Raw genomic sequence first — 57,671 nt, 5'->3', positions numbered from 1 at the left:
CCTGGTGCATGCCATCGGCAACCACCTGCTGGCCGACCGTCCACAGGCCAAAGTTCTGTACATCCACGCCGAGCAGTTCGTCTCCGATGTGGTCAAGTCCTATCAGCGCAAGACTTTCGATGAGTTCAAGGAGCGCTACCACTCGCTCGATCTGCTGCTGATCGACGATGTGCAGTTCTTCGCCAACAAGGAGCGCACCCAGGAGGAGTTCTTCAACGCCTTCGAGGCGCTGCTGGCCAAGAAGAGCCACATCGTGCTGACCAGCGACACCTACCCCAAGGGCCTGGCCGACATCCACGAGCGGCTGGTCTCGCGCTTCGACTCGGGCCTCACGGTGGCCATCGAGCCACCCGAGCTGGAGATGCGCGTGGCCATCCTGATCAACAAGGCGGCGGTGGAGAACGCCGTCATGCCTGAGGAAGTGGCTTTCTTCGTGGCCAAGAACGTGCGCTCCAACGTGCGCGAACTCGAAGGCGCGCTGCGCAAGATCCTGGCCTATTCGCGCTTCAACCAGAAGGAAATCTCGATCCAGCTCGCGCGCGACGCGCTCAAGGACCTGCTGTCGATCCAGAACCGGCAGATCAGCGTGGAGAACATCCAGAAGACGGTGGCCGATTTCTACAAGATCAAGGTCGCCGACATGTACAGCAAGAAGCGCCCAGCCAGCATTGCGCGGCCGCGCCAGATCGCCATGTTCATCGCCAAGGAACTGACCCAGAAGAGCCTGCCCGAGATCGGCGAGCTGTTCGGCGGGCGCGACCACACGACCGTGCTGCACGCGGTGCGCAAGATCGCGGCCGAACGCCAGCAGAACACCGAACTGAACCAGCAGCTGCACGTGCTGGAACAGACGCTCAAGGGATGAGCGGGAAGGCACGGGGGCCGTTTTGCGGAAGCCGCTCACAAAAAGGCGAAAATAGCGAGGATTTGGCCCAAACAATGAAAAGGGCCAACCGGGAGGCAGGAACCGGCCGACAAGCAACCAGAGAAGAAAGAGTCTGACATGATCGTTTTGAAATCGACCCAGGACAAGGTTTTGGCCGCGCTGCAATCGGTCGCGGGCATCGTGGAACGCCGCCACACCCTGCCGATCCTGGCCAACGTCCTGCTTCGCAAGACCGGCTCGCAGGTGCAATTGACCACCAGCGACCTGGAAATCCAGATCCGCACCACCGCCGAACTCGACGGCGACAGCGGCAACTTCGCCACCACGCTGGGCGCGCGCAAGCTGATCGACATCCTGCGCACCATGCCGGGCGACCAGACCGTGAGCCTGGAGTCCAACGCCGGCAAGCTGATCCTCAAGGGCGGCAAGAGCCGCTTCACGCTGCAGAGCATGCCCGCCGAAGATTTCCCGCTGGTGCAGGAATCGGCCAGCTTCGGCCCCGTGTTCTCGGTGCCGCAAAAGACGCTCAAGAGCCTGCTGAGCCAGGTCTCGTTCGCGATGGCGGTGCACGACATCCGCTACTACCTCAACGGCATCCTGTTCGTGGCCGAAGGCAAGCAGCTCAGCCTGGTCGCTACCGACGGCCACCGCCTGGCCTTCGCCTCCAGCACGCTGGACGTGGAAGTGCCCAAGCAGGAAGTCATCCTGCCGCGCAAGACCGTGCTCGAACTGCAGCGCCTGCTGTCCGACAAGGAAGGTGCGATCGAAATGCAGTTCGCGGCCAACCAGGCCAAGTTCAGCTTCGACGGCATGGAGTTCGTCACCAAGCTGGTCGAGGGCAAGTTCCCCGACTACAACCGCGTGATCCCGAAGAACCACAAGAACATCGTCACCCTGGGCCGCGCGCCCCTGCTGGCCAGCCTGCAGCGCACCGCCATCATGACCAGCGAGAAGTTCAAGGGCGTGCGCCTGAATGTCGAACCCGGCGTGCTGCGCGTGGCCTCGAGCAACGCCGAACAGGAAGAGGCCGTGGACGAACTCGACATCGACTACGGTGGCGACACCATCGAGATCGGCTTCAACGTGACCTACCTGATCGACGCGCTGCAGAACATGTCGCAGGAGATGGTCCGCATCGAACTGTCCGACGGCAACAGCTCCGCGCTGGTCACCAACCCCGACGACAACGCCTTCAAATACGTTGTCATGCCGATGCGCATCTGAGGTCCAACCCCCTGGTTGCTCCCGCATTCCAAACCCGCGAACACCGCGGGTTTGGCGTTTACTGAGATCGAGAAATTCCACCATGTCCGACGCCAACAAGCCCGCCGAATCCGTCAACACCGGTGAGGCGCAAGCCGAAAGCTCCAATTTCCAGCCCACCATCGACGCCCACCAGGCCGGCGCCAGCGAGGGCTATGGCGAAGGCTCGATCCAGATCCTGGAAGGCCTGGAAGCCGTGCGCAAGCGCCCGGGCATGTACATCGGCGACACGTCCGACGGCACCGGCCTGCACCACCTGGTGTTCGAGGTGGTCGACAACTCCATCGACGAAGCCCTGGCCGGCCACTGCGACGACATCGTGGTGACCATCCACACCGACAACTCCATCAGCGTGGTAGACAACGGCCGCGGCATCCCCACCGGCGTGAAGATGGACGACAAGCACGAGCCCAAGCGCTCGGCGTCCGAGATCGCGCTGACCGAGCTGCACGCCGGCGGCAAGTTCAACCAGAACAGCTACAAGGTCTCGGGCGGCCTGCACGGCGTGGGCGTGAGCTGCGTGAACGCGCTCTCGCAATGGCTGCGCCTCACCGTGCGCCGCGAGGGCCATGTGCACCAGCTCGAGTTCGCGCGCGGCTTCGTGCAGAACCGCGTGATCGAGACCACGCCCACCGGCGTCGAGATCTCGCCCATGCGCATCACCGGCGCCACCGAGAAGCGCGGCACCGAGGTGCACTTCCTGCCCGACTACGAGATCTTCCGCGAGAACGCGGACTTCCACTACGAGATCCTGTCCAAGCGCCTGCGCGAACTCTCCTTCCTCAACAACGGCGTGCGCATCCGCCTGAAGGACGAACGCAGCGGCAAGGAAGACGACTTCTCCGGCGCCGGCGGCGTCAAGGGCTTCGTCGACTTCATCAACAAGGGCAAGACCGTCCTGCACCCCAACGTGTTCCACGCCATGGGCGACCGCCAGAGCGACCAGGGCACCAACATCGGCGTGGAAGTCGCGATGCAGTGGAACAGCGGCTACAACGAGCAGGTGCTGTGCTTCACCAACAACATCCCGCAGCGCGACGGCGGCACCCACCTCACCGGCCTGCGCGCGGCCATGACGCGGGTGATCAACAAGTACATCGAAGAACACGAGCTGGCCAAGAAGGCCAAGGTGGAAGTCACCGGCGATGACATGCGCGAAGGCCTGTGCTGCGTGCTGTCGGTCAAGGTGCCCGAGCCCAAGTTCTCCAGCCAGACCAAGGACAAGCTGGTCTCCAGCGAAGTGCGCGGCCCGGTCGAGGACATCGTGAGCCGCCTGCTGGCCGACTACCTGCAGGAACGCCCGAACGACGCCAAGATCATCTGCGGCAAGATCGTCGAAGCCGCGCGCGCCCGTGAAGCCGCACGCAAGGCCCGCGAAATGACGCGCCGCAAGGGCGTGCTCGACGGCATGGGCCTGCCCGGCAAGCTCGCCGACTGCCAGGAAAAAGACCCGGCGCTGTGCGAGATCTACATCGTGGAGGGCGACTCCGCCGGCGGCTCGGCCAAGCAGGGCCGCGACCGCAAGTTCCAGGCGATCCTGCCGCTGCGCGGCAAGATCCTGAACGTGGAGAAGGCGCGCTACGAGAAGCTGCTGACCAGCAACGAAATTCTCACGCTCATCACCGCGCTGGGCACCGGCATCGGCAAGGCCACGGGCGCGGGCGGCACGGCGGGCGTGGACGACTTCAACGTCGCCAAGCTGCGCTACCACCGCATCATCATCATGACCGACGCCGACGTGGACGGCGCGCACATCCGCACCCTGCTGCTGACGTTCTTCTACCGCCAGATGCCCGAGCTCGTCGAGCGCGGCCACATCTACATCGCTCAGCCGCCGCTCTACAAGGTGAAGGCGGGCAAGGAAGAGCTGTACCTGAAGGACGCTTCCGCGCTCGACGGGTTCCTGCTGCGCATCGCCTTGAAGGACGCCAGCGTGTTCACCGGCGGCGCCACGCAGACCACGCTCAGCGGCGACACCCTGGGTGAGCTGGCGCGCAAGCACCAGATCGCCGAGAGCGTGATCGCGCGCCTGTCCAACTTCATGGACGCCGAGGCCCTGCGCGCGATCGCCGATGGCGTGGCGCTCAACCTCGACAGCGTGGAGCAGGCCGAGGTCAGCGCGGTCGCGCTGCAGGCCAAGCTGCGCGAACTGGCCACCACCGGCGTGCCCGCCGAAGTGGCCGCCGAGTTCGACGTGCGCACCGACAAACCCATCCTGCGCATCAGCCGCCGCCACCACGGCAACATCAAGAGCAGCGTGCTCACGCAGGACTTCGTGCACGGCGCCGACTACGCCGCGCTGGCCACCGCCGCCGACACCTTCCGCGGCCTGCTGGGCGAAGGCGCCAAGGTGATGCGCGGCGAGGGCGACAAGCAGAAGGAAGAGAAGGTCGGCGACTTCCGCCAGGCCATGCGCTGGCTCATCAGCGAGGCCGAGCGCACCACCAGCCGCCAGCGCTACAAAGGCCTGGGCGAGATGAACCCCGAGCAACTGTGGGAAACCACCATGGACCCGAACGTGCGCCGCCTGCTGCGCGTGCAGATCGACGACGCGATCGAAGCCGATCGCGTGTTCACCATGCTGATGGGCGACGAGGTGGAGCCGCGCCGCGACTTCATCGAGACCAACGCGCTGCGCGCGGGCAACATCGACGTCTGACCTGGGTGTAGGTAGCGCTATAAGCTGAGAAATCGAGGCCCATAAGTTGAGAAACTTGTGGGCCTCTTTTTTCGATAGCATGGCCCGACGCGACGCCGGTTCACTGACTACTTGCACTGACAATCCACCCTGAATTGCATGCGTGCGGGGGAAATTGGCGAGTCCAGGAAGATTCACGCTACGGCGTCGAAAAGCTAAAAACCAAGAAGAGAAAAATCTAAAGGGAGGCAGCCAGTGTCAGTTGTCAAAGAAGAATACTCAGCGCTGGTTCCGCAAGGAAACAGCCTCGCAGACGTTGTGGTGCTTTCCCAAGCTTGGAAGAAGTCTCACGCATTCATTCGTCGCCACAATTGGTACGCCGACGTGCTGGAGCTGGATGTATCCACCGTCGACTTGGAGCACCAACTTAAGCGCTGGGGCGCGGACATCGCACAAGAAGCCTTTCTCCCCCACCAGCTGCACTTGGTTCCCGCGCCCAAGAACGCCAAATGGGAGTTCAAGCCTCCCCCTGTTGCCCAATCGCTGGAAGAGCTCCTAGCCCTGCGTATCGACAACCTTGGTTCGGAGCCCACATTCGACGACTGGGTTCCCAAGTCAAAAGTAGGTGAGCAAGGCGCCGATACTCAGAAGCTGCGTCCCCTAGCCCACATTTCTCTCCGAGACCAAACACTCGCCACGGCGGTGATGATGTGTTTGGCAGATGCCGTTGAGACGGCGCAAGGAGACACGTCTGGGCAGGATGTCCTTGCAATGCGCGCGAGGGGTGTCGTGAGCTACGGCAATCGCCTTCATTGCACTTGGGTCGAGAAACCCAATGGCCTATCCCGTTCTCAGTTTTCGTGGGGCAACAGTCGAACTTACCGACAGTACTTCCAAGACTATCGTGCGTTCTTGGCGAGGCCTCGCCGAGTGTGCGCCGAGCAGCTGGCACAGTTGCCCCCGAGGCGCGAACTGTTCGTGGTTTCACTCGATATCAAGTCATTCTTCGACAGGGTCGACACGTCGGCACTTTTGCGGGAACTACAACTGATTGAGGCGGCCCACCGGCAAGCCAGTGGGCTTCCCGACAAGTCGGCGTCGGATGAGGCGTTCTGGCAACGAGCCGAGCGCATTTTTGCTTGGCAGTGGCGGGAGGAGGACCACAGCCAAGCCGAGCTGATTTTTGGGAAGGGTCAAAAAGGTCTCGAGTTGGGTCTGCCTCAGGGCCTAGTAGCCTCCGGTTTCCTCGCAAATGCGTATCTCCTAAGACTTGACCGCGCGCTTCATCAGGCAGCAATTCAAACGGCCAGCATGGGTGACGATGTCAAGTTGCTCGATTACTGCCGGTATGTGGACGACCTGCGCCTCGTCATCGAAGCTCCGAGTGGCACCGGCGGTCAGGGACAGGATGCAATCCTGAAACTTGTGGAGGCATTCGTCGCCAAGGAGCTCCTGGCTCACTGCCAAGTGCTGAACGCGCAAAAGGTTCTCGAATTGTCCCCCGACAAGAGTGCAATAACGCCATATCGGTCAATTTCAGCCCAAAGCAACGTGTCGGCCCTGATGGATGTGCTCAACTCGGAGCTCAGCGGGACATTTGACCTTGAGTCTCTGGCTCAAGCTGCTGGTGGACTCGACGGCCTCCTGTGGATGTCGGACCAAGTCGAGGATGCTGAAGAGCCCAAGCCATCGCGCCTTAGTCTTGCAACTGTTGCAGTCCCCAGCGCTGACGTACGCGACGATACGGTCAAGCGCTTCGTGGCAACACGTTTGGCTCAGCTAATGCGCCAACGGCTGGCGATGACGGATGCGAAGGGGCCAGTGGATATTGGAAGTTCGCTTAGCGAACGTGTCACCAACGGCATGGCCCTGGCCCATGAGTTTGAGTCCATTGCACGAAAACTCATCAAGTGCTGGGCGGAAAACCCGTCGCTGGCGTTACTACTGCGCTGCGGACTTGACCTGTTTCCGCATCCCAAGTTGTTGTCGCCAGTGGCCGAAGCGCTGGGGGTCAAACTATTTCACTCCCAGGTCGGTCTTGAAGTCACTCAGATTCGCCAAGTTCGGGTCGCAGAATACGTTCTCGCAGACCTCCTGCGTGCAGGTGCCGTGGAGACGGGCTTTCGCGGTGACGAAGATTACCCAGAGTCAGTAGATATTGCTGGCTACCGGGAGGATTTGGGCACTTTGGCGCGGCGCGTTCTGGCTGAGCGTGCTGAATCACCCTGGTATCTGCTCCAACAGGCGCACCTGTACCTTGCCTCCATCGGTGATGTCTCACTTGCAACGGCAGAAGGAATGAGCCCGGCGTTGATGCAACCATACAAGGCGCTTCGTAGCGCGATGATGTTCAAGCCCGCGAATTCCGAAACACTGAAGGCAGTACTTCCATTGGCGCTTGTCGCCCAACAGTTACATCCCAATCCCCGCCGTTTTGGCGTCTGGTTGGCGGAAGGTCTACGACTGACTACCGATGACGCATTGCAAGCTGAAGTAGTAACCACAGTCTCCCTTCACCGGCCAGACCTCATGATGGCCGCCCTAAATGGAAGAGGCAGCAGAGCTACGCGCTGGCGCAAGCATGTGCCACCAGCACTGATTGAGACCAATAGACGAACGCCCTCCCGCCACGCTGGTGGGATTAGCAGGAGCGTCCGCCCCCTCCTACACATCATGATGGAGACGGACAACGTATTCGGTCAAGAAAACGGGATTCTGATGCTTGCCAAGGCTCTCCTGAGCGTGGATGGCATCGAAGGGCACCTGCGTACAGGCTTGAGCGCAACGGACATCACACTCGTATGCGACGACTGGGCTCTTGTTCATGCCTTGCCCGATACAAAGGGCTTTTTGACCTTGCTACCCGTGACGCAAAGCGACGCTGCAAGCCCCCTCTACGACAACCCACCATGGGTGAGCGAAGACGGGGCGTGGCTCTACGGTTTGGGACGTATTCTTCGAGCTGCACTTACCGGTGAATTTGACTTCACGAGCCGGCGCTACTTGGTGACCGAAGAAGTTAGTCACTACACAGGTCTTCGGAGCAGTTGGTTCAAGCGACGATTCGGGATGCTGAATTCCGGGCGCGGGCTGTTGGACGAGCCAGGGCCAATATCCCCATGGCTATCTGGTTTGCTTTCCACGTTGTTGCGGTGGCCAGGGGTCGAGTTTCGTGCAAATCATGTCGCTGCAGCCGGCATGGCCCGGACAGCTGACGAACTTCTCGCACTGTTTGAGGCTCGGATTTCCGAGCAACGAGCCTTGTTTGGTCCCAGAAGCAAGACGCCCATGTATGTTGTGCCGACCGCAGACGACTATTCGCCGCTCCAAGACAGGCCACTGCGTATCGCAATCGTTCAGCCAATGCGCCCCCGCAGGGACGAGTTTGATGTCAGGGACCCCACCCACTGGACCCCTGGTGTACTTGCAGAACACCGACGGCATTTGGCCGAGGTTTGCCGAATGACATTTCAGCAACTCCGCACCTGGGCCTCAGCCACACCGCCAAAATTGGTGGAAGAAGACCACGATGGACCGGTAGTAGATGTCATCTTGTTCCCTGAGCTGGCAGTGCACCCAGAGCATGTCGACCTGCTACGCCGGTTGTCTGACAAACTTAGAGCAAATATCTTCGCGGGCCTGACATTCCAGCAATCCGCCAAGCTGAGTGCCCCGATAAATCAGGGGCTATGGCTCATTCGCTCCGAATCGCCAAGTCACGGGCGCAGCATTCAGTACGTTTGGCAAGGCAAGCTGCATCCGATGAAGCTTGAGCGAACCATGGGCGTCAAGGGCTATCGACCTCACCTGACGCTGGTCGAACTCCCGGTAGGCTCGAAAACAAGAACGCGTATTGCTGCGGCCATCTGCTACGACGCGACAGACCTTGACTTGGTAGCCGACCTTCGGGACAGGTCGGACATCTTTCTTGTGGCGGCCCTCAATCAGGATGTTCAGACCTTTGACAACATGGTGGCCGCGCTTCACTTTCACATGTATCAACCGGTGGTGTTGGCCAACTCGGGCGAGTTTGGTGGGTCCACGGCTCAGGCGCCGCTTCCCAAGCACGAGCGTTTGATTGCTCATGTCCACGGAAACAATCAAGTAGCTGTAAGCATGTTCGAGATTGACCCGGCCCCCTTCAAGTCGACCAATCCAGCAAAAGCAGCCAAGGAGCTCAAGGCGGCGCCAGCTGGCTATAGAGGACGACCTTCGTGACGAATTCTTCGACTGGAAAACGGTGGATTGGAGCACCTAGCGGACCTGGTTTCGGCCGCGTTGCGGCCTGGCGTTTGATAGTGACCTCGCGCCATCTTCTCCATCCAGTCGGGGGCCTCTTCGGAGAGTCCGAGCGGAACTACTTGTCGCCTTGACGGCCGAAAGCCGGCTGTAGAACGGACCACAAGCCGTCTTCGACCGGTTGCACCAGCTCGTGGTCGATGTTTCCGAACCGCATCTACGAAATCGTCACGTCGAGGTCGTGCTCCTTGGCCCAGTGCTCGAGTCGAAGCGCGTACGTCGGGGAGACCTGTTCAGGCCGGTTGGCCTATTAGAGCGCCCAGTCAGAGATGGCGCTCTCAATCGTTTCACGCAGCCGGGCGTACGGCACTTGGAAGAACTCGCGGTTGCTTGCAAGCCTGTAGACCTCCAAAGCCTGGTGGGCGGCTCGCTCGGCCTTCAGCCCCTTTGAGACTGCCCAGGCCTGGACCACAAGGAAGTGCGTCGGCGATGCAGTCGCACCGGAAAGCTCTCGCGCTCGCACTTCAGGGTCGCGGTCAGTGAAACCCACCTTGAAGATGTCGCGTCCGTGTGCAGGGCAGCGCATGACGTAGAGGAAAGCTCCGGCCTCGGCTTGAGCTAATGCGTCGGTTCCGTCTGCGCCGCTCGATTCCATTGCAGTCGCGATTGCTGGTGCGGCCGGCGGAACACTGCTCGCATCCCGCCGGCTAGAACACGTCGCGGTCGGCGCAGCTTTCAGGCGGAAGTGCTCGAGGCGCTGCCGTGCAAGGCTCAGAGAAGCTTTGATGTAGACAATCTTGGGCTCGAGCGGAGCTTGTTTGTCCTTGTGCCGTAGGTGCGCACGAACCCAAGTTCGGCCGACGATGGGGTTACCGCTTTCATCGTGTCCCTCCTTCGTAGCGTCCGTGAACTGACGCCAATAGCCATCCACTGGCACCTGGAACGACGGCGCTTGGTAGCTACGCCCCTCGAGGGTTATCGGCTGCTGCCGCACGACGCGGATGGCGGAGATGCGGCGCAGCAGCACGCGCGACTCTGCACTGGCCTGCTCCACAGCGCGCTTGGCCTTGAGCGAGGACGTCATCTCAGCTCCGAGCTGAGTGCGCTTTTCCTCAGTCCTCATCACCTCAACCCGGGCGAGCAAGTATGAAGGCAGCAATATCAGCGTCTTGGCAACCTCCCAAACAGAAGCCACCGCGTCCAGCTCTTCCGCAGCGCCAGCAGCACCCGTGTGAGGTTCGCCCGGACGCGATGGGAACATCCGCTCGCTGTCGGTCGTCACCATGAAAGAGTTCGTCAGCTCGCGCATCAGCTGGCGCGACTCGACGCGCCGCTCCTTCAAGTTAAAGCGCACTAGCGCTAACGTCCTCAGCAGTGCCGTATCCGGCAGGTACATCGGCTTGTTGTCGGCTAGGTCTACAGTCTTGAGGAACTGCTTATTAGGGTTGAAGTTGACAGTACCGACGTCGTCGACAAGCTTTTGAGCGTTCTCCGGCGGGGCCTGCTCGCCAAGTACCAGCAGCATAGAAAGCTCGTCGCCACGGCGAACCACGCTCGCCGATACGAAACCAAAGCTGCTGGTTGTGTCTGTCTCAAGGAGCAGGGCATCAGCCTTGTCCAAAGAGGTGACGTTGTAGATGACGCGGTCTTCCAACGCGTATGCCTTCTCTACGGCGGTGGCAGGTGCGTCAGCAGCGGTCGCAAAGTCCAGGAAGTCTGTGAAGCTGACCAGGTAGTCGCGCTCCGGAAGCAGGCAGAGCCCCGCGAACTCGCGCCTGGTCGCGAAGAACGCCTCGCCCACTTCAAAACTCGAGGGGAACGACATCGTTCCCTGCGTCATCCAGCGGTTGTTGTACTCCTGCAGGAAGTGCCGCAACACCTTGTCCGCTTCATAGCCAGCGCCCGAACGCAATTGCGCCTGAATGGTCGCCATGGCTTTCTCGTGCATGGCTTTGACGCTCTTGCGGTGCTCTGGGTCTTTCCAGAGTCTTTTGAAAAGTGCATCTTGACGTACTCGCGCGTCACTGCCAAGGGTGGGCTTGATGTGCGGCGCCAACTTCGCCAGCCGAGATGGGCGGTCTTCTGGGTTGTTTTCAGACACTTTTAACCTCCGCTAGGCCACCCGTGTGTACATGGTTCGAATACCTAAATCTCTCACGAGAACAGCGACTGCACATCTCCCAACAGACGCAGCGCTGAAATCCCGAAAGGTCTCGTTCCAGTTTTCGTGTGGAGCCGATTCCCGAATACACGCTAGTTTTCAAGAGACAGCCGAGCCAGCTTCTCCAGCACGCTCATTTTCGAGTTGTCTCCACCTACAAGCATTCCGTTGGTCATTGTGTGCAGGTAAAGCTGCACCAAAGGCAAGTCCAACATCCCCGCCGTTCCCTGCGAGCCATCAGCCCCGTAGTGCATCAAGTCCCGCATGCCAGACAACGCATCTCCAGCGCCACTGATGCCCCCCTCCGGCGGAACAAACAGTCGCACGAAAACACCGCAGTCCTGCACCGGCATCCTCAACCCAACTCTTTCACCGTGCTTCGCGTGCTCCGGTAAAAACATGGAGATGTAGTACGGCAACAGGTTGAAATCGCGGCTCTTCGAGAGGAACCGCCCCTTCTTACCGTCATCCTTTTGGACAGACTGATACTCGTCTTGAGTGGCTATTGCGTGCTCAATACCTTCATAGGAATCGTTCAGGATAATTTTGGGTACGAAGCCTCCAGCCCACACCGTGAGTCGCTCCCCTGACTTGCGGTCGACGACCCAGAACTGGCCGTCGCGAACCCACTCTTTTCCATTCTCCTGGAGGAAAGGGAACTCGAAAACCAGGTCCAGCAACGCACCGGAATTGCCCCAGGGTGTGCGCCGGACGCGGGTGACAGAGACCGAGTCCCCATCAACCCGAACATCCACCGCTGCAACCATCTGCTCTGGTGATTGGCGGCCTGTCATTCGAATGCGGCGGCTAGCGAGCAACGTCAGGTCTGTTGGCGCACCAGGTGGCATCGCAGGCACCTTCAAAGCCTTCTTTCCAAGAAGCACCTCCTTGAGCGAAAGCTCCACCAAGCAGCGCTTGAGCGCTTCTTGTAGCTGCCGTTGCCCAGTGTCATCTGCCTTGCCGGGGCGAAGCCCAGCAAGGGCCTTTGGGCCGTAGTCCAAGCCCTGCATGGCAATGCGAGCGGTGTCCTGCGCGAGCAGATGCCGGAACTTCATCTCGGTGTAGGGGTCGGCGATGCCCTCGCCGCGGGCGAGCGCGGCGTAGGCCACCTGGGCCTTGACTGGCTGGAACTCGAGGGCAGAAGAGTTCTTAGAAAGTCGGACGGTCCCCATGTCCTCGTCCCCCTCGCCATTCAGGTAGAGGTAGTTGAACGCGGGGTCGAGCGCCGTCGAGTTGGCTTCGACTCCCTCGACATCGGGAGCGCAAAAATGCGCCTTCTTGTTACCGGCCACGTGGTAGCCAGGCAAATACTCAGAGAACCGCACGAGCGGTGTCAGTGCGTCATGGTCCAGTTTGTCCTGCGTCGTGTTGACTACCAACAGCGGGCGCAGAAGTTGAGCCAAAGGCTCCAGCGGGATGTACGCCTCATCGACGCAGTGCGATGCGACAAAGGTCTCGCGTATGAAAGGAACATCCGCCTTGGTGAAAAGCCGAATAGCGAACTCTGTGAGGAGGTTTAAATAGTAGAACCGGGTGCGACGCACCTTGTCTCTGTCTAAGCTCAGCCCCTCCATCGGCGACTTTCTGGCATCTTGCTCGAAAAAGTCGTCAGGCACGATGCGCGTGACACCCACCAGATAACTTTCACCCGCGTTGGCGAGTCGCGTTGTCGCCGCATCTTCCGCAGCAGCTGTTGTCTTGCGTGCGAATCGCTTCGCCGTCACGTCACAGAGCAAGAGACCGTGTTTGGTGTTGACCGTAAATCCGGCCTCGGCTAAGTGGAGGTATTTTTTGGATGCCTGACTCGTGCTTCCAAGGTACACGCCAGGACCAAAGCCGCCACCCACGAACGTGTCATCAGCACCAATGGATGCCGCCTCGATGAGCTCCTTGAGCAGCATCAGTTCGATGAACTTGGCTGGCGTACTGGCGACCGCATCCAGCATGGACTGAAGGTCAAGTTTCGGCCGAGGGCCAAGGTACCAAGCATCCTTGCTCGTCATCGTGAAGGACAGCTTGGTGGTTGCTGAAGCGTCGAGGCCAAGCTCCTTGGCAATCTGTGTGCGCACCTGCTTGGCACGTTCCCGGAAGAAACTGACACCTTTGACCGGCTTATCTTCAGATGCTTTTGGTAGTGGCACCGCTATCGGCACTAGGAGGCTCCCCGTGCCTGCCTGCCACTTGGCCAGCTGGCGCGCGGTGTCGGCAACCGACAAGGGAAACCGCAAGGAGTTGAGGCGGGCGATTGCCGTCGTCTTGGGGTCAAGTGTGCGAATCGGCATCACTTCCCCAGCACCGCGTCGCTCAGATTGGCGTTCGGCATCCACATGGCTGTTCCAGTATTGGGCACGAACAGAGACATGAACCTGATGGTGCCGGTGACCGGCTTGGCCACGGAGAATTTGTGCGCGCCATACAGATTGACGTAGAGGGCGTGCACCGTCGTGTCGGGCATGAGCGCTCGCAGGCGGTCATGTTTCATCTGCGCCTCCTCTTGGAGTTGCGTCTTCTTCAGACTGTCGGTGCTCCGAGCCCAGTTCTTGAGGTCAACCGCGACAAGCACATTCGGCTCTGGCACGAGGTAGTAGTCGAACAGTTGGTACAGCTCAGCGTACAGCGGATGCTCCGCAACATGAAGATACTCGACTGCGCCGTCACCCAGGGCCAAAGTCTTGGGCCAGATGTTGAACTGCGCGCCGACATACATCTCGAATTCGAGTTCGGCAATGTAGCCCTTCATGACTTCAGTCACAAACCATGGCTGTGGAATAAGGCGCTTGGACTTGTCCGCCAGCTTGAAACCTCGCCACTCCTTGAGGTGCCCCTGCGTTCTCGAAGAGAGGTGGGAGACCAGTCCTTCCGGAGCGACCATGCCAATCCAGTTGTAGGCGTCCGTCCCGTCTTCCGCGTCGGTAACCACCGTCTCCGACAGGCCCGCCATCGCCATCTGCAGGGAATAGGCTTCTGCCTTTGCAGGCACTTCGAGGAAGCAGCCGTTGAGGTACTCGATAGGGACGCCAGCCTCCCTCAGCTTCTGCAAGTACTTCAGCGGGTCGCTGAACATCGTGGAGTCGAACAACCTGTCCCACATGTTGCGAGCCGCCGAGTCGGAGCGGAATCGCCTCGGAGTCTCACTCGTGAATCGACGAAAGGCGACAGCCTTCTTGAGACTGTCCAATTGATGGGCCGCCCTCTCTGCTTCCGACGGAAATATGGAGGTGTCCATGTTGTGCTGTCCCAGCTGCGCCAACACGGCACGCTGAGCAGGAGAAGCCCGCCTGCGCAGTTCCGGGGCGTGACGCAGCCCCAGGTGGACCATGCGCGCGGCCTCAGAACTCACGTACAGGTGCTGGCAAGGCATCTCCGCGTCCGGGCGGCGCTCTCCGCGCCCCAGCGCTTGAAATACTGTTCGGGTGATGTCGATGACGTGCTCCTTTCGCAAGCGTCGCCAGCGGTTGCGGGAGTACTCAAAGAGCAAGTCTCCCTTCGACATCGCAGCCCAGTTCTCGTTCTCGTCCCGAAGAACCTGCGCGAAGCTCTGGAACATCTCCATGGAGAAGCCGCTGGTACCGGGGCGCGTGTGCCGCGTGTAGTACGGGTCATTCAGCAGGCAGAACAACTCGAAGTCGCGCTCTTTCCCATTCTGCTTGGTGAGGAAGTTGATGCCCCGCGACGCGGAGGCATAGGCGGACCACAGGAGGACCTTCTTGCGGCTGATGTCGAGGGCATCTTCCAGCTCTTTGTTGAACTGCCCCTGGTCGTCGTTCTCCTGAAGTGCGCCCGTCTTCGAGCGGTCCTTGTTCCGGAACCGACCAGCGGAATACAGGATGACCGTCACTTCTTCTTGAGCCCCGTACTCCCTGTACGTTGGAATCGCTTGCGGTCGGACAACGAAGTGGTCGCCAGTCGCATCCATTTGGCGAACGAGCCCAGTATTCATGTTGGCCAAACGCATGAGGCACTTCCTGGCGTGCATGGTTGTCTGACACAGGACCAATCCTGAACGAACGCTGCTGAATAGGAGCCGGTCAAGGCTCGCCACCAACCCAGCAAGTTCATTGCGCTTGTGCCTGTTCATCTGCGCGTAGCCCGGCTCTTCCTTCTTCGGACGAGCACTCTCGAACATCTGAAGAAGTCCCTTGTATGCAGTGGAAACTCCGAATGTCGGAGCTGGGTCGCCGTCGTCGAGGATGACGACTTTCCGTTCGCGCTTGCCAAGCATTTCCTCCGCTCGGGCCCCGACCACCTCGAGTTCGTCGTCGCCCATCTCGGAGAAATGACCACCGCGCGCCTCAATGCATCGGCGCAGATGCTTGGTGTTAAACGCGCCCGATGATGCGGAATCCAGGCCCCCGGTCGCACTCATCAAATAGACGCCGTTGGTGCGGCCCAGCGCCCGGACAATGTCTTCTTCAGGTGTGGCTCGCAGCGATGTGATGGTCAATGTGAGACTGACGTCGGCAGTCATGTTGTATTCCTCCGCCTGGACACGGCTCTCCTCCAGCGTCACCACGCTCTTGGTGTCCTGAAAGAGGAAGGAGTCGGTCAGCAACTCCTTGTCATTGGACTCGGTGGCGAGGCCCTCACTGGCCGCTTTGCTTTCGAAGAGCCTTCGCACGTCCTGGCGAAAACGGTCCAGGCTTGGGTAGCGTTCCTGGTCGGACTTCGACATCTCGATGACGTCCTCACCCGTGGTTTGCGCCAAAACCTTTGCCATGAAGACAACCAGTTTCAGGTAGTCCAACAGCGTGTAGGCGCCCGGCGGGATTTCTCCATCGTGGTATTGCAGTCGAATGGTCTGATGCGCGGTGTCTTTCTTCAACTGAACCTGCCGGAGGAACTCTGTGTCCATGACGCTCGCGGACTCAGTGAAGAAGGTCTGTCCCGGCTGGTCGAGCACCTCTCCATAAGTTGACCGGCTCATGGTGAAGTACTTCTTGTTCGCGACCAGGTCGTACAAATCGCGGAAGGTCTCGTAAGTCGTGTATTCCGGCGGCTTGATGTCCAGGATGTAGTCACGGATGCGTTGAAGTACGCGCGCCTTCTGCCGGAATCGTTTGAAGTCGGCGTGCACGTCATTTCGGTCGTGCAACTGGTTGAGGACTATGAGGAGTTCGTCGTCGTTGAAACGATTCGCTGTGGATGCGAATCTCGCCCTCAAGTGGGTCCGCACAATTTCCACGCGCCGGGAGTCTGTGATGTACTTCGCTCCAGTCCGGCCTGCTTCGATGACGAAATCGTCCTCCACAGCCTGACCGACTTTGGCAAAACTCTCAAGGTGCTCATAGACCTTGGTAGCCAGCTCGAGCCGAGGACCATCCCTGCGGAGCTCCTCGAAGGCCATGGGCCATTTGAGGTCAAAGTACTGAAAGAACTCGGTGATGACCAGATTGAGGTCGTTTCGGCCCCCAGAGTTGACCACCGACTTGCGCTGGTCAAAAAGGTACCAATAGGAATCCTCCTCCTCATCGACGAAAGTGATAACGCGAGCGGAATCCGGGCGGCGCGACACCATGCGACCGAATGCACTGTCGTCTCGATTGAGCTCCTCGAGAAATAACGGCAGGTTATCGAACTTGTGCGCTTTGAAGCCGCCTTTTCCATCGGCGCCATACACCTTGTGCCCAACCTGCGCCTTGGACGCCGTGCTGACGATGATGCCTGGGTTGTCTAGGAAAGCCTGCAAGGGGTGTAGTCGCCGAACCAGTTCACCGATTTCTTTGACGCCCATCAAGCGGTCGTCGTCTCGCTTCTGCGAGCGGGTCTCAACGTCCAGCTGAATCAGCTTCCAGACCAAGCTATCCGCCAAGCTTCTTGCACGCTGTGCGGCCTTGACGTATGCAATGCGCGAGTCTTCGTACGTATCGTCAGATGGAGCCATTCCCAGGAAGGACGACTGCTCGCAGAAGGCTGCCTTTTGACGAAGCTCGTTCAGTCGAGCTTTCATACCCTTGTCAGTCTGGGCATGCTTAGCAGATACCTCCATGCGCGTACTCACCTCACGATGGTGCTCGAGCCAAGCGGCGAAGTCCAAACAAGCCTTGAAGAAACTCCGGTCGTTCAGGTGGTATTCGATTGAGTACAGCCTATGCACAGGGACATGCGCACCTCGCGCCCGCACTGCCGCCTCGATTTCGTCTGCGTACTCCCGTGACTTCTGATGCTGGACGACTTCTTCACTGAACCCTGCGACAAGTGACTGCAACGGTGCAATGAAGACCGGGATGACGTCGCATTTGATGAACAGGTCGATGCTGAACGCAGCGGCCGTGTACGTCTTTCCAAAGCCTGTGTACCAGTTCAGCAGCTTTACGAACGGGCGCTCCGACGAACGCAAGAACGGTTCCTTGAAACCCTTCTCGAAGATGGCCGTAGTCGTGCGGGGGAGCTTGGAACTCATTTGGCGCCCAACTCTCCAGTGACCACTGCCGTAGCCGGCGTATATGGGAGGCCATAGCCTTGCGCACACCGCGCCTCGGTATCCCGAGTCAGTCGGTCTTCCAGGGTGGACGCGAAGAGCACCTTCTCCTCCCGAAGCAACAAGTTGTCCAACAGTGCCGCAATGACGGGCGCACGGTCGGCTGCGAGCAATTTCCACATGGGCTGCTCGCGAAGATTGCGCAGCGTAGCCGCGCTGCGCACGATGCTCATATCGTGGCATCTCCCGAGACGGACTCGTTTGCCCTATTCGCCGCTGCGATGGCGTCGGCGAGCGCGTCACCTCCGCCTTGAGCATCCCGGTGCGAACCTGCTGGGGTCCAGGTGCGCGCCTCCACCAGAGAGGGAATTTTCTCCAGCGCGCCGAGGGGCTCGATGCCCATGTTGTGCAGACGCACGAGAAGCTCCTCAAGCACTTCATCCTTACGCAGCGACCATGTAGAAGCAAAACAGCGCCAGAATGTCCAGCCCGCACGCTCCAGCACTCGCTGTCGATTCATGTCCGCGGCCCAGCGGTCAGGCCCGTGAAACTCATCACCGTCACATTCCAGCGCGAGCCGCATGTCGTGCGCACCCTCGACGACGAAGTCAATGAAGAAGGAGCCGGCCTTGACCTGTGGAATCACCCGGTAGCCGCGATTGAATAGCTCCGTGTACACGTCACGCTCAAAGCCAGACTCGCACATGTCTATGAGGCTCTTTCCATCGTCAACTGTGCCGCCCTTGGGCTTGGAGTAGTAACCAAGCAATCCTGCGCGCAAGTCGGCCTGAGAAAGGTCCTTCATCTGTACGGACCGAACTAGGTACATCCTGTCGCGCGCCCTGCTGGCGGCGACGTTGAAGCGCTGCTCAAACATATTGCCGGACAATGCCTTGCAACTGCTGGGGTCCACCACCATAGAGAGAAACATGATGTCGCGTTCACTTCCTTGGAATGTCCGTGCATCACCGCATTTGAAATGCCGACGCAGGAGTTCCGCTGCATCGCAGTTGCTGCGCACCAAGGTATCAATGTTCTTGGCTTGCTCTGAGCCTAGTAGAGAGACTACGCCGAGAGTGCGGCCGGCGAGGTTGGGGTCGGCAAGGATGGCTTTGATTTCGGCAAGGACGGCACTGGCCTCATCGGTGTTTTGGTCTTTCTTGCCTCGGTACCCTGTGGGCACATAAATATCCACAAGGGGAGGGTCAATACGCTCGGATTCTCGTGGGATGCGCAGCGGTTGCATCGAGTCGTTGTAGAACCGATTGCTGTACGCAATGATGGCTGGCACGCACCGGAAATGCTCTCGCAGCATCACCTTGTTGGCCGCAAAAACCGTGGACGCCATGTCGTAGAGAGACTTCTCCGGCGTGAGGCTCGCTGCATGCGGTTGCCCCGCAAGAAATCTATTGGCCAACTCCTGGATACGGACTGCAGAAATGAATCCCCCATCGGGCGAAACCTGCTTGTCGTCACCCACGACCAGTATTTGCTTGCCACGCAGTACTGCCGGCAGGGCCCAGATGTCGGACTGACTGGCCTCGTCCACGATGACCAAGTCAAAGCTGCCCAAGGTCGCAGGCAAGGTTTCCGACACCTTGGCATGGCTCATCACCCAGCAAGGCACGGCCCCTTGTGCGTCATGCATGGATTTTTGGGCATCTCGGCGATACCGGCTTGCATTGGGTCCGGTACCCTGGCCAATTTTTCGCACCGCAGTTCGGTACGCCTCCAGCGCCGACAGCGTCTTCGGTGAAGCACCGGCCTTGGTCTCACGCCAAGCGGACTTGGAGACCATGTTTTCATAGAGACGCGCCAGTCCGCGCTCAAGGTCATTTCTCCTGGAGGCCATGGCCAGCAGTTCATCTCTGGCCTCAATGCTGTCCAGGTGCGTTTTCAGCCTCGCCCAGGTCCATGCTTGGCGCCACGTCGTTGGAAGAACGCTGTCCTCACCCGAAACCGCCAGCGGGGACGTCCTCACTCGAGCAGCCAACAGGGCGGCGCCCGCCTTCTCCAAGGCTTCGGCGCCAGCGTTGAGTGTCTGAAAATCGTGTGCCATCGCCTCGATTCGACGGACCTCGCCGACCAGCTCAGCGTAAGAGGCTACTGCTCGTTCCGTTGGCACCGCATTGTTGCCGAGCTGCACACTGACGAACCCACGCAGTTGGTCTGAAACCGAACCTGCGGCACCTGCGAGTTTTTCCTGCAACGTCGCCAGCAACACAGTTGCCTCCGCCAGCTCGGCCCGCGTCAGATGGCTGCGCAGGTGCTCCCTGACCTTGTACAAGTCTGCGGAGGTGCCGCGCAACTCTTTCAGGGGGGGCTTGGCAAAGACACGCTCGGCAAGAGCTGGAAGGTGGCTGTCGTGATTGGTTGCGAGCAAGTGTGCTTTGCGCGCATAGGTGGTCACCAGTTCGATTTCCCTCAACGCTTGCACGCTCGCCTTGACAGTGGGGACTGACAACAAGTCGGCAAACTGGTTCCAGCGCACGCTGAAGGAGCGCACGCGGTCGTGCAAATGCAGGTACTTCTGCACGTGCTTCCAGTCCTCCTCGCTTTTAGGAGCCAGTCCAGCAACACGAACCGCAGCAATATGCTCTTTCGCTTCTCCAGCACCGATAGCAAGCATTCCAAATGGCTTGCCCGTCTCGGTCGCTCGCTTGACGGCTTCGATGAACTTCTCGCCACCCAACGCTGCCTCTGGCAGCTCCACCGGCGCCTTGAGGAAGGCGGCGCGTGCGCGAACTAGTTCGTCGATTTCAGCGAATAGAGCTTCCAGCGCCTCCCGCTCGCTGACGAAGTCCGCCTGACGACATTTGCGCCGCAGTTCGGCCGTCCACACATGCCCCGTTTCTTCCAGCTCGTGAGCCAGCTGGGCGGCGGCCTCCACGCTGGGTAACAGCTTGCGAGCGTCGGCAAGCACCTCAATAGACGTAGCTCGCAAAGCTAACAACCCGCCGCTGGCCTCCGCCGCTTCGATTTCACGCATGCTGACAAGCACGTCGTGCAACCGGCCAACATCTGCGGCAGCCGGAAGTCCGGCGCTGGAGGGAATGCGCACCGTGGCGTATTGCAGGTCCTGCCCTACCCGGCGCCGAGCCTCCCGAACACCCGCCATTTCACTGTCGGTCAAAGGCGGGCTGTGCTCAGGCGCCAGCGAAAGCACATCATCGAACCACCCATGGCGCTCTGCCCCGGATACCACCAGCTGGGCCATCTTCTGCGCACGCAGCTCCACGCCGTCGACGCTGATGCTGGAGAGCTGAGCTATCGCGATTTCGTCGACGCGTCGGTCGATTTGCGCCAACTCCACATGCGCCTGGTCGATACCAGCAAGACACTGCTCAATCTCTGTTCGCACTACGTCCAGATTGAGCTGGGACAGGTTGTGCGTGATGGCTTCGATGGAGTTCTGGAACTGGCGCATGCCCTCCCTGTCCCCCGAGAGAAGTGCCACCGTCAGAGGCCTGACTGCCTCCGGAATCTTGGACTGCAACACCTCCAGGGCTTGCTCCCCTTTGGAGGTCACGAGAACCTTGCGCCCAGTGGCGAGGTAGTGACACACGATGTTGGCGATGGTGTGTGTCTTGCCTGTACCCGGAGGACCTTGCACGGCGACACCATCTGAGCGTTGCAGCTGCTCAATGATGGTGACCTGCTCGTGGTTATAGGGCAGGGGAAAGAAGAGCTCCATTGGCTTGCCCGTGCCGCCACCACCTCCACCAGACAACCCGCGAAAGCGTACGGGCTCATGGTTGATTTTTTCGTCGGAGGGTGGGGTTACGAAGGCTGCGGCACCTGCCGGTAGTACAGCGCCGTCCGTGATGCGGTTCTTCAGGCGCTGAATGTCTTCATGCAGGTAGTTGTGCGCCCGCGGTCGCGACAGCATCACCCAAGCATCGGTAACCAATAAATCTTCCGCAGGCGTTGGTGGCACGCGCTGACCGTTGAGGTAGCGACCTTTTTCGTGCAGATTGCCAGCCACCATCTTGAGAAGGTGCTCAAAGCTGCCGGGGTCGAAAGGGGTCGGCGTGCGGTCACCGGCTTGGGTCAATGCGTGTTTGGCCGTCTTTTCCACGTCGGGCGCGCTCATCAATTGGCATGCCGAGAACGCGTCGAACTCAAAGCGCGGCTCTACGCCACGCGGACGTACCGTGATGGCCAAGCTGGCCTCGTCCACGTTGAGCTCCATTGCCTGGGTGAGTAAGGGGTACTGGTAGTCAATGCTCCCCGCTTCATCCCTCAGCCGCCAAGCGGCAATGCCCATTCCCCAGACCAGTTCCTGCGGCTTGGACGTTTCTTCGGACTCCAGCTGTTGCTTGAGAGAAAACAACTCCCCATAGAGGTCAATAGACTGTCTTCGCGGCTTCTCCCCGGCCGACCAGGCTTGCCAAAGCAATGTGTATTGCGCCAGCGCCTTGCCCACGGTGCTCCGAAAGACGGCAGCTTCTTGCTGAGCTTGCTCCGGTGGTTTTCCCGAGGCATTGACCGCGAGCTTGTGCTCGATTGCTCTTTCGTCCAGCACAGGCGGTGCCGAAGTGGGAGACGTAGAAGCCGAAATCAGGCCACGAAACGCCTCGGACAGTGGAGGCGGGGGGAGAGCCTCGAGTCGTTCCACGCGCATCCAGATGTGGTCACCTTCAACCTTGATGTCAAAGTCGACGCCCGGGAGGCCCGAGAGCTGGTCCATGGTCTTGAGAAGACCACGCGATGCCGCGAGCGTGAAGCCGCGAGGGTCTACGACTTTAGATTGCTCCAGGACGTAGTCCAAGAGACCATGCATGAGATTTGAGGCTGCGTCCAATGCTTTTATCTCCCTCAGTTCTGAATGTCGGATGACAAAGGAACGGCGGAAAATGGAAATAGGAGTGCGCAGTACCCGTTGTCTTGAGTCATTGAACCATGGCAGCGCCGTTCTCCTCAAGAACACAAACTGCTTCAGTTGCTCAGAAGATTTGGAATACGGCTTGACGTGACCTACTTCACGCATCAACGCTGGTTGAGCGCGTCAACAAGCGTCAATCTCATCGTGGACGGCACCCACGCCATTCGCCGATGTTGTAGGTCGAGCTCCAAACACGGCAGAGAAATCCACTTAAGACATTGTCTAAAGTAAACCAGCGCGGGCCTGCGGTCTAAAACGTCCTATGCACTACATGTGGTCCATCCTTCAACTTGGGAAAAGGACCCTGTATGTCAAAGGAATTTTTGGAAACTTGTGGAAGCGAGACCCTGCACCTTGAGGAGGAGGTCGATTCGCTTTGGAGCAGAGACGTGCACGAAGGCATGAGAATGCACAATGAAGCTAGGTGGTCCAAGGCGTCCATCAGCTCGATATGCGCTGACACCGGCCAGCTAACTTCGCACGACTCCTATGACTTGCAAGAGAAGCTTCGGCAGTTTCGTCTTGAGCGCCAGCACTTCGCCTCTAAAGCGCGCCCCAAGTTTCAGCGGCCGCTGATTCCTATGACCTGGGGGACGGTGGAGGTCGACGACGAGCTTCATGGCCGGGAGGGTGAGTGGCTGGTGGTCACCGACATCACGCCAGACCAGCAAGTAGTGACACTTCAGTGCTTCCAAACTGGCAAAGTTTTCACGAGAGCCGCGCGCGCCGTGCAAGATGACGTGCAAGGCAACCGCCTCAAGGTTCACAGGGATTGGCCAGATGCCCCGCCAGAATTCGAAGACTAGCCCGTGACGCACATCACCCCTGACAAGTTGGAAAACTCGCTGGCCCGCAGCGTTGCGCTGCATGAAGCCGTGATGGAACTTGCGGAATCGTTCGACCCGTACCCCGAACTGCACTTCGAACTCGCTTTTCAATCGGCCCTTCTGTCGATGGAACATGCGACAGCTGCACTGCTCCTGGTGCAGAACGATATGGAGGCCTCAGGTATGGCGCTGCTGAGGCCTCAATTCGAGAGCCTGGTACGGGCTTTCTGGTTGATGTACGCGGCTTCCGAGGCACAGGTCGAGAAACTGTCTATGCCGCTGACCATAGAGACCGCGCGCAGGGGAGATGACCTTCCCATGCTGAGTGAGATGCTCAAGCGCCTGGAAGGAGTTCCAGAAGCGCTAGCGCACATCGTGACTCAGCTCCAGGAATACAAAGAAGTCACCTGGAAGGCCCTAAACAGCTTCACCCATGGCGGCATCCACCCGTTGTCGAAGTTCGTCACCGGCTATCCGCCGAAGCTGGTTTTCGACGCACTGTGCAACTCGAACGGCATCTTCATGATGGCGGCTCAGCTTCTCTGCATCACGACCGGTATTCGCGAGCATCAACTCCATTGGCGAGAGCTGGTTGACGAGTTTGCCGACTGCTTTCACCCTACAAATAAGCCAGTTTAGATTTTTGAAAAATAGCCATCTAAAATGGCCTGGGGCTATCTCATCTAAAATTAAGAAAATCAATCCGGTTTATTTCGTAAATTCAAAAATACAAATTCTCGATTGATTTGAATTGCAATAACTTCCGCCTCCCGATGCAATTTGTGCAGACTGGAGGTTGGAATGGGAAAATTCGATGAACGGTACCGGCGGCGGACGCACACCCTGTTTATCAGCTGTTTTCGAGACAGCAAGTGCACACCTCTGGCCAAGCGAAGTCGAATGACCGCCGTGTCCAAGGTTCAAAGGCGTTGGGTGCGAGCGCCTTTTTATCCTTCAGACCTCGGGATTCTGTTACGGCGTCATTTTTGTCGCCTGCTCATCGCTATCCGCCTTCACTTTGGTCATCTAAAGCGGGCTAAAACACCGTTTTCCGGGGCAGTTCGCTAGATGTTGAGTTGCAATAGGTTGTTCCCCCCGAGGCGGGAAGCCGGAGGGCGGTGACCGAGTGCCGAGTGAGGCCTGCGGGTGTTGTAGTAGCTCAGGAAGGATGGCAGCCAGGCGGTGCGCTCGGTGCTGTGGTTCCAGGTTCTGCCGTAAGCCCATTCGCGCAGGCAGGTCTGGATGAATCGCTCGGCCTTGCCATTGGTCTGCGGATGGTAGGGCTTGGTGAAGCAGTGTTTGATGCCAAGAGCCTGGCAGGTCTTGGCGAACAGACGCGAACGATAGGCCGCACCGTTGTCGGTCAGCAAGCGCTCGATGCGCACCCCCAGCGCCGCGTAGTGAGCGACGGCAGCCTGCAGGAAGTCCACCGCCGAGCCCTTGCGCTCATCGGCATGCATCTGCACGAAGCCCACCCGGCTGTGGTCATCGATGGCCACGTGGGCGAACTCCCAGCCTGCGCCATCGACCGAGTCGCGGCGGTTGCCGGTGACGCGGTGGCTGGGGCGCTCGATGCGCCCGAGCTTCTTGGTGTCCATGTGCAGCATGGCCCCGGGCGTGTCGTGTTCGTAGCGAACCACGGGCACAGCTGGCTGCAACGCTTTCAGGCTGGAGAGGCCCAGCCTGGCCAGCCAGCGGCTGATGGTGGCCACGCTGCGCCCGACCACAGCGGCGATGCGGTGCATGGGCATGCGGCTGCGTCGCAGCTGCTCGATGCGCTGGCCCAGCGCCTCATCGATGGTGCTGCGCGTCTTGGCAGGCCGGGAGCTGCTGTCCATTAGGGCATCGAGTCCGCCAGCTTCGAAGCGACGGCGCCACTTGCGGGCAGTCCGAACGCTGATGCCAGCGGCCTCGGCCGCTGGCATCAGCCCCATGACGGCGATGCGCTCGATGAGCAATTTGCGTCCTTCAAACGTCAATCTGGCATTCTTGTGGCTGTTCATCCGACGGGTTTCCTCTGTGAGTGCTGAAGCCTGGTAACTCCAGTCTCCCAGATGCCGTCGGGTGAACAACCTATTGAAACATCACAGCTAGACCTGGGCAGGAAATCTACCTGTCCATTTCTTGAGGAACCAACCCATGAATTCTGCTTTTATTGTTCGGCCTTGTTTGACGGCCGCAATTCACCTCGCCCCACAGCGGCGCACGACGTCATGAGGGCGCCGACCTACGGAAAGCGCGGTGGCCTCAAGGGCTTCGACCGAGGCTCGAGAAAGGTCTCCCACGCCTATGGCAAGTCCACCTTGCTCACTTATGGGATGAAGGCTGAGGGTGGCATCGCTCTTGAAAGCGAAAGCGAACGCATGGTCGCCCACCTCTTCAACCTCGACCCCGAGGTCGGCTCATACAGTCCGCAGCCATTTGCGGTCGAGCTCACTATGGGCGCCATCGCACGCAATGACGAAGAGAAGGACGACTTGCGCGCTCGCGCAAAGCGACATGGAGGCAAGGCCGCCTTCTACACCCCAGATTTTGGGGCGACCTGGGTTTCTGGAACAAAGGTCGCGGTGGAGGTCAAGCTTGACCGGTTCCCAGGAGACGAGGAGTACCAACGCAAATTGCAGCTTGCCCGCAAGGTGTTGTTCAGCCACGGCATGGAGTTTCTGAAGCTGGTCACACCCAGCAGTTGGCGGCATCCATTGCGCACCAACCTGCCGTTGCTACACCAGGCAAGCATGCGTCGAGACATCTGGCCAGAGCCCGAAATCTCCCAACGCATTCACGACCTGCATGCCGCTGGGGCAAAGACCATGGGCGAGTTCTTGAGCGGACTTGCGCTCGACGCTCGCATGGCACCACTACTCCTTGTCTCAGGTCACCTGGAGGCAGACGTTGTTGAGCAGCCACTTTGCTTTGCAACGCCGACTGCTCCCGCATTCGGAGACCTGAGCCACCTGCAAATGGTGAGGAGGCTTGCGCAATGAATCAATTGAGCCTGGGCGACAAGCTCGTCGACCCCAGAACACAGAACGTGACGATGGCGGTCACGAGCTCCACGCCGACCATGGGACGCATCCGGGTACTAGAAACCGACGCCCACACGGACCGATGGATTCCCTATGAAGAGCTCCGCAATCGAATCTCCGCCGGCAATTTGGAAGTGCACCGAGCAGGGAGTCCCGCTCTGACAACCTTCTTCGACCGCAGTGACGCTGCGACGTGCAAGCATCAAGGCACGCGCCACAAGTCGCGAGGCCTCGCACAAGAAAATTACCTGACAGCGCTTGAGCGGGCCACCCGCATCGTTCGTGAACTGAATGAGTACTGCAGGCGCCATCGAGTCAGCGCCTACGCCGCGTACCCTGTTGTTCGCGAGCTGTTCAAAAGTGACTACCCAGACTGGCTCTTTCCGTCATCCGCAACCGTCTACCGGCTTCTTGAGCGCGACAGGTGCAATGCTCCCTTGCTCATGCCAAACCATGTCCGGGGCAATCGGTCAGAACGCTACTCTCCAGCGCTCATCGAGCTCATTTGTACATTGGGCGAGGAACACTATTGCGAGCAACATTCGAAGTGGAACCTTAAAGCGCTGACAGACCTGTGCCGACGCACTGCCATTCAGCGCGAGTTGCTTTCCGCGAAAGCATCGCTCAGCCAGAAGTTCGTCCGAAAAATCATCGTCACCCGACTGAATTCCATGCCGGAGGTCCAGCGCCATCTGGCTAAGGACCGGGCCGCCAAGGCTTCGGTCGCCAGCATGCGCATCCAGGTGGACGGTTTGCTGCAACGCGTCGAGCAGGACACATTGCACCTGCCATTCGTCATCAGGACACCAGATGGTGTGTGCTCAGACGTCAACCTTGCGCATGCCATTGATTGCGGTAGCAGCATCGTGACGGGCTGGCACCTGAAGATTGGGACCCTCAACGAGTCCGACGGCCTTCGATGTATCGAATCCAGCCTCTTCTCAAAAGGACCTTCATTCAAGTACCTTGATATTGATGACGCTATTGACCTCTATGGAACACCGGCGCTACTGGTCTTGGACAACGGAGCTGAAACGCGCGGTGACCGGATTCGAAGGCTCACGCAGTTGGGGGTGGACGTCCGCTATTGCAAGGCGCGCAACCCTCAGGAAAAGCCTTTCATAGAACGTCTCAATCGTTCCCTGAAGGAAGCGCTCGAACTGCTCCCAGGATGCACCCGCCTGAATGGCCTGGACGGTCAACGCGACCCGGTTGCCCTGGGCGATGACCTCATGACATTTGAGGAGCTGGAACGCTGGATTGCACGGTGGTACTACGAAAAGTGGGCCGACACCGTTCTTGAACGATTTGTAGATGAAGAGGTGTGTGAGGAACGCAAGCTCGGTGTCACCCCGCGCCAACGATACGAAAACATCGTTGAGCGGTTGGGGCACGCACTGCCTATGCCGCCAAACAAAGGCGCATGGATTCGCACCAAATACAACGCAGTCCGCCGCAAGCTAAGCATCAAGTCTGGCATCACCTACGAAACCTACGACTTCAAGGGCTACAACCTTGAGTCCCTGCTCGAGCGCTTCGGGCAAGAGCCTGTGGATGTTCTGTTTGACCCAGAAGACTACCGGCGCGTGTATGTCGTGGACAGCACCGAGCTGGTTGAACTGACCAACGAATCAGCCAACGAGTTTTCGCCCGCCTACTCGTTTGAGTACGCAAAGGAGCACAGCGCCGAAATCAAAGCTGCGAACCCCGAGTCCGCCAGAAGTGCTTCGTTTACTGAGTCGGTTTATGACCGGTCCATGCGCTCGTCTAGCGCTGCCAACAAGTCGAAGAAGTCTCCTGGTCGCCGTGAGAAGCGTGAAGTCGTCCAAAAGGCCAAGCACAGGGAGGCTGTTGCGCGTGCATCTAAAACGCCGCTGTTGCCTTCTAAACCTAAAACGCCGGCCTTAAACAACTCCATGGCTACATGGGATGACGTGGACGAATTGTCGCCACGCAATCGCAACACAGGAGCACTGATATGAGTCAAGCCGCCGCCCTTCGCATGGCAATCCAGTCGCGTGAACTTCCGCACGCATATTTTGAAGAACACATGAATGAGCTGCACATGCGCATTCAGGACGCCTTGGAAGGCAATCCGCCATCCTGCGACATGGTCGTGGGACCCTCGCGTGTCGGCAAATCCATGCTCGCCGATGCCCTCGTTCGGAACTACCCGGAGAGCGCTAAGGACGGAATTCGACAAGTACCCGTCTTGAAAGTTCGAACGCCATCGCCGGCCTCTCCCCGCGTTCTGCCTCGCAGCGTGCTTGTTGCATTGAAGGCCCCCGTACCTGCATCCATGGCCAGTACAGCGTTGATGTATGAACGCATGGCTCGCCAGTTGAAAACGGCAGGCACCCGCGTGATTCTTTTTGACGAAGCCAGCCAAATCGTCGATGTCGGAACCCGAATGTCGCCTCGAGCGGCAGGGGACTGGTTCAAACAGTTGCTCGACGCACTGGACATCAGCGTAGTGCTTCTCGGCGTCCCACGCTTGGAGTCGCTGCTCAAAAGTAACGAGCAGCTGAGACTCAGGTCCGGGGCAGTCATGCGCTTTAACCCCTACTCATGGGAAGACATCGCTGAGCGGAGACAGTTCGTCGCCTGCACGCGCGCATACGTGACGATGTTTGAAGAGGCCGGCAGCCGCTTTCTCTTTGACCATGAGGCCTTGGTGCGCAACACCTATCTCTTGTCCGGTGGCTTGATTGGCATTGTGACCAAGTTCATGGCCCGCCTGGCATTCGATATCAAGAGCCGCGAGAACCGCGACATTTCCTTCGAGGACTGTGCAGCAGCAGCCTCGCGGATTGAAGCTGCGAGCAACAAGGACTTCCCCGCGTTCTCCGCAGAAACCATTGCGGATGTCAACATGAACGCCAGCCACATCTTCGTGTTGGAGGAATCGCGAGCCGACACTCGCAAAACTCGCGGAGGCGCGAAAAAGTGAGCCTCCACGAAACGAAACTCATCACGACGTTTTCCCCTCTGAAGGACGAGGGGGGACTTCAGTTCTACCGGCGGTTGTCGGCCGCCAACGGCATGTTCGGCTGGAAGGAGCTGGCAAAGCTCAGCGAAGTTTCTGGCTCACGCAGCGGACTCTTCAATCATCCTGAACACGTGTCGAGGATGCTGGGCATCGAAAGCGCCGCATGCCAAATGGCAAGTGCACGCGAGGAGCTCACGTTGAGCTGGCGCGGCCTGCGTCGAACCGGATTCGATGCCATTTGCCCGCACTGCCTGAAAGAGTCCACCCATCTCCGGCAAAGTTGGGAGCATGTGTACATGGTCGCGTGTCCGAAACACAAGACCCTGCTCGTTGACAGGTGCGATGCATGCGGAACGCGCTTGTCTGACCAGCGCGAGCGCCTGGAAGTATGCGCGTGCGGTCACAACCTGCTCGAGAGTCAGACGATACCGGCCACGCACACTCAGCTTTGGGTGTCCTCGGTCATCGCGTCCGGAAGCGTCAGCGGCATATCAGGACTTCCTGACTTGCAGAACGTTCCGGTTGAGTTGTTCGCCATTTTGGTGCGCACCTTTTGCCAGCTTTATGACCCGTCGTTCACGGTGACCCGCGAGAACGCGGCTGCACCCAAAGCGATTCTGGAGGCCATTGAGTTCTTGCGGCCGCTCGAGCAACTCCTTACTCAATGGCCTCGTGGATTTGAAGACCACATCCGCGAGCGCATCGACTTGTCCCCTCAAGGTGGGCGCACACTGAACACGCGATTGGGAAGATGGTACTTGCGCATCAAAGAGGTAGCTTCTGAAGGTCCGCTAAATGTGTTCCTTGAGCTCGTCCACAACGTTGCGGTAAATGACTTTTCTGGCGTGTTGGCCCTAGACCATGTGTCCGGGTTAGCCGGCCGTCGTCGCTCGCATCTGATGCTTCCCGATGCCGCAGCTCGCATCGGCGTGCATTGGACTACCTTGAGGAAGGCCGTTGAGGCTGGGGAAGTCGAATGCATCAAACGGCCTTATGCGAACCGAGGCGAAGCTCGAGAAATGCCCGTGGCCGAAGTAGAGCGCGTCCTCCTCGCTCGTAAGGGCTGGATTAAAGAGAGCGCCGCACGCGAACGTGCGGGCGTACCCGAACACGTGTTCAAGGAGCTTGTCCAAGCCGGCCTGGTCGTCTCCGACGGTTCCGCGCGTTCGGACATTCGACGTGGCTCGCCGATTGAAGTCGCCTCCATCGAGCGATTGCTCTCATTGCTGAAAGACGGCGCTCGACGAGATGCGTCAGATGATGACGCTCGGGTTCGCATCAATGAACTGCAGATTCGTCGACTGGGCGACAAACAGTCCATGGCGCGTCTTTTCGCGGCCATCGCCAGTGGTGACATTCGGCCGCTCAATGTCGCTGAAACGGTAGGCGACTTTGAATTTCTCGAGTCCGACGTGCGGACGTTCTTCTCCTCCAGGTCCACAGAAGCAGGACTCACCATCCAAGCGCTCTCCGAGGCCACCGGCTGGAAGTGGGAGTCCATCAGTCATTGGGTGAAAGAAGGACTTCTCGAGTCTGTCCCAGCCGTCCTTCGCGGGCAGCCTTGCCAAGTTGTGATGCCGGAGCATCTGGTCAGGTTCAGCCAAACCTATGTGACCTTGAGCAGTCTCGCTCATTCAATCGACGCTCGCCCATCCGAGCTGCTTGAGAGGCTCGGCACGGTGGAAGTTTTCGGTGGCAAACCTCTGCCAAGCGGAGCCATGCGAGGTGGGCTTGTGCGTTTGGCCGACCTGGCGACGGCCGCACTGCAACCGGGCCTCGTTCGCGGTGCGGCCTGACTGAAGCTGTCCACTGCTCACTATCACCCGAGGACGACATGCGCCTTCTGTTCATTGATTTCGATGGAGTTCTTCACCCCGTGGAAAACGCCAATCTGCAAGGAGGTCATTTCTGCTGGCTACCCATTCTGGTCAAGATGCTCGAGCAATACGACGATGTGCGGGTGGTCGTGCATTCCTCGTGGCGTTACGAATACACAGACCAAGAGCTTCGAGGCCTGCTGGGCCCATTGGGGGCAGCGCTCATCGGTAGCGCACCACGTCTGCGCCGAGAGAATGCGATTGAGTCGGTGCTCCAGTCAAACAAAGCGCTCCTGACGAGCCATCTTGTTCTTGACGATGACGCACGCGAGTTCACGTCAGGCAAGCTCAATCTTGTGCTGTGCGAGCCGCACCTCGGACTGTCAGACCTCAAGGTTCAGAACGCCGTCGAGTCCTGGCTTTGGCAAACAAAACCCCACACACAAGCGAGCTCTCGCACAAAGCTACCTCGTGGCTTCGGCGAAACCATTCTCTACTTGGACTATGACGGCGTTCTTCACCATGAAAACGTGCTCTGGCATCCGAGTCGTGGCGCATACGCCGGCCCCCCGGGGTTCCGCCTTTTCGAGCACGCTGCTCTCTTGGAGGAGCTCTTGAGTCCCTATCCTCAAATGCGCATCGTGTTGAGCACCGCCTGGGTACGAACGTACGGCTGCTACGGCAGCGCCAAGAGGTTGCCCCCAGGACTCCGCGCGAGGGTAGTCGGCGCCACCTTTCATAGTCGCATGGACCGTGCCGCGCATATCGCCAAGACGAGAGGCCAACAAGTCATCGAAGATGTGCTTCGCCGATGCCCCTACGCGTGGATGGCGCTCGACGATGTCGATGAGGGCTGGTCCCCAGAGGTGAGAGCGAACGTGGTTATCACGGACATGCGACTGGGTCTCAGCGCGCCTGGAACGGTGCAGACCGTCAAGGCGCTACTCGAACGTATTCACGCGAAGAACAGTGACGCGTAGGAGGCCAGGAGGAAGCTTCCGGCCGCGCCGTTACAGAAATTATTGTCAGTCCCAATAATTATATTTTTCAAAATAATTTCCATAGTGCTCACCTGAGAGCAGCTCGCTTGCAGCAGCCATTGGCGTCGACAAGAAGGTACCAAGTTCACAGCAAGATGAACACGGCCGGATTCAAAGCGCCGGCGCATGGCCAACGGGTCACCGACGATATTCTTTGACGACGACCGCTGGAATCGAGTGCCATCGCTTGTGACCCGGAGGGTTGGCCGATGACCTGCAAAGCCATCCTTTTTGTCTCCGACGCGGCGCTCAGTCTGGGCGCATCCGGATGCTGTATGCCGTCGCAAAGGTATTGCCGAGCATCCACGGTGACGAAGATGAGCGCTGAACTTGGCGGTGTTCAGACTGCGGAAGCGTCACTTCCTGTGCCGCTTATTAGTGCGACGCGCGGACACCCCCCAGCACAGGTGGAGCGAAGAAATGAATCCCAAAGCATCAACAATCTGCGCATTCACTTGGAGTTCTCCATGTTTCGAGTGCGCACCCGTACTGGCGGGCCGCTTAGTAGTGCGATTCACGTACCGTTCAGTAGTGTGATTCGCGGCAGCAAATTAGTGTGATTCCCCGCCTGTGACCTGAAACTTCGGCAGCTCGTGTTGCTGCCTTTTCTCTTCTGCAAACTGTTTGCCAGCGAGCAAGGAGCTGTTCGAGACCCAAACTCAACCTGGCGTCTTTTTCACCTGTGGATATCCGTTTTTGGCTATCCACAGGTGAAAAGCGCCTTGACGCGGCATCAACGCCTGGACATGTTCCACCGGTGCCCGCGCCCGTCTCAATCCCATTGCGGGTGGACACGCTGTTCATTCAGAGGTGAGCTATGGAGAAAAGATGGTGCAGCTCCTGCGGAGACGCTTTTGAACCTCGAGCACAGACGCCACGACAGGCGTTCTGCCCCAAAGCCGCGTGTCAGTTGGCGCGCAAACGGCTCTGGCAACAAGCGAAACGGAGCACTGACGACGACTACCGCAAAAACCAGGCCGCAGCTCAAGAGCTGTGGCGTCGCAGTCACCCGGACTATTGGCGCAAGTATCGAGAGGAGCACCCTGACTACGCAGCCGCGAACCGTGAACAGCAGAAGACGAGGAACGCCCGCAGAAGCGCTGGAGGCAACATGATTGCAAAGGACGACGCGTCGGTCGGCTCGATTCCTCTTGAGGGCATTTTCCGGTTGGTACTGCTATCGCCATTTCGCAAGGGGGCCGTCCGCCAGTGGACCGTGCGACTCACGCAGGTCTCGTAGGTCCGAAGCAGACGGACTGATTGCAAAAGAATTGCAAAGAGAGGACTGCATCGAAATCTCTGATTGCGGCTGTTACTGTGTCGCGACAGTGGTTTCCTAACGATAGTTGGCGTCAAAGAATGGCTCCGCTTCGAGGCCATTCGAACATGGGGCAGCACCATGAACTCTGTCGATACTCCAAACGGCACAGCGAGCGTTGTACGGGCAGTCGAGTACGTCCGCATGTCCACGGAGCATCAGCAGTACTCCACGCAGAATCAAGTCGACAAGATTCGAGAGTACGCGGCGCACCGAGGCATCGAAGTTGTTCGCACATACGCGGATGAAGGCAAAAGCGGACTGCGCATCGCGGGTCGGCTCGCCCTGCAGCAGCTCATCCGCGATGTGGAAGCGGGCAATGCAGACTTCTCGATGGTGCTTGTGTATGACGTCAGCCGCTGGGGACGGTTTCAGGACGCTGACGAGAGCGCGTACTACGAGTACATCTGCAAGCGTGCGGGCATCCAAGTCGCGTACTGTGCGGAGCAGTTTGAGAACGACGGCTCACCCGTTTCCACCATCGTCAAGGGCGTCAAGCGGGCGATGGCTGGTGAATACAGTCGCGAGCTCTCAGCAAAGGTGTTCGCGGGTCAGTGCCGCCTCATCGAGAAGGGCTTTCGCCAGGGTGGTCCTGCGGGGTTCGGATTGCGGCGGCTACTCGTTGACCAGACTGGTGCCCAGAAAGGTGAACTCAGCCGGGGCGAACACAAGAGCCTTCAGACCGACCGCGTGATTCTCGTGCCGGGACCGGACGACGAAGTTCGTGTCGTCCAGTCCATTTATCAGTGGTTTATCAGAGACGGAATCTCAGAAGGAGAGATTGCCGCACGGTTGAGCGCTCGAGGCATCAGCACGGACCGGGGCAGACCTTGGACGCGCGCAACTGTGCATGAGATTCTCATCAACGAAAAGTACATCGGGACCAACGTCTACAACCGGGTGTCGTTCAAGCTGAGGAAGCTGCGTGTCGCGAATCCGAGCGAGATGTGGATTCGAAAGCAAGACGCTTTCACGCCAATCGTTGCAAAGGAAGACTTCTACACTGCCCAAGGCATCATCCGAGCCCGCTCGCGTCGATACTCAGACGATGAGTTGATTGAGCGACTGCGTTCGCTGTATCAAAGTCGCCAGGCCCTGTCCGGTTTCATCATCAATTCGACCGACGGAATGCCATCCTCGTCCGTGTACGCGATGAGGTTTGGGAGCCTCATCCGGGCGTATCAGCTGGTGGGCTACGTACCTTCGCGTGACTTTCAGTACATCGAAATCAACCGACTACTGCGACGCCTGCATCCGACCATCGTCTCTCAAACCGAGGAGCAAATGATGGCCCTTGGCGGCAAGGTCTGGCGCGACCCCACCAACGACCTCTTGACTGTCAACGACGAGTTCCGCGCTTCGCTGGTGCTGGCACGGTGTCAGCAGCGGGACTCCGGACAGCTTTTCTGGAAAGTACGCTTTGACACTGGTCTGGCGCCTGACCTAACCGTTGCCGTGCGCTTGGCACCAGGAAATGAGACGGCGCTTGACTACTATCTGCTTCCACGACTGGAGTTCGGCATACCCCGCATACACCTGGGCGAACACAATCCCGTAGAGCTCGAGAGCTTTCGCTTTGACACGCTCGAGTACCTATATGGCATGGCTGCACGCTCTCGGCCGAGGTTGGCAGCATGACGGATGCAGCCGCCCCTGAGCTACGCATGATTCCACTGGAGCGAATCGAGGTTCTGAATCCGCGGGAGCGCAACCCACGCAAGTTCGACCTGATTGTGGACAACATCGGGGCAGTGGGCTTGAAGAAGCCGATTACCGTGACACCGCGTCCTGGAGAAGACGGTGCAGAGCGCTACGTATTGGTCTGCGGCGAAGGGCGCTACAAGGCCTTCAAGCGCTTGGGCGAAGCCCGAATTCCGGCACTGGTGGTCACTCTGTCGGACGAGGACGCTTTTGTCATGAGCTTGGTAGAGAACTTTGCCCGTCGGCGTCACAAACCACTGGAGCTGTTGCGCGGCCTGACCCTTCTTCGCGACAGAGGCTGCTCGGTGATGGAAATCTCCCGCAAGACCGGGGTCCATGAGACATACGTGCGCCAGATTCTGGACCTGGTCGACAGGGGAGAGGAGCGCCTGCTGGTGGCCGTTGAGCAGGGCAAGATGCCCATCACTGTGGCAATTCTGATTGTCAGCGCCGGAGAGGATGACAAAGCAGTTCAGACTGTCATGCAAACAGCATATGAGTCAGGAGAATTGCGCGGGCCACAACTCCTGTACGCCAAGCGGTTGGTGGAGCGAAGAAACTTTCTGGGTCGCTCGATTGCTAGAGCACCTTCCAAGAAGAAGCCCGAGTTGACATCTACCAGTCTCGTTCGTGCGTATCAAAAGGAAGTGGCGCGACAGCGACTCATGGTGCGCAAGTCCACCGCCGTTCAGCAACGTCTGCTGTTCTTCTTTGGCGCCCTGCGAAAGATGTTCGAGGACGAGAATTTCGTCAATGTCTTGCGACTTGAGGGCCTGGACACACTTCCAAAGTACCTGGCGGAGCGGGTGTCACACCGGGGAGGTATCAGATGAGCTCTGTCACGATTGCCTTTCTGCCCAAGCCGATTGTCCTGCCGGTCGACGGCCTACTACCCTCCGTAAGCCTCGACCCAAAGATGCTTACCTCGCTCAAGTACCGGCAGATTCGAGCGTCGATAGTTGAAATCGGGCTTATCGAGCCGCTTGCGGTCACTGCGGTTAATCGGAAGTCTGGTCAACACCTTGTGCTGGATGGACACCTGCGGCTTCAAGTGATGAAGGAGCTTGGGTTTTCCGAAGTCACATGCCTTGTCGCGACAGACGATGAAGCGTATACGTACAACAATCACATCAACCGGCTCTCGACGGTTCAAGAGCACTTGATGATTCGGCGCGCCATCGACCGGGGAATCCCCGTCGCAAAACTTGCGAAAGGTCTTTGCATTGACGTGTCGCTGATTCAAAAGAAGAGCTCTCTACTCGATGGCATCTGCACGGAAGCCATCGAGCTTCTGAGAGACAGAAATTTTTCGACGGAGGTGACACCTGCTCTGCGGCGCATGAAGCCCACGCGCCAGGTCGAGTGCGTTGAGCTCATGATTGCAGCGAATAGCGTGACCGCCAGCTACGCCCGCTCTCTACTAGCCGCCACGCCTCCGTCGCTGCTCATAGATGGGAAACGGGCACTCAAGAATCACTCCCTGTCTTTGGAACAGGTCGCTCGGATGGAACAGGAGATGGCAAACCTGCTTGGCCAGTACAAGATTGCCGAGCAGTCTCACGGCGAGGACATGTTGAACCTGATGCTGGCACGTGGCTACGTCGCGAAGCTTTTGGACAATCCAAGAGTCATGAAGTATCTCCAGGCGCACTACGCGGATGTCCTCGAAGAATTCTCGAGAATTGTGGAAACCACGTCCATCGACCCCTAGAAGTTGTCGCAACGGACCTCTCTCACACTCCGCCAAAGTCCTCACGAATGAGTCGCCTGCCAAGGGGATACTCGTCGAACGGGCAGGCCTTCATGACAGCGACAGGAAATCTGCGGAGGTTGTCAGGACCTTGGCAGAGTCTTCAGGCCCGAGTGACAGACAGCTGCTCAGGGCCGCAGAGAATGAGGAGTCATTTCCGGCGTCGACGTCGAGACCTCGCGACGGGACCGATTTTTTGACACCACCCCGAAAGAGCCCCAGCGCGCCAATTACGGGGGTCTACGTAATTACCGAACCCCACGTAATTCTCTGTAATGGCGGCAGAGTGACCTTACCGCGGGGCTCCCGAGGTCTTCGGACGGGGCTTAGCTACCACGTCGCCCCGGTTGACATGGTCACTTGAACAAGCAAGGCGAGGCAGCGCTTAGCTAGATTCGTCGTCGCTCTGACCGCATGTCACTACGGCCCTCAAGCATTTGGGAAGTTTTTCTCAGGATATGGGCCAACTCTTCCCAACTTATGGGTTCTCTATACGCTGGCGAGCCTTGATTTCCCTAGGGGTGGCTTCTCAACATATGGCGCTACCTACACTGGGCCGGCGTAGGCGCCACATTAAGTGGAACTGGCGCCAAAGTGCTGCGACTGGAGGTCGCTAGTTGTTGCGACCGTCGCAGAACATGTCAGCAGGGGTAGGGAAGCCGAGCGTCCTGCGCGGCCTCTCGTCGGGTCACTAGCGGGTCTTCATCGCCCGCCCGCAGGTACTTCCTAGCGGTGTTGCGAGCCAGGCCTGTGGGCCTGGAGATCTCGCAGATGACATCTGCTCGCGCGGAAGTTCCCGCTGGCACGTTGCTGCGGTCGGGATCGATGAAGATCCAAGGACTACCTCGACAACTCTTCGCGCAGCACCCTTTTCAGCACCTTGCCGGACGGGTTGCGCGGCAATGCTTCGACGGCAATGACCTCCTTCGGTGTCTTGAAGCCCCCCAGCTTGCCCTCGCAGTGCGCGCGAATCTGCTCCAAGGTCAACAACGCGCCGGGACGCAGCACAACCACGGCGGTGACGCGCTCGCCCCAGCGCTCATCGGGCAGACCGATCGCCGCGGCTTCTGCGACCTGAGGCAACTGGTAGAGGACTCGCTCCACCTCGGACGAAGCGATGTTCTCTCCACCGCTGATGATCATGTCCTTCTTGCGGTCGGTCAGGTAGAGAAAGCCTTCCTCGTCGAGCAGGCCGATATCGCCGGTGCGGAACCAGTCCCCGAAGAAGCTCGCCCCGGTTCTTTGCGGGTCTTTCCAGTAGCCGGGTGTGACCTTCGGCCCGCGCAGGCAGATCTCGCCCTGCGCACCGGCGGGCAAGGGCTGCCCCTGCTCGTCCATCACCGCCATCTGCACGTGCGCGAGCGCACGGCCGGTGGAGCCGATCTTCTCGATCTCGCGTCCCGCCTCCATGAAGGTGTCGCCCGAGCAGGTCTCGGTCAGGCCGTAGGCGTCGATGTAGCGTGCCTGGGTGAACAGCGAACCGAACTCGCGGATGCGTTCTTCCGGGGTCTTCTCGCCGCCGCCGATGAGCCAGCGAAAGCTGCCGAGATCGAAACGCTCACGCTGCGGCAGCGCCAGCACCCGGTTGAGCATCACCGGGGCCATCCAGCCGCCGGTGAGGCGCTCGCGCTGGATGATGCTCAGCGTGACCTCGGGTTCGAAATCGCGCAGCACGGCCAGCAGGCCGCCTTGCGCCAGCACGGCCAGCCCGGGCAGGTCGAAGGCGCCCACGTGGTACATCGGGCCCACCACCAGCAGGCGGTCTTCCTTGCCGAGACCCAGGGCGGCCACGTGGTCGAAGCTCTTCCACGCCGCATTGGCGTAGGTGTGCATCACGCCCTTGGGCCGGTCGGTGGTGCCCGAGGTGTACATCAGGCGGTACAAGTCGTCCGGGCGGCAGGCGTGGGGCTGTGTCGAGGGCGCGCAGCCTTCGGCCAGCACGCGGCTGTCTGACTGCGCCGCACGGGGCAGCACGATGCGCCGGGCCGTGCCCGCCGAGGCCTGCAACTCCTCGTCGCAGAACAGCAGCACCGCGCCCGCGTGGTCCAGGATGTAGGTCACCTCCTCCGCGCCCAGCCGGTAGTTGATGGGCAGCAGAACCGCCCCGGCGTGCGAGACCGCCAGCGCCAGCTCGACGAAGGCCGCGCTGTTCTTCATCAGCAGGGCCACCACCTCGCCGGGCCGCACACCCTGATCGCGCAGCAGGCCGGCGGCGGCCTCGACACGGCGCTGCAGCTCACCGAAACCGATCCGCTCTTCTTCGTACAAGAGCGCGGTGCGCCCGGGCTCGGTGCGCGCCCACCAGGCCACGCTTGCGCTCAACGACACCATGGCGTCTCCTTGTTGGTCTGCGGCACTCAGTACGAGCGTGGCATCCCGAGGTCGTGGTTGGCGACGTAGTTGAGGATCATTTCCTCGGACACCGGCGCAAAGCGGAACAGGCGGGCATCGCGCCACAGGCGCTCGACGTGGTATTCCTTCGCGTAGCCCATGCCGCCCATGGTCTGCATCGCGCGTTCGGTGGCGCGCGCCACGGTCTGCGCCGCCAGCAGCTTGGCGGCGTTGGCCTCGCTGCCGTAGGGCAGGCCCTGGTCGAAATTGGTGGCCGCCTTGTGGTTGAGCAAGCGCGCGGCTTCCACCTCCACATGGCATTGCGCCAGCGGAAACTGCAGCCCCTGGTAGGCGCTGATGGGTCGATCGCCGAACACCTTGCGGTCCTTGGCGTAATCCAGCGCGAGGCGAATGGCCAGCTCGCCCGTGCCCACCAGACCGGCCGTTGTCACGATGCGCTCGGTGTTGAGCACATCCAGCAGCTCGCGCCAGCCCTTGTGCAGCGTGCCGACGAGTTCGTCGGGCTCGATGCGCACGTTGTCGAAGAACACGCTGCTGGAATCCAGCGTGCAGGTGCCGAGCTTGTCGATGGGGGTGTGCGTGAGGCCTTCGCGCTTCACGTCGATCATGAACATCGACAAGCCATCGGTGCGCGAGCTGGCGTCTGCGAGCTTCTTGGTGCGGGCGATCACCAGCATCTTGCTGGCCGATTCCACCCCGGTGATCCAGATCTTGCGGCCGTTCAGGCGCCAGCCGTCGCCGTCGGCAGCGGCGAAGCTCTTGAGCTCCAGGGTGTTGGTGCCGGCGTCGGGCTCGGTCAGGGCCATGCAGCAGTTGATCTCGCCGCTGATGATCCCCGGCAGCAGCTCGGCGCGCATCTTGTCGTTGCCGAAGCGCGAGATCGAGACGCCGCCGAAGATCGGGTTGATCATGAACAGCTGGCCGACGGTGGAGCCGCCGCCCGTGGCGGCCAGGCTCTCGACGATCAGCGCCAGTTCCATCATGCCCAGGCCGCTGCCGCCATGCTCGGTAGGCAAGGCCGCGCCGCACAGGCCGGCGTCGCACACCGCCTTCCAGTACCCGGTCGGGAAGGCCTTGGCGGCGTCCTGCTTGCGCCAGTAGTCCAGGCCGAAGCGCTCGCCGATCTGGCGCGCGGAATCGACCATCATTTTTTGTTCGTCGCTGAATTGGAAGTCCATGCTGTCTCCGTCTAAATGTGCAAGGGTCTGCCGAAGGCCGCCAGCACCGATTCGTGCATCGCTTCGGACAGGGTGGGATGGGGAAACACGGTTTCCATCAGCTCGGCCTCGGTGGCTTCGAGCGTGCCGGCCAGCGTGAATCCGTGGATCAGTTCGGTGGCCTCAGGTCCGACGATGTGGGCACCCAGCAGGGCACCGGTGTCGGCATCGAAGACCGTCTTGACGAAGCCCGTGGCTTCGCCAATGGCAATGGCCTTGCCGCTTGCTTCGAGTGGGAACCGCCCCACGCGCAAGGGGCGGCCCAGCGCATGCGCCTCCTCTTCGGTCAGGCCCACGCTGGCGCTTGAGGGATGGCTGTAGACGCAGCTTGGGATCAGCGGCGCGGTCGCATGCCCCTGCAGGCCAGCAAGGCGCTCCACGCACGCCAGGCCCTGGTGGCTCGCGCGGTGCGCGAGCATCGGCGCCCCGGTGACGTCGCCGATCGCATGCACCTCGGGGTCTGCGGTGCGGCCCGAGGCGTCGGCCGCGATGAGGCCGCGCTCCAGCGCCACCCGGGTGTGCTCCAGCCCCAGGCCGTCGGTGTTGCCGGCCAGGCCGACCGCCACCAGCACGCGTTCGGCCTGCAACGTTTCCAGCCCGGTGGCGGTGAGCAGGTTCACCCGCACCCCGTCGGGTCCGACCTGGGCCGATTCGAGCCGTGCACCGGTGCGCAGGCGGATGCCGTCGCGCTCGAAGGCCTTGGCCACGAAGGCGGACACCTCGGCGTCGCCCGTGGGCAGCACGCGCGCCTGCGCCTCGACCACCGTGACCTGCGTGCCCAGCGTGGCGTAGAAGCTCGCGAACTCCATGCCGATCGCGCCGGCGCCAATGACCAGCAGGGACGCCGGCAGCGCGCGGGCCGCCAGCGCATCGCGGTAGCTCCACACGCGATCGCCGTCGAAGGGCAGCGCCGGCAGGGCCCGGGCATGCGCGCCAGTGGCCACGATGGTGTGGCGCGCGCGCAGGGTCTGGGTCGACCCGTCGGCGGCGCGCACGCGCACCGAGCGGTCGGGCGCGAAGGCGGCGTGGCCGTCGAGCACCATCACCCCGGCCTTGCGCAGCAGCTGCGACACGCCCCGGTTGAGGCGCTGCGCCACGTCGCGCGAGCGCGCCATGACGCGGGGAAAGTCGATCGTGGGCTCGGCCACGCCCAGCCCCAGGTCGCCAGCGTGGCGAATGCGGCGCAGCGTGTCGGCCGTGTGCAGCAGGGACTTGGTGGGAATGCAGCCCCAGTTGAGGCAGATGCCACCCAGGTGTTCGCGCTCCACCAGGGCGGTGCGCAGCTTGAGCTGCGCGGCGCGCAGCGCGGCCACGTAGCCGCCGGGGCCACCGCCGATGACGAGGACGTCGAAGTTCTTTTGCGCCATCACGCCACCAGCAGGCCCAGTGGCCGTTCGAGCGCGCCCACGATGCGCTTGAGGAACTGCAGCGCGGTGACGCCGTCGAGCACGCGGTGGTCGGCCGAGAGCACCAGACCGATCTCGCGCCGCAGGACGGGCTGCGCCTGCTCGTCGGGGCGGAACACGCCGCGCACGCTGCCCACGCCCAGGATCATGGCCTGGCCCGGGTTGATGATGGAGCTCATGTAAGTCACGTCGTGCATGCCCGCGTTGGACACGGTGATGGCGCCACCGGTCATCTCCGCCGCCCCCAGGCGCCCGGCCTGGGCGCGCGCTGCCGCCGCAGCGGCCTCGCGCGCCAGTTGCGCCAGCGGCTGGCGGCCGAGGTCGCGCAGCACCGGCACCATCAGACCGCGCTCGGTATGCACCGCCATGCCAACATCGGCGGTGGGCAGGCTCAGGATGCCGTCGGCGGTCCAGACCCGGTTGACTTCAGGCATCTGCGCCAGCGCGCGGCCCACGGCGGCCACGATGAAATGGTTCAGCGTGAAGCGGACCTCCGACTGCGCGGCGTTGAGTTCCGCGCGCAGCGTCTGCAGCGCCGAGACCTCGGCTTCGACCGACAGGTAGAAGTGCGGGATCTCCTGCTTGGCGGCCACCAGCCGGCGCGCGATGGTCAGCTCGGTGGCGGTGGGCGCGCGCAGCGCACCCGACGGCGCCACGCCGGCAGCGGGTGCCGGCACGGCGGCGGGCACCGCGGCCTCGGGCAGGTCCCGCGCCCGGATGCGGCCGCGCGGCCCCGAGCCGCTCAGGGTGTGCAGGTCGATGCCTCGCGCCTGCGTTAGCCGGCGCGCCAGGGGCGTGGCCAGCAGGCGCTCGACTGGCGTGCGCGGGGTGGCGGGCGGCGCAGGTGTCGCGGGCGGCGCAGCGACCACCGGCGCGGGCTGCGCGGGTGCCGGCCCGGCTGCGCCGGCACCGGGCGCGCCATCGTCCCAGTAACCGAGCACAGTGCCCACGGCCAGGGTCGCTCCGAGCTCGGCAGTGATCTCCAGCAGGGTGCCGTCGGCTTCGGCGGGTATCTCGGTGGCGGCCTTCTCGGACTCAATGACGAAGATGCTCTGGTCGGCGCGGAAAGCGTCGCCCGGTTTCACCATCCACTCGACCAGCGTGCCTTCGGCCATGGTCAGGCCGAGCTTGGGCACCAGCAGTTCACGTCGCATGGTGTCAGCGTCCGGTGAATTGGGGCGCGCGCTTTTCGAGGAAGGCGCGGCAGCCCTCGTGCGCGTCGGCGCTGTCGAGCACGAGACCGATCATGGCCTGCTCGTGGGCCAGCGCGGTGGGCAATGGCATCTCCAGGCCGTCGCGCAGGCTGCGCTTGAGCAGCTTGAGCGTCAGCGGCGATTTCTCGGCGATCTTCGCGGCCACGGACAGCGCCTCGTCGAGCAGGCGCTCGCGCGGCACGGTGCGGTTGCACAGACCCAGCGCCACGGCCTCCTCGGCCGTGATCTGCTCGCCGCAGAACATCATTTCCTTGGCGCGGCACAGCGGAATCTGCCGGATCAGCCGCTGCGAGCCCCCGGCCCCCGGGAACAGCCCCAGCGTGATCTCGGGCAGGCCCAGGCGCGCTTCCTGAGCGACCAGGCGGATGTCCAGGGCCAGCAGCAGCTCGGTGCCGCCGCCCAGGGCCCAGCCGTTGATGGCGCCGACGGTGGGCTTGTCGCTCACCTCGAAGCGGCGGAACACCCGGTGGATCACCTCGGCGAATTCCTGGTAGTGCGCCAGCCCCTGGCGGCTGTCCAGGTCGGCGATGTCGCCGCCGGCCACGAAGGCGCGGTCGCCTGCGCCGGTCAGCACGATAGCCCGCACAGCCGTGTCCTGCTCCAGCTCGGTCAGCGCCGACTCCAGGGCCAGCAAGGTGTCCACGTTGAGGGCATTGAGGGTCTTGGGGCGGTTGATGGTGAGCAGGCCGACGGCGCCTCGGCGCTCGCACACCACCACGGATTGGGATTCGGACATGGCAACGGTCTCCAGAGTCAGTTGAGGGTCTTGCGCGCGGCGGCCAGCACGGCGTCCACGCTGACGGCGTAGCCCTTCTCCAGCGAGCTGGCGAAAGGCACGGGCATGAAGGGCGCGCCCACGCGCAGCACTGGCGCGTCGAGCTCGTCGAAGCCTTCATCGGACAGGGTGGCGGCGATCTCCGCACCGACCCCGAAGGCCGTGACGGCTTCGTGCACGACCACGGCGCGGTGCGTGCGGGCCAGTGAGGCCAGCACGGTGGCGCGGTCCCAGGGCTGGATCGAACGCAGGTCGATCACCTCCGCCTCCACCCCCTCGGGGGCCAACGCCTGCGCGGCCTGCAGGCACAGGGCGACGGTGGCGCCGTAGCTCACCAGCGTGAGGTCGCGCCCGGGCCGCACGATGCGCGCTTCGCCGATGCGGCCCACCACGGGCTCCACCGGGCCTTTCTGCGCGTAGAGGCCTTTGTGCTCCACGACGATCACCGGGTCCGGGTCGTCGATCGCCGCGCGCAGCAGCGAGTACGCGTCCTGCGGCGTGGATGGACACACCACCTTGAGCCCAGGCACGTGGGCCAGCCAGGCCTCCAGGCACTGCGAGTGCTGCGGGCCGGCGCTCAGGCCACCGCCGTGCGGCGTGCGCAGCACCATGGGCACGCTGCCCTGGCCGCCGAACATGAAGCGCGCCTTGGCGGCCTGGTTGACCAGCGCGTCCATGGCCAGCGTGATGAAGTCCATGAACATGATCTCCACCACCGGCCGCATGCCCGTGAGCGCGGCACCGACGGCGGCGGAGACGATGGAGGCTTCGGAGATCGGCGTGTCCAGCACGCGCTGCGGGCCGAAGCTCTCCAGCAGCCCGCGCGTGGCCTTGAACGAGCCCCCGGCGGCGGCGATGTCCTCGCCCAGCACCATCACGCGTTCATCGGCCTCCAGACTGTCGCGCAAGGCCTGAGCGACCGCCTGGACGTATCTCATTTCCACTGCGCTCATGCGCGGTTCTCCTGGGTGGCTGGGGTGTAGACGTCGCCGGCGGCGTCCTCGAAGAGCGGCAAGGCATCGGCCCGCGCGGCGGTGATGGCGGCCTCGACCCGGGCCAGCACATCGCGGTCGATGCGCTCGACCTCGGCCTGCGGCACGCCGGCTTTCGCCAGCGCGGCCCGCGCGCGCACCAGGGGGTCTTTGGCGGAGAGGCCTTGCAGTTCGTCGGCGTCGCGGTACTTCTGCGGGTCGCCTTCGTAGTGGCCGCGCACGCGGTGGGTGACGCACTCCAGCACGCGCGGCCCCCGGCCTTCGCGCAGCGCGGCGGCGGCGGCGCTGGCTGCCTCGGCGACCGCCGCCACGTCGTTGCCATCGACCTGCTCGTAGCCGATGCCGAAGGCCTTGGCCAGCGCTTCGAGCTTCGCGGCGAACTGTCGCGAGGTTGGTGAGAACTCCGACCAGCCGTTGTTCTCGCACACCAGCAACAGCGGCGTCTTCCACAGCGCGGCCATGTTCAGGGTCTCGTGCAGCACCCCTTCGGCCATCGCCCCGTCGCCGAAGAAGGCCACGGCCACGCCGCCGGTGCGCCGCGCCGCGTGCGCGATCGCGCTGCCCAGGGCGATCGGGATGCCGGCGCCGACGATGCCGTTGGCGCCCAGGATGCCCAGACTCAGGTCGGCCACATGCATGGAGCCGCCCCGGCCCCGGCACAGCCCGCCGGCCCGGCCCATGATTTCCTTGAAGAAGCCGTCCACGTCGATGCCGCGCGCCAGCACGTGGCCGTGGCCCCGGTGCGTGGTGGCCAGCGAGTCCTGCGGCAGCAGGGCGCTGGCGACCCCAGCGGAGATGGCTTCCTGCCCGAGGCTCAGGTGGATGAAGCCGGGCACCTCGCTGTTGGCGAACAGCCGGCTCAGGGCCTGCTCCACCTCGCGCACCAGCACCATGGTCTGGTACAGCGCGAGCAGCGGTGCCGGCGGCGCGGCCTGGCGGTTCTTTCGGGGAGCGGCGCTCATGCCAGGACCTCCTCGTGCAGCAGGCGCACCGTGCCGGTCACGCGGTCTGCACCGTCGTCGCCACGCACCCAGACCGTGTAGCAATCGGTCTCGCCGTCGCGCAGCTCGCCGCCGGCGCGGATGGTCTCGCCGGCGCGCACCGGCTTGACGAAGCGCACGTCCAGGTCCACCCGCTGCGAGGCCGCTTCGCCAAAGGTGCGGAACAGCGATTGCCACAGCAGGCAGATCGACATCGTGCCGTGGGCGATGCAGCCGCCCATCGAGGTGCCGGCGGCGTACACCGGGTCGATGTGGATGGGGTTCATGTCGTCGGTCAACTCGCCGTAGGCCAGGATGACCGCGGGGTCGGCGGTCAGCGCGACGGTTTGCAATGCAGTGCTCATGGTCAGGCAGCCCAGATGAGAGAAAGGATTCCGCTGTAGACGGCACGGCCGCCGGCGCCGGTGCCGCGCACCTCGAGGTCGAGGTAGCGGCGCTCGCGCTTGATTTCCTTGGACAGGCAGGTGACCACCGTGCGGATGGCTTCGCCGGGTTGCGGCACCGCGTCCAGCGTGAAGCGCTGGCGCGCCTGCACGTTGCCCGGCGGGCGCGGCGTGACCACGCCCAGGTAGCCGCGCATCATCATGGCCACCGCGATGCCGGCCCCCTCGGCCGGGCCGCCCGCGTGGTCGTGGCCGAAGATGCCGCGCCAGGCCGCGGCCAGCGCGGGCTCGAAGGTTTCGGTGAGTTCACCCAGCGGCGCGCCCGGCTGGAAGTCGTCCCAGAGGATCGGCGGCTTCATGCGCAGACCTCCGCTTGCGGCAGGGCCACACCCTCGACCTCGCGAAAGCCGATGCGCACGCGGCTGCCGATGGCGATCGGTGCGGCGGCGCCGCCGCTCACATTGACCATCAGGCGGAAGCCCTCGTCCATGTCGATGAGGGCGATGACGTAGGGCGCCTCGTCGCGGAAGGCGGGCGTCGGCGCGCGGTGTACCGTGGTGTGGCTCAACACGAGGCCGAAGCCGCCGGCATCGCGCCACGCGAGGGCATCGCTCTGGCACGCGGCACACAGCGCGCGCGGCACGCGTTGCACGGTGCCGCACTGCGCGCAGCACTGGTAGCGCACCACGCCGGCGCTGCAGCCGTCCCAGAACGGCTGGGTCTCGGCGGTCGGTCGAGGCAAAGGGCGGCTCATTCAGTGGACTCCCAAGACAAGTGAGCAATGAGCCGACAGGATCCCGCCGTCGCCGTGCACGAACGCCAGCTTCGCGTCCTTCACCTGGCGCGCATCGGCGCGGCCACGCAGCTGGTGGACGGCTTCGACGGCGTGGAACATGCCGCCGGCCGCACCGGAGTGGCCGTAAGACAGCAGGCCGCCATGGGTGTTGCAGGGCAAGCGCCCGCCCAGACCGAGGTCGCCGCGCGCGGCGGCGTGGCCAGCCTCGCCCGGCTCGAAGAAGCCGATCGATTCGAGCTCGACGGCGAGCGTGATCGTGAAGGAGTCGTAGATCTCCGCGACGTCGATGTCGCCGGGCGCCACGCCCGCGCGGCCGAAGGCGGTCTGCGACGACGCCTTGCAGCCGAACTGCGTGAGGCTCGGCGCCGCGACGATGTGTTCGTGCGTGTGGCCCTGCCCGGCCCCCAGCACCTCCACGGGCTGGCCCCGGGTGTCGCGCGCCGCTTCGCGGCTGCTCACCACCAGCGCCGCGCCGCCGTCGGAGATCAGGCAGCAGTCCAGCATGCGCAGGGGAGAGGCGATCTCCTTGGATGCCAGCACCTGAGCCACGGTGATGGGCTCGCGCTTGTGGGCCTTCGGATGACGGCCTGCATGGCGGCGATGTTCCACCGCAATGGCGGCCAGCTGTTCGGAGGTGACGCCGGTCTCGTGCATGTAGCGGCGCGCGACCAGCGCGTAGGACGCGGGCACGCTGATGCCGAATGGCCGCTCGAACTGCGGATGCCCGACCTCGGCGAGCGCAGCCATCGCGCCGTCCCGGGACATGCCGGTGAGCCGGTTGTCGCCCGTGACCACCAGCACATGGCGGCACTGGCCGCTGGCCACCAGCGCGGCCGCCTGCATGACCATGATGCAGGCGCTGGCGCCGCCGGCCTGGATGGCCGCGCAATAGCCGGGGTGAATGCCCAGCGACTCGCAGAACACCGAGGCCAGCATCAGGTGCGGCTCGGTGAACGAATAGGCGCACAGCACGCCATCGATGTCCGAGAGGCGCAGGCCGGCGTCGGCCACCGCGCCCATGGCGGCTTCAGCGTGCAGGCCCATGCAGCTGCTGCCGGGCAGCTCGCCGACGGCGGTGTCGAAGGCCCCGGTGATGAAGGCGTTCATCGTCATTTCTTCACCCCGGGAAAGCGCAGGGGTTGTTTCTGCAGGAAATTCGCCACGGCCTCGTCGTGGTAGGCGGTGTGGATGGCCAGGGCCTGTGCGCTGGACTCCAGCTCGGCCAGCGTGTCCTGGTCGAGGTTGAACGAGCGGTTGAGGATGTTCTTGGCAATGCCCAGGGCTTCGGTGGACGCGTCGTGGTACCGCGCGGCCAGGGCCAGCGCCTCATCGAACAGGCTTTCGACGGGCACCACCCGCATGACGATGCCCAGCTCGCGCGCCTCGTCCGCGTGCACTTCACGCGCGGAGAACACCAGGTCCTTGGCGCGCTGCAGGCCGACGATGCGCGGCAGCAGGAAGAAGCCACCGAGGTCGGGCACCAGGCCGATGCGGCCGAACACGGCGCAGAAGCGCGCGCGCGGCGTGGCCAGCACGAAGTCGCAAGCCAGCGCGAGATTGAACCCGGCGCCGAAGGCCGGCCCGTCGACCGCGGCGATCACCGGCTTTTCCAGATTCACCAGCTCGCGGAACCAGGTGTGCAGGCGGCGGATGCGATCGCGGTCCTTGAAGACCGGGCGCTTGGCTTCCGACAGCGACTTGAGGTCGCCGCCGGCGCAGAAGACGCCCTCGGCGCCGGTAATGACGACGGCGCGCACGCTGTCGTCGTCGCGCGCCTCGAAGACCGCCTGCGCGATCCCTTCGCGCACCTCCAGGTCGAAGGCGTTGCGGCGCTCGGGGCGATGGATGCGGATGACCAAGGTCGCGCCGTGGCGCTCGCGCAGCACGAAGTCGCTCATGGCTTGAACCCCAGGCTGCGAGCGATGATGTTGCGCTGGACTTCGCTGGTGCCTTCACCAATCACATAGACCAGGGCATCGCGGTGGATGCGGCCCACCGGGTACTCGCGCATGATGCCCGCGCCACCGTGGATGCGGATGGCCTGCTCGCTGACCGAGAGCGCTGTCTCGGACGCCACCAGCTTCACCCGCGCGGCCGTGGCCGCGTCGAGCGTGCCCTGGTCGACGCGCCAGGCGCCGTGGTACACCAGCCATTTCGCGGCCTCGATCTGCGCCGACATGTCCGCCAGCTTGTGGCCGATGGCCTGGTAGTCGCCCACGCGCCTGCCGGCCACAAGGCGGTCTTCGGCAAAGGCCTTGGCCGCGTCGAAGGCGGCGCGCGCCATGCCCAGGGCGTTGGCGGCCACGCCGACCCTGTTTTCGCTGAGCGACTCCAGGATCACCGGGTAGGTGCCGGTGCGCGCGCCCAGCAGGCAGTCGTCCGGCACGAAAGCGTCGGTGATGTGGATGAGCGCGGTCTCCGATGCACGAATGCCCTCCTTGCGCAGCTTGTGGATCTCGAAACCGGCGTTGGGCAGTTCGACGATGAACAGGCTGATCGCATCGGGCTTGAGCTCCGGCTCGGTGCGGGCCGCGACCAGCAGGAAGTCGGCGATCGGCGCGTTGGTGATGTAGAGCTTGCTGCCGTTGAGCCTCCAGCCGCCGGGCACGCGCTCAGCGCGCGTCTTCATGGCGCGCACGTTGGAGCCGCCGTCGGGCTCGCTCAGACCAAAGCCCGCCACCTTCTCGCCCGCCAGCGCCGGCTTGAAGAAGCGTTCTCGCTGGTCGGGCGTGCCGGTCTTCCAGATCGGCCAGATGCCCAGGTGGGTGTGGGCCGACCAAGCCGAGGCGAAGCCCTGGCTCATGTAGCTCAGCTCTTCCCGCACGATGCAGTCGCTGATCTTGTCCATGCCGCTGCCGCCGTCTTCCTCGGGGTAGCGCACGCCCAGCAGGCCCAACTCGCCCCAGCGCTTGAACGCCTGGCGCGGAAAGCTCTCGTTCTCTTCGGCATCGACCACCAGAGGGGCCAGCTCGTCCTGGCACAGGCGCCGGACCGTGTCGCGGACAGATTCGTGTTCAGCAGAGAAGGAAAAATCAAGGCTCATGGTGTTGGTTATTCTGTATAGAGATTAGTATTTTCTAAAGAGAATTTTAGATGCGGTGGTCGGTGCTGTCAACCGCGCCCGGCCGCGCCTTGTCGCGGCGCAGCCCGCCGAGGTAGCCGGCGATGCGCTCGCGCACCCCGTCCTGGGCGAAGTTCTCCGCCATCAGAGGGGCGACGGCCGCCACCCGGGCCACCAGGGCCTCGGGCGGGTGGGCCCGCCGGGCGCCGGCACGCGCCACCCGCAGCGCGCCGCTGCGCTCCAGATAGAACGCCAGCCGCTGCGCCGCCAGGGCCTCGAAATCCCCGACCGGCAGCACCTCGGTCACCAGACCAGCGCGGTGGGCCTCGGCGGCATCCAGCGCCTGCCCCAGGCACAGGCGCGAAGCGAGCGCCGGCGACACGCGCGACTGCAGCACCGCCTCGACGATGACGGGGTACATGCCGAAGCGGATCTCGGGGCAGCCGAACTCCAGGTCGTCCGCGGCGATCACCACGTCGGCCAGCGCCAGCAGCAGGGCACCCGCCCCTGACGCCTTGCCGCGAGCGATCGCCACCAGCGGCGCGGGACTGAGCGCGCGCTGCCGGATCAGCTCCAGCAGCGCCGTCCCATGCCCGGCCAGCTGCCCGGCACCGGCCACGAACTCCTCGATATCGGCACCGGCACAGAACAGGCGGCTGGACGCACTGCGCAACACATGCACCTCGGCGCCCGGTCGCCCCAGCCCCGCCGCCAGGCTTTCCAGCATGGCGTGGGTCAGCGCATTGGCCTTCCCGGGCCGGTTCAGCGTCAGCGTGCGCGCCATCGCCCCTTCTTCGATCACCACCCAGGTCTCGCTCATGCCGTCTGCCTCCTGAAGCCAGGGACCGCCGCGCACCCGATGTCCGCGCCAACCCTCTTGCATCGTTCTTGATAACGAATTATATTCTCCATATTGAATAACCAGCAAGGACATTCATGAGCAAACGACAGCCCCGGCCCCAACCCCTGAACCAGGTGGATCGGGCGGCATTTCGGGACATGTGCCGGGTTTTCGCCGAGCGCGAGATCGGCCCGCGGTGGCAAGCCGCCGACGACGAGAAGCGCTTCCCGCGCGCGTTCTACGAAGCCGCCGCGCGGGCCGGCCTGATCGGCATCACGGCCGCCGAGGAGATCGGCGGCGCCGCCCTGGGCGCCTATGAAGAAGCGATCGCCATGGAGGAACTGGCCAAGGTCAACCCGAACCTGGCGGTCTCGGTGCTGGTGCAGAACGTGGCCGGCTCCATCCTGTATGAGCATGGCCATCCCCACCATCGCGACATCGCGCGGCGCAACATCGCGGGCGAATGCCTGGTGGCCATCACGATCACCGAGCCCGAAGCCGGCAACGACATCCAGAACGTGAGCACCCGCGCCACGCGCGACGGCGACCACTGGGTGCTCGACGGCATCAAGTCCTTCATCACGCTGGGCGGCGACGCCGACATCCTGGTCACCCTGGCCCAGACCGACCCCGCCGCCGGCCGCCACGGCATGCGCTTCTTCGCGGTGGACCGCCGCACACCGGGCATCGAGACCAGCCAGATCGACACCTACGTCAACCGGCCCGCCCCCACCTTCCGGGTGATGTTCAACCAGGCGCGGGTGCCGGCCGACGGCCTGCTGGAAGCGGGCTTCGCCGAGATCATGGCCGGCTTCAACCGCGAACGCATCATGGTGGCCGCGCGCTGGCTCGGCCACATGCAGACCGCACTGGCCTGGGGCCTGGAGTACGCCGCCACGCGGCAGCAGTTCGGCCGCCCCATCGGCGCCAACCAGTCCATCGCCTTCGCACTCGCGCAGGCCCACCTCGACGTGGAGGCCGCGCGCCGCCTCACCTACCACGCGGCCGAACGCTGGGACAGCGGCGTACCGCTCGAAGACGTCATCCTGGACGTCTCCACCGCCAAGCTGCACGCCACCCAGGCGGTGGTGCGCGTCACCCAGACCGTTCTGCACACCGCCGGCGGTTGGGGCCTGACAACCGAATTGCCCGCCATGCGCTGGGCACTCGACGCCCTGGTCGCACCGGTCACGGTGGGCAGCGTCGAGATCCAACAGCGCGCCATCGCGCGCCAGCTGGGTCTGCCGGTGGACTGAGTACCGCAGACCATTCTTCCCACCGAGACATCACCAAGGACAATCATGAAAATGCAATGGAGACTCCCAACCGCCCGCGCCACGCTTCTCTCGGCAGCCTGCCTCATGGCCGCGCCGATGGCCGCCCACGCCAACGACTACCCCACCAAGCCCGTGACCTTCGTCGTCGCCTCGGCGGCCGGCGGCATTCTGGACACCATCGGCCGCATCGTGGCGCGCGGCATGGAGAAGATGGGGCAGCCGGTGGTGGTCCAGAACGTCCCTGGCGGTGGCAGTTCGCTGGGCACGGCGGCCGTGGCGCGCGCACCGGCCGACGGCTACACCGTGGGCATGGTGGCCACGAGCCACGCGATCAACCCGAGCGTGTACGCCAGCCTGCCCTACGACACGCAGCGCGACTTCATCACCATCTCGCACGCCGTGAGCCTGACCAATGCGCTGGTGGTGCACCCGTCCGTGCCGGCCGCCAACCTGCAGGAGTTCATCGCCCTGGCCAAGCGCGAGCCGGGCAAGCTGAACTGCGGCTCGGCCGGCAACGGGCAGTCCAACCACCTCTCGCTGGAGATGTTCAACACCGAGGCCGGCATCAAGCTCAGCCACGTGCCCTACCGGGGCAGCGCGCCGGCGCTCAACGATGTGCTGGCCGGCGTGCTGACCTGCATGTTCGTGGACGTGCTGTCGGCCAAGCAGCACATCGCCGCCGGCAAGCTCAAGGCCCTGGCCGTCTCCAGCAGTGAGCGCGTGGCCGAACTGCCCGATGTGCCCACCTTCGCACAGGCCGGCATGAAAGACTTCGATGCCAACTCCTGGCTGGCGGTGGTGGTGCGCACCGGCACACCCAAGGACGCGGTCGAGCGGCTGGGCAAGTCGGTCGCGCAGACCATGAAAGAACCCGAGGTGCGCCAACGCCTGCTGTCCATGGGCATCGAGCCGGTGGGCGCGCTGCCGGCCGAATCGCAGAAGTTCATCGAGAAGGAGATTGCGCGATACACCAAGGCGGTGAAGAGCGCGGGAGTGAAAATTGACTGATTGCAACGGCGGTGCCGGCGCGGCTTCGCGCCTGGCCAGCCTCTTCAAGGCGCGCAGCGTCGCCATCGTCGGCGCGTCGTCCGACCCCGCCAAGATCACCGGTCGCCCGCTGGCCTACATGCTGGCGCGCGGCTACGCTGGCGAGCTGTTTCCGGTCAACCCGGCGCGCAGCGAGGTGCAGGGCCTCCCGGCCTACCCCTCGCTGTCGGCGATCGGCAAGCCGGTGGACCTGGCCATCGTGGGCACCTCAGCCGAACAGGTCGAACCGGTGATCCGGGAAGGCATCGCGGTCGGGGTCAGGGCTTTCGTGGTGTTCTCCTCCGGTTTCGCCGAGGTCGGCGATGAAGGGCGCGTCCTGCAGGAGCGGCTGCGCTCGCTCTCGCGCGAGCACGGCGTGGCCATCCTCGGGCCGAACTGCCTGGGCCTGGCCAACAGCGCCACGGGCCTGATCGCCTCGTTCACCACCGCGCTGGAATCGGCCCCGCTGCAGCGCGGACACTTTGCCTTCGTCAGCCAGAGTGGGGCGCTCGGGGCCTACTGGCTCGACATCGTGCTGCGCTCGGGCCTGGGGTTCAGCCAGTGGATCTCCACCGGCAACGAATGCGACGTGGACGCCGCCGAGGCCATCGACTTTCTGGTCGACGATCCCGACACACGCGTGATCGGCCTGTACCTGGAGGACATCCGCGACACGCTGGCGTTTCGCCGCGCCCTGCAGCGCGCCGCGCGGGCCGGCAAGCCCGTGATCGCGATGAAGTCCGGCCGCTCCCAGGCGGGCGCCAAGGCCGCCGCTTCCCACACCGGCGCGCTGGCCGGCGACGACACGCTCTACGACGCCTGCCTGCGCCAGTGCGGCGCGCTGCGGGTGGACTCCCTGTCGTCCATGATCGATGCCGCGCGCCTGTACCTGTTCGACAGCGCGCCCCAGGGCTCGCGCCTGGCGGTGATGTCGGTCTCGGGCGGCGCGGGTGTGCTGATCGCCGACGAATCGGAGGCACTGGGCCTGGCGCTGCCGCCCTTCGCCGACGCCACCTGCAACGCCCTGCGCCCCCTGCTGCCCTCTTTCGCGCGCCCGGCCAATCCCCTGGACCTCACGGGCAACGTGGTGCAGAACACCGCCAGCATCTCCAAGGCCCTGACCGCCGTCGCGCAGGATCCCGAGGTCGATGCCATCGTGCTGTTCGTCGGTCTCATGCACAGCATCGCCCATGCCTTCACCGATGCACTGGCCAGCGCGCGCCAGCACATCCGCCAACCCATCGTGGTGGTCTGGATGGGCGCCATGCCCGAATCCGTCGCGGTGGTCGAAGCCGCGCGCATCCCGGTCTTTGCCGACATCCCCCAGGCCATGCGCGCCCTCGCGGCCGCGCGCCAGCTGGCCGAGCTGCAGGCCGGCGCGCGCAACGCCCTGCAGGCCGACACCCTCGCCCTGCCCCGCGCCACCGAGACCCAGGCACTGTCGGAATGGGAGGGCAAGCAGTTGCTGGCGGGCCAGTCGGCGGTCGGTGTGCCGCAAGGCGTGCTGATCGCCCCCGGCGCAGCCCCCGCAGACCTGCCGCAAGGGCCGCTGGCGGCCAAGCTCCAGTCGGCCGAGTTGCTGCACAAGAGCGATGCCGGCGGCGTGATCCTGCGCATCGAATCGCCCGCCGCGCTGGAGCAGGCGATCGAGCGCCTGCGGCAGGTCGGCGCGGGCCTGAAGCTGGACATGCAGGGCATCCTCGTCGAACAGATGGTGCCGTTCGACCACGAACTCGTGCTGGGTCTGCGCCGCGACCCCCGCTTCGGCGCCCTGCTGACCGTGGGACGGGGCGGCGTGGAAGTCGAGCTTGACCCGGATGCCGCCACCCGGCTGCTGCCGCTGGCCCCTGCCGAGATCGAAGCCCTGCTGCGCGGGCTGCGCTCGGCCCGGCTGCTGCAGGGCTTTCGAGGCCGCCCGCCGGTGGACCTGCCGGCGCTCGCGGCGCGCATCGCCGCCCTGTGCGACTGGTTCCTGGACCAGCCGGCGCTGACCGAGGTGGAGATCAATCCGCTGGCGGTCCGGGGCGGCGAGGCCTGGGCGCTCGATGCCCTGGTGACGCGCAGCGCGTGAGCCCCTCTGGCCAGGCGCGCGGGCCGCGGGCCCGGGCGCCTGGAGGTCACTAGAATGACCCGGATGGATGCAAAAGCAGATCGGATGAAGGACAGCGAGGCCCCCCCGGACAAGCTGGTGGGTGCCCTGGTGAGCGGCTTGAGCGTGCTGCGCTACCTGGCCGCCAGCGGCTCGCCGGTGGGCGTCACGCGCATCGCCCGCGAGCTCGAACTCAACGCCAGCACCTGCTTCAACCTGCTCAAGACCCTGGTCCACGAAGGCCTCGTGACCTTCGACGACGGCACCAAGACCTACGCCATCGGCATCGGCCTGGTGGAACTCGCGCGCGGTGCGCTGGAGCAGTCCTCGTTCGTTCGCATGCTGCGCCCGCACCTTGAAGCCATCGCCGGCGAGCACCGCGTCACCACCACGCTCTGGCAGCGCTCCAGCAAGGAGCGGGTGACGCTGGTGGACCTGGCCGACACCAGCGCCGCGATCCGCGTGCACATGAGCATCGGCCAGCGGCTGCCGGTGTACATCGCGGCCCTGGGCCGCTGCATGGCGGCGTACTCGGACCTCACGGAAGACCAGCTGCGCGAGAAGATCGGCAACCTGCGCTGGGAAAACGCACCGAGCTTCGAGGAGTACTACGCCGAGGTCCAGCAGGTGCGCGACCGTGGCTACTCGGTCGACAACGGCAACTACGTCAAAGGGGTCACCACCGTGTCGGCCCCGGTCGTCGATGCCAACAACCGCGCCATCATGGCCATCAGCGCCGTGGGCTTCAGCGCCCAGTTCAACAAGATTGCCATCCGGCAACTGGGCGAAGAACTGCACGAGCGCACCAGGGCCATCTCGCGCGCACTCTCGGGCCGGGTCCGCACCTGAACCGGCGCGCGGGAGCTCGCCCCTCCCGCCCTTTCAGCACCCCCTCTCGTCAGGTCCTTGACGGCCGTCTCGCTCATCTGTATTATTTTCCTGAAAGAATTTTTTTCTCATTAAAGAATATTTGATCAGGAACCCACCATGAACGCGCCTGTTGCCGTGATCACCGGCGCCGCCAGCGGCATTGGCGCGGCCTGCGCCCGCGCCCTCGCGGCGGCGGGCCACCGGGTCGTGCTGGCCGACCGCCGCCTGGCAGACGCTGAACAGCTGGCCGCCGAACTCGGCGGTGTGGCGCTCGGTGTGGACGTGGCGGAAGAAGCCTCGGTGGCAACGGCGGCCCGGCAGGTCATGGACGCGTGGGGGCGGGTCGACGTCCTCGTCAACAGTGCGGGCGTGCTGCAGAGAACCCTGCCGCCCGGCCAATTGACGATGAAGGAATGGGACTTCGTGTCGCGTGTGGACCTGCGCGGCACCTACCTCAGCTGCGCCGAGTTCGGGCAACGCATGGTCGCAGGCGGCGGTGGGGCCATCGTCAACATTGCCTCGGTGGCCGGCATGCGCTCCGGCCCCTTGCACGCCTACGGCCCGGCCAAGGCCGGCGTCATCAGCCTCAGCGAATGCCTGGCCGCCGAATGGGGGCCGGCGGGTGTGCGGGTGAACACCGTCTCTCCGGGCTTCACGGCCACGCCCGCACTCAGCAAGGGCTTCGACACCCACACGCTGGAAGAAGATCACCTCAAGGCCGCCACGGTGCTGAACCGGCTCGTGAAGGCGGAGGAGATCGCGGCCGCCGTGCTGTTCCTGGCGTCGCCCGCCGCTTCGGCGGTCACGGGCGTCAATCTGCCCGTGGACTGCGGCTACCTCGTCGCCACCCCCTGGGCGAGTTATGGCGGGCTGCGCCGCGCGCCGTGAAGTCAATCCGAGGTCCCTCCTATGCCATTCGCAAACGACACGTTGACGCTAGACGCGTTAAACCTTCTGGTGGAGATCGCTGTCCAACATCCCGATGCGCCAAACCCTCGCACGCGCGAAGCACTCCAGGCCCTGCTGATGCGCGCGGAACAAGGTTTCCCGGAGCCTGTCTTCGCGCCCGAACAATTTGCCTACTTGCCGGTCACCTGCTTTGACGGCGACCACATCACGGGCGTCGACATCGCGTTCGCCGCCCTCTTCGCCGTGGCGCAAACCCGGCTGCCGCTCCATGTCCTGAGCGCCAGCACCCCAAAAGTCGCAGCATGGTGGCATTCCCTGACGCGCTGGCAGCGCAACGAAAGCGCGCACCTGCCAACGCCGACTTCAACCTCTGGAACAACATGAAGATTTTGGTACCTGTCAAACGCGTGGTGGATTACAACGTCAAGGTTCGCGTCAAGAGCGACGGTACCGGCGTGGACATCGCCAACGTCAAGATGAGCATGAACCCGTTTGACGAGATCG

General features: G+C 62.7%; 40 protein-coding genes and 1 pseudogene (1 of these 41 running past the window's edge). 21 read left to right on the top strand and 20 right to left on the bottom strand.

Features of this window, described 5'->3' with window-relative positions:
* From dnaA to ACODTB_RS22910, 4 genes are all read left to right on the top strand, one after another.
* Positions 1-865, top strand: the 3' portion of a protein-coding gene (dnaA, locus tag ACODTB_RS22925) for a chromosomal replication initiator protein DnaA (RefSeq protein ID WP_488929792.1). Its footprint begins 554 nt before the window's first position; only the last 865 of its 1,419 coding nucleotides appear in the window; its start codon lies off the left edge, out of view; its stop codon occupies positions 863-865.
* Between the two features lie 138 nt (positions 866-1,003).
* Complete coding sequence (gene dnaN, locus ACODTB_RS22920; RefSeq protein WP_297401592.1) at positions 1,004-2,110, top strand: DNA polymerase III subunit beta; 1,107 nt, start codon at positions 1,004-1,006, stop codon at positions 2,108-2,110.
* An 82-nt stretch (positions 2,111-2,192) separates the two neighbouring features.
* On the top strand, positions 2,193-4,808 hold the full coding sequence (gyrB, locus tag ACODTB_RS22915) for a DNA topoisomerase (ATP-hydrolyzing) subunit B (protein ID WP_488929791.1): 2,616 nt from the start codon (positions 2,193-2,195) through the stop codon (positions 4,806-4,808).
* A 234-nt stretch (positions 4,809-5,042) separates the two neighbouring features.
* The gene (locus ACODTB_RS22910; protein WP_488929790.1) at positions 5,043-9,005 is read left to right on the top strand and encodes an RNA-directed DNA polymerase; all 3,963 of its coding nucleotides are present in this window, start codon (positions 5,043-5,045) and stop codon (positions 9,003-9,005) included.
* A gap of 331 nt (positions 9,006-9,336) precedes the next feature.
* Here ACODTB_RS22910 and ACODTB_RS22905 read toward each other — a convergent pair whose 3' ends face one another.
* The 5 genes from ACODTB_RS22905 to ACODTB_RS22885 form a co-directional block, all read right to left on the bottom strand.
* Complete coding sequence (locus tag ACODTB_RS22905) at positions 9,337-11,127, bottom strand: GIY-YIG nuclease family protein (RefSeq protein WP_488929789.1); 1,791 nt, start codon at positions 11,125-11,127, stop codon at positions 9,337-9,339.
* Positions 11,128-11,279: 152 nt separating this feature from the next.
* Positions 11,280-13,514 carry a hypothetical protein gene (locus ACODTB_RS22900; protein WP_488929788.1) on the bottom strand — a complete coding sequence of 745 codons (2,235 nt, stop codon included), beginning with the start codon at positions 13,512-13,514 and terminating at the stop codon, positions 11,280-11,282.
* The gene (locus ACODTB_RS22895; protein ID WP_488929787.1) at positions 13,469-17,587 is read right to left on the bottom strand and encodes a hypothetical protein; all 4,119 of its coding nucleotides are present in this window, start codon (positions 17,585-17,587) and stop codon (positions 13,469-13,471) included. The genes ACODTB_RS22900 and ACODTB_RS22895 overlap by 46 nt, the downstream gene beginning before the upstream one ends.
* Entirely contained in the window at positions 17,584-17,838 is a 255-nt protein-coding gene (locus ACODTB_RS22890; protein ID WP_488929786.1) for a DUF3375 family protein, read from the bottom strand. The genes ACODTB_RS22895 and ACODTB_RS22890 overlap by 4 nt, the downstream gene beginning before the upstream one ends.
* A complete protein-coding gene (locus tag ACODTB_RS22885) occupies positions 17,835-22,595 on the bottom strand; it encodes an AAA domain-containing protein (RefSeq protein WP_488929785.1) in 4,761 nt (1,586 codons plus the stop codon). Before ACODTB_RS22885 ends, ACODTB_RS22890 begins: the two co-directional genes overlap by 4 nt.
* 203 nt (positions 22,596-22,798) lie before the next feature.
* Here ACODTB_RS22885 and ACODTB_RS22880 point away from each other — a divergent pair, with 203 nt between their 5' ends.
* Positions 22,799-23,296: a hypothetical protein gene (locus ACODTB_RS22880; RefSeq protein WP_488929784.1), complete on the top strand. Its 498-nt coding sequence runs from the start codon at positions 22,799-22,801 to the stop codon at positions 23,294-23,296.
* 3 nt (positions 23,297-23,299) lie between these two features.
* The gene (locus ACODTB_RS22875; protein ID WP_488929783.1) at positions 23,300-23,956 is read left to right on the top strand and encodes a DUF6988 family protein; all 657 of its coding nucleotides are present in this window, start codon (positions 23,300-23,302) and stop codon (positions 23,954-23,956) included.
* 425 nt (positions 23,957-24,381) lie between these two features.
* Here ACODTB_RS22875 and ACODTB_RS22870 read toward each other — a convergent pair whose 3' ends face one another.
* Positions 24,382-25,320, bottom strand: coding sequence for an IS481 family transposase (locus tag ACODTB_RS22870; protein WP_488929782.1), 939 nt, complete (start codon positions 25,318-25,320; stop codon positions 24,382-24,384).
* A gap of 162 nt (positions 25,321-25,482) precedes the next feature.
* Between ACODTB_RS22870 and ACODTB_RS22865 the strand changes: the two genes are divergently transcribed.
* The 8 genes from ACODTB_RS22865 (at position 25,483) to ACODTB_RS22830 (ending at position 36,919) form a co-directional block, all read left to right on the top strand.
* A complete protein-coding gene (locus ACODTB_RS22865; protein WP_488929781.1) occupies positions 25,483-26,301 on the top strand; it encodes a hypothetical protein in 819 nt (272 codons plus the stop codon).
* Positions 26,298-28,325, top strand: coding sequence for a hypothetical protein (locus ACODTB_RS22860; RefSeq protein ID WP_488929780.1), 2,028 nt, complete (start codon positions 26,298-26,300; stop codon positions 28,323-28,325). Before ACODTB_RS22865 ends, ACODTB_RS22860 begins: the two co-directional genes overlap by 4 nt.
* The gene (locus tag ACODTB_RS22855) at positions 28,322-29,293 is read left to right on the top strand and encodes a TniB family NTP-binding protein (RefSeq protein ID WP_488929779.1); all 972 of its coding nucleotides are present in this window, start codon (positions 28,322-28,324) and stop codon (positions 29,291-29,293) included. Before ACODTB_RS22860 ends, ACODTB_RS22855 begins: the two co-directional genes overlap by 4 nt.
* Entirely contained in the window at positions 29,290-31,128 is a 1,839-nt protein-coding gene (locus ACODTB_RS22850) for a TniQ family protein (protein ID WP_488929778.1), read from the top strand. The genes ACODTB_RS22855 and ACODTB_RS22850 overlap by 4 nt, the downstream gene beginning before the upstream one ends.
* A 38-nt stretch (positions 31,129-31,166) precedes the next feature.
* Complete coding sequence (locus tag ACODTB_RS22845) at positions 31,167-32,129, top strand: HAD domain-containing protein (protein ID WP_488929777.1); 963 nt, start codon at positions 31,167-31,169, stop codon at positions 32,127-32,129.
* 1,459 nt (positions 32,130-33,588) lie between these two features.
* Entirely contained in the window at positions 33,589-35,145 is a 1,557-nt protein-coding gene (locus ACODTB_RS22840) for a recombinase family protein (protein WP_488929776.1), read from the top strand.
* Entirely contained in the window at positions 35,142-36,041 is a 900-nt protein-coding gene (locus ACODTB_RS22835; RefSeq protein WP_488929775.1) for a plasmid partitioning protein RepB C-terminal domain-containing protein, read from the top strand. Before ACODTB_RS22840 ends, ACODTB_RS22835 begins: the two co-directional genes overlap by 4 nt.
* Positions 36,038-36,919, top strand: coding sequence for a plasmid partitioning protein RepB C-terminal domain-containing protein (locus tag ACODTB_RS22830; RefSeq protein WP_488929774.1), 882 nt, complete (start codon positions 36,038-36,040; stop codon positions 36,917-36,919). The genes ACODTB_RS22835 and ACODTB_RS22830 overlap by 4 nt, the downstream gene beginning before the upstream one ends.
* An 879-nt stretch (positions 36,920-37,798) precedes the next feature.
* Here the strand turns inward: ACODTB_RS22830 and ACODTB_RS22825 are convergent.
* Genes ACODTB_RS22825 through ACODTB_RS22760 form a run of 14 tightly spaced genes read right to left on the bottom strand, consistent with a single transcriptional unit; the run spans position 37,799 to position 50,975 of the window.
* Positions 37,799-39,289, bottom strand: coding sequence for an AMP-binding protein (locus ACODTB_RS22825; protein WP_488929773.1), 1,491 nt, complete (start codon positions 39,287-39,289; stop codon positions 37,799-37,801).
* Between the two features lie 26 nt (positions 39,290-39,315).
* A complete protein-coding gene (locus tag ACODTB_RS22820; RefSeq protein ID WP_488929772.1) occupies positions 39,316-40,488 on the bottom strand; it encodes an acyl-CoA dehydrogenase family protein in 1,173 nt (390 codons plus the stop codon).
* Positions 40,489-40,499: 11 nt separating this feature from the next.
* Complete coding sequence (gene lpdA, locus ACODTB_RS22815; protein WP_488929771.1) at positions 40,500-41,894, bottom strand: dihydrolipoyl dehydrogenase; 1,395 nt, start codon at positions 41,892-41,894, stop codon at positions 40,500-40,502.
* On the bottom strand, positions 41,894-43,087 hold the full coding sequence (locus ACODTB_RS22810) for a dihydrolipoamide acetyltransferase family protein (protein ID WP_488929770.1): 1,194 nt from the start codon (positions 43,085-43,087) through the stop codon (positions 41,894-41,896). The genes lpdA and ACODTB_RS22810 overlap by 1 nt, the downstream gene beginning before the upstream one ends.
* A 4-nt stretch (positions 43,088-43,091) precedes the next feature.
* Entirely contained in the window at positions 43,092-43,883 is a 792-nt protein-coding gene (locus ACODTB_RS22805; RefSeq protein ID WP_488929769.1) for an enoyl-CoA hydratase/isomerase family protein, read from the bottom strand.
* Positions 43,884-43,900: 17 nt separating this feature from the next.
* Positions 43,901-44,875 carry an alpha-ketoacid dehydrogenase subunit beta gene (locus ACODTB_RS22800; RefSeq protein ID WP_488929768.1) on the bottom strand — a complete coding sequence of 325 codons (975 nt, stop codon included), beginning with the start codon at positions 44,873-44,875 and terminating at the stop codon, positions 43,901-43,903.
* Positions 44,872-45,876 (bottom strand): thiamine pyrophosphate-dependent dehydrogenase E1 component subunit alpha, encoded by a 1,005-nt coding sequence (locus ACODTB_RS22795; protein ID WP_488929767.1) that lies wholly within the window; start codon positions 45,874-45,876, stop codon positions 44,872-44,874. Before ACODTB_RS22795 ends, ACODTB_RS22800 begins: the two co-directional genes overlap by 4 nt.
* Positions 45,873-46,259 carry a MaoC family dehydratase gene (locus ACODTB_RS22790; RefSeq protein ID WP_488929766.1) on the bottom strand — a complete coding sequence of 129 codons (387 nt, stop codon included), beginning with the start codon at positions 46,257-46,259 and terminating at the stop codon, positions 45,873-45,875. Before ACODTB_RS22790 ends, ACODTB_RS22795 begins: the two co-directional genes overlap by 4 nt.
* Before the next feature lie 2 nt (positions 46,260-46,261).
* The gene (locus tag ACODTB_RS22785) at positions 46,262-46,657 is read right to left on the bottom strand and encodes a hypothetical protein (protein ID WP_488929765.1); all 396 of its coding nucleotides are present in this window, start codon (positions 46,655-46,657) and stop codon (positions 46,262-46,264) included.
* Positions 46,654-47,052 carry a Zn-ribbon domain-containing OB-fold protein gene (locus ACODTB_RS22780; protein ID WP_488929764.1) on the bottom strand — a complete coding sequence of 133 codons (399 nt, stop codon included), beginning with the start codon at positions 47,050-47,052 and terminating at the stop codon, positions 46,654-46,656. Before ACODTB_RS22780 ends, ACODTB_RS22785 begins: the two co-directional genes overlap by 4 nt.
* Entirely contained in the window at positions 47,053-48,207 is a 1,155-nt protein-coding gene (locus tag ACODTB_RS22775; protein WP_488929763.1) for a thiolase family protein, read from the bottom strand. It abuts the gene before it with no gap.
* A complete protein-coding gene (locus tag ACODTB_RS22770) occupies positions 48,204-48,992 on the bottom strand; it encodes an enoyl-CoA hydratase/isomerase family protein (RefSeq protein WP_488929762.1) in 789 nt (262 codons plus the stop codon). Before ACODTB_RS22770 ends, ACODTB_RS22775 begins: the two co-directional genes overlap by 4 nt.
* Positions 48,989-50,137: an acyl-CoA dehydrogenase family protein gene (locus tag ACODTB_RS22765; protein WP_488929761.1), complete on the bottom strand. Its 1,149-nt coding sequence runs from the start codon at positions 50,135-50,137 to the stop codon at positions 48,989-48,991. Before ACODTB_RS22765 ends, ACODTB_RS22770 begins: the two co-directional genes overlap by 4 nt.
* Before the next feature lie 46 nt (positions 50,138-50,183).
* A complete protein-coding gene (locus ACODTB_RS22760; RefSeq protein ID WP_488929760.1) occupies positions 50,184-50,975 on the bottom strand; it encodes an enoyl-CoA hydratase/isomerase family protein in 792 nt (263 codons plus the stop codon).
* Between the two features lie 116 nt (positions 50,976-51,091).
* Between ACODTB_RS22760 and ACODTB_RS22755 the strand changes: the two genes are divergently transcribed.
* The 7 genes and pseudogenes from ACODTB_RS22755 to ACODTB_RS22725 all read left to right on the top strand — a co-directional run.
* Positions 51,092-52,252 carry an acyl-CoA dehydrogenase family protein gene (locus tag ACODTB_RS22755; RefSeq protein WP_488929759.1) on the top strand — a complete coding sequence of 387 codons (1,161 nt, stop codon included), beginning with the start codon at positions 51,092-51,094 and terminating at the stop codon, positions 52,250-52,252.
* Between the two features lie 51 nt (positions 52,253-52,303).
* On the top strand, positions 52,304-53,281 hold the full coding sequence (locus ACODTB_RS22750) for a Bug family tripartite tricarboxylate transporter substrate binding protein (protein WP_488929758.1): 978 nt from the start codon (positions 52,304-52,306) through the stop codon (positions 53,279-53,281).
* Positions 53,274-55,370, top strand: a complete 2,097-nt coding sequence (locus tag ACODTB_RS22745) for an acetate--CoA ligase family protein (RefSeq protein ID WP_488929757.1) — start codon at positions 53,274-53,276, stop codon at positions 55,368-55,370. The genes ACODTB_RS22750 and ACODTB_RS22745 overlap by 8 nt, the downstream gene beginning before the upstream one ends.
* Positions 55,371-55,433: 63 nt before the next feature.
* Complete coding sequence (locus tag ACODTB_RS22740; protein WP_488929756.1) at positions 55,434-56,237, top strand: IclR family transcriptional regulator; 804 nt, start codon at positions 55,434-55,436, stop codon at positions 56,235-56,237.
* Between the two features lie 138 nt (positions 56,238-56,375).
* On the top strand, positions 56,376-57,146 hold the full coding sequence (locus ACODTB_RS22735) for an SDR family NAD(P)-dependent oxidoreductase (RefSeq protein ID WP_488929755.1): 771 nt from the start codon (positions 56,376-56,378) through the stop codon (positions 57,144-57,146).
* A 21-nt stretch (positions 57,147-57,167) separates the two neighbouring features.
* Positions 57,168-57,551, top strand: coding sequence for a hypothetical protein (locus tag ACODTB_RS22730; protein WP_488929754.1), 384 nt, complete (start codon positions 57,168-57,170; stop codon positions 57,549-57,551).
* Positions 57,548-57,671 (top strand): annotated as a pseudogene (locus ACODTB_RS22725) (electron transfer flavoprotein subunit beta/FixA family protein); the annotation flags it as partial. The gene ACODTB_RS22730 and the pseudogene ACODTB_RS22725, both read left to right, overlap by 4 nt.

The organism is Hydrogenophaga sp. FG152 (genome assembly GCF_057809615.1).
Note: the sequence above shows the minus strand (reverse complement) of the source record. Positions and strands in the feature narration are given on the sequence as shown.

Excerpts from the sequence above, each read along its gene's own strand:
- ACODTB_RS22735 (WP_488929755.1), top strand. The coding sequence starts at position 56,376 with ATGAACGCGCCTGTTGCCGTGATCACCGGCGCCGCCAGCGGCATTGGC.
- ACODTB_RS22810 (WP_488929770.1), bottom strand. The coding sequence starts at position 43,087 with ATGCGACGTGAACTGCTGGTGCCCAAGCTCGGCCTGACCATGGCCGAA.
- ACODTB_RS22840 (WP_488929776.1), top strand. The coding sequence starts at position 33,589 with ATGAACTCTGTCGATACTCCAAACGGCACAGCGAGCGTTGTACGGGCA.
- ACODTB_RS22760 (WP_488929760.1), bottom strand. The coding sequence starts at position 50,975 with ATGAGCGAGACCTGGGTGGTGATCGAAGAAGGGGCGATGGCGCGCACG.
- ACODTB_RS22805 (WP_488929769.1), bottom strand. The coding sequence starts at position 43,883 with ATGTCCGAATCCCAATCCGTGGTGGTGTGCGAGCGCCGAGGCGCCGTC.
- ACODTB_RS22825 (WP_488929773.1), bottom strand. The coding sequence starts at position 39,289 with ATGGTGTCGTTGAGCGCAAGCGTGGCCTGGTGGGCGCGCACCGAGCCC.
- ACODTB_RS22755 (WP_488929759.1), top strand. The coding sequence starts at position 51,092 with ATGAGCAAACGACAGCCCCGGCCCCAACCCCTGAACCAGGTGGATCGG.
- ACODTB_RS22780 (WP_488929764.1), bottom strand. The coding sequence starts at position 47,052 with ATGAGCCGCCCTTTGCCTCGACCGACCGCCGAGACCCAGCCGTTCTGG.
- ACODTB_RS22785 (WP_488929765.1), bottom strand. The coding sequence starts at position 46,657 with ATGAAGCCGCCGATCCTCTGGGACGACTTCCAGCCGGGCGCGCCGCTG.
- lpdA (WP_488929771.1), bottom strand. The coding sequence starts at position 41,894 with ATGGCGCAAAAGAACTTCGACGTCCTCGTCATCGGCGGTGGCCCCGGC.
- ACODTB_RS22870 (WP_488929782.1), bottom strand. The coding sequence starts at position 25,320 with ATGAACAGCCACAAGAATGCCAGATTGACGTTTGAAGGACGCAAATTG.
- ACODTB_RS22740 (WP_488929756.1), top strand. The coding sequence starts at position 55,434 with ATGGATGCAAAAGCAGATCGGATGAAGGACAGCGAGGCCCCCCCGGAC.
- ACODTB_RS22790 (WP_488929766.1), bottom strand. The coding sequence starts at position 46,259 with ATGAGCACTGCATTGCAAACCGTCGCGCTGACCGCCGACCCCGCGGTC.
- ACODTB_RS22895 (WP_488929787.1), bottom strand. The coding sequence starts at position 17,587 with ATGAGTTCCAAGCTCCCCCGCACGACTACGGCCATCTTCGAGAAGGGT.
- ACODTB_RS22880 (WP_488929784.1), top strand. The coding sequence starts at position 22,799 with ATGTCAAAGGAATTTTTGGAAACTTGTGGAAGCGAGACCCTGCACCTT.
- ACODTB_RS22770 (WP_488929762.1), bottom strand. The coding sequence starts at position 48,992 with ATGAGCGACTTCGTGCTGCGCGAGCGCCACGGCGCGACCTTGGTCATC.
- ACODTB_RS22775 (WP_488929763.1), bottom strand. The coding sequence starts at position 48,207 with ATGACGATGAACGCCTTCATCACCGGGGCCTTCGACACCGCCGTCGGC.
- ACODTB_RS22890 (WP_488929786.1), bottom strand. The coding sequence starts at position 17,838 with ATGAGCATCGTGCGCAGCGCGGCTACGCTGCGCAATCTTCGCGAGCAG.
- ACODTB_RS22820 (WP_488929772.1), bottom strand. The coding sequence starts at position 40,488 with ATGGACTTCCAATTCAGCGACGAACAAAAAATGATGGTCGATTCCGCG.
- ACODTB_RS22730 (WP_488929754.1), top strand. The coding sequence starts at position 57,168 with ATGCCATTCGCAAACGACACGTTGACGCTAGACGCGTTAAACCTTCTG.
- ACODTB_RS22885 (WP_488929785.1), bottom strand. The coding sequence starts at position 22,595 with ATGCGTGAAGTAGGTCACGTCAAGCCGTATTCCAAATCTTCTGAGCAA.
- ACODTB_RS22800 (WP_488929768.1), bottom strand. The coding sequence starts at position 44,875 with ATGAGCGCAGTGGAAATGAGATACGTCCAGGCGGTCGCTCAGGCCTTG.
- gyrB (WP_488929791.1), top strand. The coding sequence starts at position 2,193 with ATGTCCGACGCCAACAAGCCCGCCGAATCCGTCAACACCGGTGAGGCG.
- ACODTB_RS22795 (WP_488929767.1), bottom strand. The coding sequence starts at position 45,876 with ATGAGCGCCGCTCCCCGAAAGAACCGCCAGGCCGCGCCGCCGGCACCG.
- ACODTB_RS22855 (WP_488929779.1), top strand. The coding sequence starts at position 28,322 with ATGAGTCAAGCCGCCGCCCTTCGCATGGCAATCCAGTCGCGTGAACTT.
- ACODTB_RS22845 (WP_488929777.1), top strand. The coding sequence starts at position 31,167 with ATGCGCCTTCTGTTCATTGATTTCGATGGAGTTCTTCACCCCGTGGAA.
- ACODTB_RS22860 (WP_488929780.1), top strand. The coding sequence starts at position 26,298 with ATGAATCAATTGAGCCTGGGCGACAAGCTCGTCGACCCCAGAACACAG.
- ACODTB_RS22750 (WP_488929758.1), top strand. The coding sequence starts at position 52,304 with ATGCAATGGAGACTCCCAACCGCCCGCGCCACGCTTCTCTCGGCAGCC.
- ACODTB_RS22835 (WP_488929775.1), top strand. The coding sequence starts at position 35,142 with ATGACGGATGCAGCCGCCCCTGAGCTACGCATGATTCCACTGGAGCGA.
- ACODTB_RS22765 (WP_488929761.1), bottom strand. The coding sequence starts at position 50,137 with ATGAGCCTTGATTTTTCCTTCTCTGCTGAACACGAATCTGTCCGCGAC.
- dnaN (WP_297401592.1), top strand. The coding sequence starts at position 1,004 with ATGATCGTTTTGAAATCGACCCAGGACAAGGTTTTGGCCGCGCTGCAA.
- ACODTB_RS22830 (WP_488929774.1), top strand. The coding sequence starts at position 36,038 with ATGAGCTCTGTCACGATTGCCTTTCTGCCCAAGCCGATTGTCCTGCCG.